This is a genomic window from Thalassobacillus hwangdonensis (assembly GCF_042675915.1).
Lineage (GTDB): Bacteria > Bacillota > Bacilli > Bacillales > Halobacillaceae > Thalassobacillus_A > Thalassobacillus_A hwangdonensis.
On the sequence record NZ_JBHTKL010000001.1, the window covers coordinates 573,814 to 631,484 of the forward strand.

The window sequence follows — 57,671 nt, forward strand, 5'->3', positions numbered from 1 at the left end:
GCTATATTGCATTGGATGGAAATATCGGATGTATGGTCAATGGTGCAGGTCTTGCAATGGCTACGATGGATACGATCAAGCACTATGGCGGCGATCCCGCGAACTTCCTTGATGTTGGGGGCGGTGCCACTACTGAGAAAGTTACTGAAGCGTTCAAGCTGATCTTGTCCGATGATAACGTTAAAGGTATCTTCGTCAACATTTTCGGTGGAATCATGAAGTGTGATGTCATCGCTGAAGGTGTTGTAGAAGCTACGAAACAAATCGGCCTTACACTTCCACTTGTCGTACGTCTGGAAGGTACTAATGTCGACCAAGGTAAGAAAATCCTTGATGAATCAGGTCTGAATATCACTTCTGCAGATTCAATGGCAGACGGTGCACAAAAAATCGTAGAACTAGTGAAGTAGAAAGGCGGGGAAACAGATGAGTGTATATATCAATAAAGATACGAAAGTGATTGTACAAGGGATTACAGGTTCCACAGCCCTTTTCCATACGAAACAGATGCTGGAATACGGTACGAAGATCGTCGGTGGTGTCACACCTGGTAAAGGTGGTACGGAAGTAGAAGGAGTACCGGTTTTCAACACAGTTGAAGAAGCTGTGCAGGCAACAGGGGCGACTGCTTCTGTCATTTATGTACCTGCACCATTCGCTGCAGATGCAATCATGGAAGCGACAGATGCTGAAATGGATCTTGCCATCTGTATCACAGAGCACATCCCGGTAATGGACATGGTTAAGGTCAAGCGTTATATGGAAGGCAAGAAAACACGCCTTGTCGGTCCTAACTGCCCTGGTGTCATCACTCCGGATGAATGTAAAATCGGTATCATGCCTGGATACATCCACAACAAAGGTCATGTTGGTGTTGTGTCCCGTTCCGGAACATTGACATATGAAGCGGTACATCAGCTTTCTGAAGCAGGTATCGGTCAGTCTACAGCGGTAGGAATCGGTGGAGACCCTGTCAATGGAACGAACTTCATCGATGTTCTGAAAGAATTCAATGAAGATGAAGATACGTATGCAGTAATCATGATTGGTGAAATCGGTGGTACTGCTGAAGAAGAGGCTGCAGAATGGGTGAAAGCCAACATGAAGAAGCCTGTCGTCGGCTTCATCGGTGGACGTACAGCACCTCCAGGAAAGCGTATGGGACATGCTGGTGCGATCATTTCCGGTGGTAAAGGTACAGCTGATGAAAAAATCCGCGTCATGAACGAGTGCGGCATCAAAGTTGCGGAAACGCCATCTGTAATGGGTGAAACGTTGATCGAAGTACTTAAAGAAAATGACATGTATGACAAATGTAAAACACACTGATTAATGAGAGATCGTGTATGAGGGGAATTGCCTCATGCACGGTCTTCTTTCTATATTCACTGAAGAAAGGACGTTGGCGATTGAAAGTATTGAAACGAAGATTAATCCTTCTTCACGGCTGCAGGAACATTAACAGACGGCTTTTACGTCGCATGCTGACCGTGGATCCCTCACTTAACCTCTTCTTTACCTTATCATCGAAATCCCTCTCTGAAACATTGCAAATTCCACTTAAACGTGCAACCTTGATCTATCATGAACTACATGATGAAACATACAGACGGTTGATGGAAACTTCCATGAACAAGTACTCCATCACAGCATTTCTAGATGCTGATTATCCAGCGTTACTGAAGTGTATCCCAGATCCTCCACTTGTCCTCTATTTGAATGGTGATCCTTCACTCCTCCATACAATGCCTTCAATTAGTGTGATTGGGACAAGACGTCCATCTAAAGATGCCTTTGATACGATGAACCATCTTCTTCCGCCTTTGATTAAACACGGATGGGTGATCGTCAGTGGAATGGCAGTCGGAGTCGACCAGTTTGCACACCAGCTTTCGATGCGATATGATGGGAAAACGATTGCAGTGATCGGTTCAGGATTCGAGCATATTTACCCCAAGTCGAACACCACTCTCTACCATAGAATTGCGGATTCCCACCTCGTTGTATCAGAATATCCCCCTCATGTGAAAGCTCAGCGCCATCATTTTCCAGAACGAAATAGGATTATCAGTGGGCTGACATTTGGCACACTAGTAATTGAAGCGAAAGCACGAAGCGGTTCATTGATCACGGTCGAGCAGGCGCTCGAACAAGGTCGGGAGGTCTTTGCAGTTCCTGGCTCCATTTTGAACCCACAAAGCGAAGGATGTCATCAAATGATACAGGATGGGGCAAAATTAGTTCGAAATACCTATGATATTATTGAAAATTATCCTGAATTTTAGATGATACACCATCAATTTCTGTCGAAAACAGTCGGGTAAATGTTTATTTTTTTAAAATTCAGACCATTGCTGTTTGACAAATCAAATCAAAGTATTTAATAATAGGGAAGATTTATCATTACAATTCATTTATCTAATCATACCTCTATGGGAGGCACAGGAATGGCAGATTATCTAGTTATCGTTGAATCACCAGCAAAAGCAAAGACAATAGAAAAATACCTAGGAAAAAAGTACAAAGTGAAAGCATCGATGGGTCACGTCCGCGACTTGCCGAAAAGTCAGATGGGCGTGGATGCTGAAAATGAATTCAATCCGAAATATATTACAATTCGCGGTAAAGGGCCTGTACTGAAAGAACTTAAAACAGCGGCCAAAAAGGCTAAACGCGTCTATCTCGCAGCCGACCCCGATCGCGAAGGGGAAGCGATTGCATGGCATTTGGCACACAGTCTTGACATAGACGACAAATCGGAATGCCGGGTAGTCTTCAATGAAATCACGAAAGATGCGGTGAAAGACTCGTTCAAGCATCCGCGTACGATTGATATGGATCGTGTTGACGCCCAACAGGCCAGAAGGATACTCGATCGTCTGGTAGGTTACAATATCAGCCCTATATTATGGAAGAAAGTCAAAAAAGGATTGAGTGCAGGTCGTGTCCAATCCGTTGCAGTCCGGTTGATCATCGATCGTGAAAATGAAATAAAGAGTTTCGAACCGGAAGAATACTGGTCGATTGAAGCGGACTTTTTGAAGGAAAAAGAAAAGTTCGAAGGCTCGTTCTATGGAATTGACGGTAAGAAGCAAGAGTTGAAAACGAAAGAAGATGTCGATCAAGTTCTTGAAAAGCTGAAAGGCAAGCAATTCAAGGTTGAGAAAGTCAATAAACGTGAGCGCAGAAGGAATCCATCTGCCCCGTTCACTACTTCATCCCTTCAACAGGAAGCTGCACGAAAGCTTAACTTCCGTGCCCGGAAGACCATGATGGTGGCACAACAGTTGTATGAAGGAATCGATCTAGGTAAAAAGCAAGGTACAGTTGGTCTGATCACCTATATGCGTACAGATTCGACACGCCTATCCGAAACGGCCCAAAACGAGGCACTGGACTACATTACCGAAAATTTCGGTAAGGAATTCCACGGTGGGAACAAGAAGAAGAAAAAGAAGGAAGGGGCTCAGGATGCGCACGAAGCGGTCCGCCCAACTTCAGCTTCCCGTGACCCGAAGTCGATGAAAGGGATCTTGAGCAACGATCAATACAAGCTATATAAATTGATTTGGGATCGCTTCATCGCCAGTCAAATGGCTCCGGCTGTACTCGATACAGTTACCGTGCACATGGAGAATGAAGGGGTGGAATTCAGAGCCTCCGGATCCCAGGTGAAGTTCAAGGGGTTCATGAAAATTTATATCGAGGGAACAGACGATAACAAAAAAGAGGAAAACAAGCTGTTGCCTGAACTCGAGGAAGGCATGAAAGTGAAAGCAGATGCGATCAATCCGAATCAGCACTTCACACAGCCCCCTCCACGCTACACGGAAGCTAGACTAGTCAGGACAATGGAGGAACTAGGCATCGGGCGTCCTTCTACGTATGCTCCTACTCTAGATACGATTCAACGCCGAGGTTATGTGGCATTGGATAACAAACGTTTCGTTCCAACAGAATTAGGGGAAATCGTGCTGGAGCTTGTCAGAGAATACTTCCCGGAAATCATTGATGTCAAATTCACGGCCAAAATGGAAGAAGACCTTGATGCCATCGAAGAAGGAAAGAATGAGTGGGTAACGATCATCAGTGAATTCTATCAGGGATTCGAACCACGCCTGAAAAAGGCAGAAAAAGAAATGGAAAAAGTCGAAATCAAAGATGAACCTGCAGGGGTGGACTGTGAAAAATGCGGTCATGAAATGGTTTATAAGATGGGACGCTATGGTAAGTTCCTGGCTTGTTCCAATTTCCCTGACTGCCGAAACACGAAGCCGATCCTTAAAAAGGTCGGAGTCACCTGTCCTAAATGTAAGGAAGGCGAAGTGGTCGAAAGAAAAAGTAAGAAACGCCGTACTTTTTATGGATGTGAAAGGTACCCGGAATGTGATTTCATCTCCTGGGACAAACCGATCAGCAGACCTTGTCCGAAGTGCAGCAACTTACTGGTTGAAAAGAAATCGAAAAAAGGTGTACAGATCCAATGTACAGAGTGTGATTATAAAGAAGAAGCACAAAAGTAAGCATGGACTCCATGCTTGCTTTTTTTTGGCTCTCTTTAACATCATTCACTAGTGTTTTTATCAACAATAAAACCGAGTAATGGAACAATCACCCTAGGCTAAAGACTCACTGACGAGAAAAGTGGTTTCCGTTCTAGGTAAGGATATAAGGAGGTGCTGGAAATTACTCGCTTTCCATGGGAATGTGGTGAGCTTCCTCATGCTTCGCCTTCCGGGATCTCACCGCTCATTTTCACCCCATAGGAGTTTCGCAATTTCCCGGACCTCCTTCCTTTGTCAGTCTAAGGAAACATCGATTTGCTGTTCTTTGAACCTAAGGAAAAGTGAATTAACCTGTTTTTTTGTAAATCATGTGGAACCAGGAGTCGTTCATCAAAAACATAGAGGGTGGCGGGGAAACTGCGAGACTCCCGTGGGAGAAGGGCCTAGGCGAGACGCCGCAGGGAGTAAAACGACCGAGGAGGCTCGCCAGCTCCCCCACAGGAAAGCGAGTAGTTTCCCCGCCGCCCTTTCCACTGGTTCGGCCACGAATACTAAATTTTTCGAAATCACATTCGTGAATTAAACATTGAGATTTAATAGAGCATTTGTATTTAAGAACAAGGGTGACTGGTTGGAACAGAACTTTTGGTAGGATGATGGAGTTATGCGATGATAAAGTAAGATAAAGAAACATTTGACACCAGGATTGCGTGGAGATATAATTACCGAATGGTAAGTGAATCTACTTGACAGGATCGAAAGGAGAATTCCTTATGAATCAACATGTAACCGTTATTGGTGCAGGTCTTGCTGGAAGTGAAGCTGCATGGCAGATTGCAAAACGTGGAGTACAGGTCCACCTTTATGAGATGAGACCGCAGAAGCAGACACCGGCTCATCATACAGATAAATTCGCTGAGCTCGTATGCAGTAACTCGCTGCGCGCAAATAGTTTGACGAATGCAGTAGGGGTAATTAAAGAGGAAATGCGTAAACTGGACTCTGTTATCATCGAGGCTGCTGATCGTTGCCAGGTACCTGCCGGAGGGGCATTGGCAGTAGACCGCCATGAATTTGCAAGTCATGTGACAGAAAGTGTCAAAAACCATCCGAATGTTACGGTATTTAATGAAGAAATAAAGGAAATTCCAGAAGGTCCTGTGATCATTGCTACAGGTCCATTGACTTCCGAAGCGCTCTCCAGCCAATTGAAAGAAATGACAGGAGAGGAATACTTATATTTTTACGATGCTGCTGCACCGATCATTGAAAAAGATTCTATCGATATGGACAAAGTGTACTTAAAGTCAAGGTATGATAAAGGGGAAGCCGCGTATCTGAACTGTCCGATGACGGAGGAAGAATTCAACCGTTTCTATGATGCATTGATCGAAGCCGAAACGGTTCCCTTGAAAGAGTTTGAAAAAGAGATTTTCTTCGAAGGCTGTATGCCGATTGAAGTCATGGCTGAACGTGGAAGAAAAACGATGTTGTTCGGACCGTTGAAGCCTGTGGGGCTGGAGGATCCGAAAACTGGTAAAACACCATACGCTGTCGTACAGCTTCGGCAGGATGATGCTGCAGGCACTCTCTATAATATGGTAGGTTTCCAGACACACTTGAAATGGGGCCCTCAAAAAGAAGTGCTGCAGATGATTCCAGGACTAGAAAATGCAGAAATCGTCCGTTACGGAGTAATGCATAGAAATACATTCATCAACTCACCGAACCTGTTGAAGCCGACCTATCAATATAAAGATAGGGAGGACCTATTCTTCGCTGGACAAATGACTGGTGTGGAAGGTTACGTGGAGTCGGCTGCTGCTGGATTATTAGCCGGAATCAATGCAGCAAAGCTGGTGAAAGGTGAAGAACCGATCACCCTCCCTCACGAAACGATGATGGGAAGTATGGCGCATTATATCACTGCAACAAATCCGAAAAACTTCCAGCCGATGAATGCGAACTTCGGTCTGATCAAGCCACTTGATAAGAAAATCAAAAATAAAAAAGAAAGAAATGAAGCTTACGCAGAACGAGCATTGGAAACAATTCAGAATTTTATTACAATTTAGTGAAATTCGTTGCCACTTTCGAAGGTAGTGTGATAAAATTTAAACGCCTTGATGAGGTGATGTTGTGAATGAACTACAGAAAGCGAAATCATTATTCATAGAATATTTGCAAATTGAAAAAAATGCATCTTCATTGACTGTTCAGCACTATGAAAAAGATGTGGATGCGTTTTTTCTTTTTGTGCGCACAGAAGGTTATTCAGCATTACGGGATGTGGATTACCAGCTGATCCGTGTCTATTTGACCAGCTTATATGAAAGGAAACTTTCCAGACGATCGGTCTCCCGCAAACTTTCCTGTTTGCGTTCGTTCTATCGTTTCCTGGAAAGGGAAGCGATTGTTGAAAGCAATCCTTTCAAAAGTGTATCCCTGCCAAAAGAAAAGAAGCCGATTCCTGAATTCTTTTATGAAGAAGAACTCGATAAACTTTTTTCGATCAGCGACAAATCTACTGCATCAGGTCAAAGAAACCAGGCATTGATCGAACTGATGTATGGTACGGGTATCCGTGTAAGTGAATGTGTCGGCATACGGCTACAGGACATTGACTTGGAACTTGGCACTGTACTTGTGAGAGGGAAAGGGAACAAAGAAAGGTATATCCCTTTCGGCAAATTTGCAGAAGATGCACTGAAAACATACGTATCCGATGGTCGAGCAGTTTTGATGGGCAAAGGGAAGGTGGAGCACAATGCTTTATTCCTAAATGCGAAGGGTGCTGCATTAACGGATGATGGTGTCAGGTATATCCTGAATAAGATGGTGGAAAAAGCTGCACTTACAGTTAAGATCCATCCTCACAAACTCAGACACTCCTTTGCTACCCATATGCTTAATGCTGGTGCGGATTTAAGGTCTGTCCAGGAATTATTGGGCCATGAACAATTATCATCGACACAGATTTATACGCATGTTACGAAGGACCATTTACGTAATATATATATGAACAGTCATCCACGAGCGAATAAATAGAGGTGATGAAAATGGATCAACAATTCCATGCCACGACAATCTTTGCCATTCGTCATGCCGGCGCATGCGCGATGAGCGGAGATGGTCAAGTGACATTGGGGAACCAGGTCGTGATGAAACATAAGGCTAAAAAGGTGCGCAGGCTTTTCAAAGGTAACGTGTTAGCTGGTTTTGCCGGTTCTGTTGCAGATGCATTTACGTTATTCGAAAAATTCGAAGCCAACCTTGAAACCTACAACGGAAATCTGGCACGTGCTTCGGTGGAGCTTGCAAAAGAATGGCGCAGTGATAAGGTGCTTCGAAAGCTCGAAGCGATGCTGATCGTAATGGATAAGGAAGAGATGTTCCTCGTTTCCGGTACAGGAGAAGTGATCGAACCGGATGATGGTATCCTAGCAATCGGCTCAGGGGGCAATTACGCACTCAGTGCAGGTCGTGCCCTGAAGCGCTATTCTCCGGAAAAATCAGCAAAAGATATTGCGCAAGCTGCGCTTGAAATTGCTGGAGAAATCTGTGTGTTCACAAATGACCAGATTACTTTGGAAGTCATTGAATAAGGAGGCGGTGGAACATGTCTTTCGAATTGACTCCACGACAGATTGTCAATAGACTGGATCAATATATCATCGGCCAGAATGATGCCAAGAAAGCTGTGGCTGTAGCGTTGCGTAACAGGTATCGCAGGATGCGGCTCGACGATCAGTTCAAGGAAGAGATCGTACCGAAGAATATCCTTATGATCGGACCGACTGGAGTAGGTAAAACCGAAATCGCACGCAGACTGGCGAAGCTTGTAGGTGCTCCATTTGTGAAAGTGGAGGCTACCAAGTTTACGGAAGTAGGCTATGTAGGCCGTGACGTAGAATCGATGGTCCGTGATTTAGTGGAAACTGCTGTGCGGATGGTCAAAGAGGAAAAAATGGAAACAGTCAAGGTTAAAGCGGAAGAGCTTGCCAACAAACGATTGGTGAAGTTGATCGTTCCTGAGAAAAAGAAGCAGAACAACTTCAAAAATCCATTCGAGATGATCTTCAATCAGCAGGCTGATTCCTCCAATCAGGATGAATCAAAAGAAGAAGATGAGCAGATCGAGACGAAGCGGAAGCGGATCGCTCAACAGCTGGCGATGGGTGAACTCGAAGATACGATGGTGAATGTCGAAGTGGAAGAGCAACAGGGATCGATGTTCGACATGCTTCAGGGTTCTGGTATGGAACAGATGGGGATGAATATGCAGGATGCATTCAGCCAGTTCATGCCTAAGAAAAAGAAAAAGCGCAGACTTCCTGTCTCAGAAGCGAGGAAAGTGCTGACCCACGATGAAGCGCAGAAGCTGATCGATATGGATGAAGTGACCCAGGAGGCTGTTTATAAAGTCGAGCAATCGGGAATGATTTTTATTGACGAAATCGATAAGGTTGCAGCCAAAGGTGAGAATCAGGGCAATGTCTCCCGTGAAGGTGTCCAGCGCGACATCCTGCCTATCGTCGAAGGTTCGACAATTGTAACGAAATACGGTCCAGTGAAAACGGATCATATTCTGTTTGTAGCTGCAGGCGCTTTTCATATGGCGAAACCATCTGATTTAATCCCTGAACTTCAGGGCAGGTTTCCGATTCGCGTCGAGTTGGATAAACTATCGATCGAAGATTTCAAAAACATCCTTACCGAACCTTCCAATGCGCTGTTGAAACAATACCAGGCGTTAATTGAGACGGAAGGTATAAAAATTGAATTTTCTGACGATGCTGTTACTAAACTCGCAGAAATCGCATACGAGGTAAATCAGGAAACGGATAACATCGGTGCACGCAGACTGCATACAATCCTTGAAAAGCTGCTGGAAGATTTATCTTTCGAAGCTCCGGATGTTACGATGGAAACGATCCAGATCACACCTAAGTATGTTGAAGATAAATTAAGTAGTATTGTAAAAAACAGAGATCTGAGCCGATATATTCTTTAAGATGTTGTAAGTTCAGTTAGGAGGAATTATTAATGGAACTATTAGAACGAGCACGGAAAATAAACTCGATGCTGCAAAAAACGACAGGTAAGTCTGTAGACTTCAACGATATGTCAGCAACCCTTCGTGATACGATTGGAGCGAACATTTTCGTTCTTAGCCGTAGAGGGAAATTGCTTGGATTTTCAATCAAGCAGGAAATTGAAAACGAACGGATGAAAGCGATGCTTTCTGAACGTCAGTTCCCGCAGGAATACACGCAGAACCTATTCAGCATCCAGGAAACTACTGCGAATTTGGATATCGATAGCGAGTTCACTGCGTTTCCGGTCGAGAACCGCGACCTTTTCGAAAAAGGGCTGACAACGATTGTACCGATCATCGGTGGTGGTGAACGACTTGGCACGTTGATCCTTAGTCGTTTGACAGAGAGCTTTGAAGAAGATGACCTTCTTCTTGCAGAGTATGGCGCAACTGTGGTGGGTATGGAGATTCTTCATGAGAAAACTGAAGAAATTGAGCAGGAAGCTCGCAGCAAAGCTGTTGTTCAAATGGCGATCAGCTCTCTATCCTATAGTGAACTGGAAGCAATCGAACACATCTTTGATGAGCTGGAAGGCAATGAAGGCCTGCTTGTTGCAAGTAAGATCGCAGACCGGGTAGGAATCACTCGTTCTGTCATAGTTAACGCGCTACGTAAACTGGAAAGTGCAGGGGTCATCGAATCACGTTCCCTTGGCATGAAAGGGACGTATATTAAAGTTCTGAACAACAACTTCCTTCTTGAACTGCAGAAGTTGCGCACAAATTAATAAATATATATGTAAAGAGGTCCATTTTGAATGGACCTCTTTTTTAAATGCGCTCGTACGCGATTTTTGATCAAAAAGTTCTAGTTGAAAAGATATCTATGATTCATGAATAAAGTAATTTTTCGGTGAACTTTTCTATATCGGATACAATGACACATGTTTAATAGGGAGAAAGACATAATTAACAATATTAACAAAAATTTCATGTGATTAGATGTTGATTTATGTAATAATAGATACCGAACAAGTTGTTTATTCGATATATTCCGACAAGGATTTCCGAAAACATATACTTTTGTGAGAGATTACCAATTGTTAGCGCGAAAGACCCATACCTTTTGTCCCTTTTTATCGATTTCACTCTATTAATGACGAAAATACATAGACAGTATACATTGCATTTCTTACAATACTTTTAGTAGGACCTGGTTATAAAACCAATTGATGGGAGGATCCCTATGATGAATTTGTTTGGGGGTACGATCCGTACGCTGGAACAATCCCTTGATTATTCTGCACGAAAAAACAAAGCGATATCGAACAATATCGCCAATGTGGACACACCGGGGTATAAGGCGGAAAGCGTGCAGTTCAAGGAAGTGTTCGACTCGGAGCTTGGAAGTGGATTCGAAGCGAAGCGTACGCACGAAAGACATCTTCCGTTCGGCACATCAGAACACATGCCTTACAGAGTCTTAAAAGATAGGCAAACTACATATAACCATAACGGAAACAACGTGGATATTGATAAAGAAATGAATGAACTTGCGAAGAATCAAATCTATTACCAGGCAGTAGTGGACCGGATCAATGGGAAATTCCGAAGCATGCAATCCGTTATCAAGGGAGGCAGATGATCATGAGTATCTTTCATTCGATGAATACTAGTGCAAGTGCCCTTACAGCACAACGTTTGCGCATGGATGTCGTTTCATCCAACATCGCAAATGCCGATTCCACCAGAGCTACCCAGAATGAAGCAGGGCAGTGGGAGCCGTATCGGAGAAAAATGGTCGTGATTGAACCAACCGGACAGTCGTTTCAATCTTTTTTACATCAAGCAACGAATGGATCGAATCCAGGAAAAGGTGTCAGAGTCAGTGAAATTGTTTCAGATGACGAACCGTTCCGAGTCGTTTTCAATCCGAATCATCCAGATGCTAATGACGAAGGATATGTACAGCTTCCAAATGTAGATCCACTTAAAGAAATGGTAGATTTGATGAGTGCAACAAGATCTTATGAGGCGAACGTCACCTCATTGAATGCAAGTAAAAGCATGATGATGAAAGCACTCGAAATCGGAAAGTAAACATTAGGGGGAATACCGGATGGATCCAATCCGTATGAATATGCTCGCTCCGATGGGTGCACAAAGCACGAACAGGCTCACACCAGGAGAAGCGCATGCGAATTTTTCAAAATCTTTAAAAGATGCAATCGACAATGTGAATCGTTCCCAAATCACATCAGATAAGAAAACGGAAGCATTGGCGAAAGGTGAAGTGGATGACTTGCATGATGTCATGGTTACTGCTCAAAAGGCGAGCATTACATTACAGACATCTGTGGAGATCCAATCAAAAGTAGTGGAAGCTTATAAAGAAGTCATGAGAATGCAAGTGTAAGCACCTACTACACCATTACGTCTTTATATCATTCTTATGAAATGTGTTTTTTATGGGGGCAGTTATGAAACAAAAATATTTAATTTATAAAGAAAAGTTGGCGACCATATGGAAAGAGAGCAGTAAAGGCAGGAAAACAGCAGTTCTCGGGGCGGCATTCGCACTGATCCTGCTTCTTGTCATCGTAAGTGTCCTTTCATCATCCACTAAGATGGTACCGTTATATAGAGACTTGACCTTGCAGGAAGTTGGTCAAATAAAAGCGGAACTCGATGCGAGGAAAGTATCTTATCAGCTGGAGAATGGCGGTACCACAATCACCGTACCGGAAAATGAAGTAGAATCCCTGCTTGTAGACCTGGCTTCTGTCGGTTTGCCGGATAGTGGGAGTATCGACTATTCATTCTTCAGTGAGAACACCTCCTGGGGAATGACGGACAATGAGTTCAATATGATCAAGCTTGATACGATGCAGACTGAGCTTGCAAATATGATCAAAGGCATCCAGGGCATCCAGGATGCGACAGTGATGATTAACAAGCCGGAAAGCCCCGTCTTCATCGGAGACCAGGAACAGGAAGCATCAGCATCGATTGTGGTAGAGACTGAACCGGGATATCGGTTTGAGAATGGACAGATCAGAGCACTGTATCATTTGGTTTCAAAATCGGTACCGAATCTTCCTACAGATAATATCGTCATCACCGATCAGAACTTTAACTATTTTGATTTGGAAGATAACAACACGATTGATAATTCGAATACATATACGCATCAACAGAATGTCAAGCAGGATATCGAACGGGATATCCAACGCAGAGTCCAACAGATGCTCGGTAGAATGGTTGGAGCAGAAAATATTATTGCCTCTGTGACAGCGGATATCGACTTCACTCAGGAAAACCGTGTCGAAGAGCTGGTGGAGCCTGCTGATACCGAATCGATGGAAGGCTTGCCTGTAAGTGTGGAGCGGATAACCGAGACATATAGTGGCGAACCTCCTGCTGGCGGGGTAACAGGTGCCGGTGAAGGGGACGTCACGAATTACCCAGCTGGAGCAGAAGGAAACAACGGCGAATATGAAATGATGAAAGAGACAATCAATAATGAATTTGATCGGATCCAGAAAAACATTGTTGAAAGTCCATATAAAGTAAGAGATCTGGGAATACAGGTAGCCATCGATAATCGTAAATCTGAAACAGGCGAAAACGGAGAAGCGGTGCTTTTGACAGCGCAGGAACAAGCCACTGTAGAAGAAAGTGTAAGTTCCATTTTGAATTCGATCATTTCGACTTCAATCGCTAAGCCTTATGGTGAAATTGACCCGCAGGAAAAAGTCTCGATCGTTTTCCAGGAGTTTAAGGAACAAAATAATCCTTCTGACACACAGACACCTACCATCACGTTATGGATGGTGATTGCAGGCGGTCTACTGCTGTTCATAATCATCGTGCTGATCGTTTCATTGTTGAGAAAACGAAAAGAACGAAAAATACCAGAAGAAGAAACATACGGAGCGTTGTATGAAGCTGCAGCCACTTACGACGTTCCCGATATTGATGATGAACAAGAGAACGAATCTACGATACGTCGCAAGCAACTGGAGAAGATGGCGAAAGATAAACCTGAAGACTTTGCCAAACTATTGCGCTCCTGGATTGCAGAGGATTAAGGGGGATCTATGGTGCCATTGAAGAAAACACCGTTGACAGGTAAACAGAAAGCAGCAATTTTACTTATATCACTCGGCCCGGACGTTTCCGCCCAAGTTTATAAACACTTGTCGGAGGAAGAAATCGAGAAATTGACGTTGGAAATTTCTTCAGTCCAAAAAGTCGGGGGAGAAGAGAAAGAAGATATCCTTGAACAATTTCATAAAATTGCTTTGGCGCAGGATTACATCTCACAGGGTGGGATTGGATATGCCAAGACTGTGCTCGAGAAAGCACTGGGAGAAGAGGAAGCTGCAAGTATCATAGGGCGGCTGACCTCTTCCCTGCAAGTGAAACCATTTGATTTTGCAAGGAAAGCAGATCCGAATCAAATATTGAACTTCATCCAGAATGAGCATCCGCAAACAATCGCGCTGGTACTCTCTTATCTTGACTCGGAACAATCTGCGCAAATCCTCTCTGAGCTTCCGCAGGATATGCAGGCTGATATTGCCAAAAGAATTGCGTTGATGGATTCAACATCTCCTGAAGTCATCAACCAAGTGGAACAGATTCTCGAGAAGAAGCTGTCCACGACGGTTACGCAGGATTACACACAGACTGGTGGAATCCAGGCCGTTGTGGAAGTGTTGAATGGTGTCGATCGCAGTACAGAGCGTACGATCCTTGATGCACTGGAGATTCAGGATCCTGAATTGGCAGAAGAAATCAAGAAGCGGATGTTCGTATTTGAGGATATCGTCACTCTTGATAACAGAGCGATTCAGAGGGTCATCAGAGAAGTGGAGAACGAAGATCTTCGTCTTTCCTTGAAAGTTGCAAGTGAAGAAGTGAAGGAGATTGTATTCAGTAACATGTCGAACCGCATGGCTGAAACTTTCAAAGAAGAGATGGAATTCATGGGTCCTGTTCGATTGAGAGATGTTGAAGAGGCTCAATCCAGGATCGTTTCCTCCATTCGGAGACTGGAGGAAGTTGGAGAAATCGTAATTGCCCGTGGTGGGGGAGATGATATCATTGTTTAATTCTGAAAGGCAGTCTACCGCCCGGGTGATTGGGATACGACCAGTGAAGCCCTCGCATGATAAGACGCTCAAAGAAGCACAAACGGATCGTGCGACTTCTCTTGAAGCAGAGGCGGAAAAGAATCTGCAAGCCTCCCTGGCACAAATGGAAAAATCAAAACAAGAAGCAGAGCGAATGATTGAACAGGCCAGGCAGGAGATTGAACGAGAAAAGCAAGAATGGCAAAAGGACAAGCAGGTATTGAAAGAGACAGTGGAACAGGAAGCCTTTCAAAAGGGATATGCAGATGGTGAAAGGAAAGCGCAAGCAGAATATGAAGAAAAACTCGCTTCTGCAAGGGAAATTGTTGTTAAAGCGCAGAAGGATCATCAGCAAGTCATAAGCAGCAGCGAGGAAACAATTCTTGCCTTAAGTATTCATGCAGCCAGAAAGATCATCCATCAAAGCATTGCAGCAGAGCCTGAAGCGTTCTTGAACGTTGTAAAATCCGTGGTGTCAGAGGTGCAAAATCAGCCGGAAATATACATATACGTGCACCCTGAGATGTACTCAATGGTTCTGGAGAATAAGCCTGCCCTCCAATCTGTCGCTAATGGTCGTGCAAGCGTCAGTATTATGGCAAAAGAAGGTCTGGAAGCATACGGGTGTACCATCGAATCTCCATTCGGACGGATTGATGCCAGTGTGGACAGCCAATTGAATGAAATCCAAACGAAACTGATGGACGTCTGCAAGGAGGCGAATCCTGATGGATGAGTCCCTGTATGTAGATGCTATCGGTCAGATGGATACGTTTAAACGCTATGGTAAAGTCAACCGGGTAGTCGGCCTGATGATTGAATCAAAGGGTCCTGAAACATCCATCGGTGATGTCTGTCTCATTCATTCATCGAATGAACGGGGAAAGGTGATTACCGCTGAAGTCGTAGGTTTCCACGAGGAGAACGTACTGCTGATGCCATATAAGGAAATACGCGATATCGGTCCTGGCAGTCTGGTTGAAGCTACGGGACAACCTCTCCAGATCAAGACTGGAAAGAGTCTGATTGGGTCTGTTGTGGATGCGATGGGGCAACCTTTAGACGATCAGCCGCTTCCAAACGGATTGCAAAGCTATCCTACAGAGCAGCAGCCACCCAACCCGTTATCACGTCCTACGATTCGCGAACCGATACAAGTAGGTGTGCGAGCGATCGATACACTTTTGACCGTGGGAAAAGGCCAGCGAATCGGTATATTTGCAGGTAGTGGGGTAGGCAAGAGTACGTTGATGGGGATGATTGCCCGAAATAGTGCCGCAGATATCAATGTAATAGCATTGATTGGAGAGCGTGGACGTGAGGTTCGTGAATTCATTGAAAACGAACTGGGAGAAGAAGGACTGAAAAAAACGATAGTCGTGGCAGCCACATCGGATCAGCCCGCATTGATGCGAATCAAAGGTGCCTATACAGCCACAGCGATCAGCGAATATTTCCGTGATCTAGGATATGACGTAAATTTGATGATGGATTCCGTAACGAGGGTTGCTATGGCACAGCGTGAAGTCGGCTTGGCAATCGGGGAACCGCCAACGACCAAAGGGTACACACCCTCTGTCTTTGCCGTATTACCTAAGCTGCTGGAGCGAACTGGGACAAGTGCAAAGGGAACGGTCACCGCATTTTACACTGTCCTTGTGGACGGGGATGACATGAATGAACCGATTGCAGATGCAGTAAGGGGAATCCTTGATGGACACTTCGTCCTTGATCGTAAGCTGGCAGAGCAGAATCAATTTCCAGCTATCAATGTGCTTAAATCCATCAGCCGTGTCATGAATCATATTGCACATACGGATCACATCGAAGCTGCGAACCGATTCCGGTCTTTATTAGCTACATATGAAGAGAACAAAGAACTGATACAGATCGGGGCTTACAAAAAAGGAACGAGCAGGGAAATCGACCTGGCAATCCGCTATCATCCGGATATGATCCGTTTCCTGAAGCAGACGATGAGAGACGAGGCACCATTCACAGATTCTATTTTGCAGCTTTCTCAACTACTTGAGGGGAGTGATGTCTGATGGCAACGATGAAAGCTTTTCATAAAATAAAAGATTTGCGTGAAAAAGATAAACAGGAAGCGCAGCGTACGTATCAGAGAAAAGTGGAAGAATTCGAAGCTATTGCGACAGAACTCTATCAAGCTTTGAAACGGAAAGAGAACGCGGAAGCGGAATTCGAAGCCAAAGTGAGGGAAGGCAGCTTGTCTGCGCAGTATTTTGTCCAGTACAAGGATTATCTCCAGCGACTAGATGAACGGATCCTGAGCCTTCAACCGAAGGTACAGGAAGCCAGAGAGAGAATGGAAGGGCAGCAGGAGACCCTCAACATCGCTTATATAGAATTCAAGAAACTCGAAAAACTCATTGAAAATAAACGAAACCTCGAGGAAGCACATGTGAAAAGAGAAGAGACGTTGTTTATGGACGATCTTTCCTTGAGGCAATATTCAACTTTCAGAAACAGGTGAGGATATGGCAAAAGCAGGTTATGGAGAGCAACCCAATAAAGGCAGCAAACTTCAATGGTTTTTGCTTGTCATCGTAATTCCGATCATTTTTCTGATCGTATTGACTTTGATCATTATGACAGTCGCCGGTAAAAACGTATTCGAAATGGCTCAGCAGATTCCTGGTGTAGAATCCCTTGTCACGAGTGAAGAAGAGGCCATCAATGAAAATAAAATCAATGAACTGATGGCGGATGTGGCGGATAAGTCAGCACGAATCGAACAGCTTGAAGGGGAGCTTGCCGGAAAAGACGATACGATTGAGGAACTGAACGAAGAAATCCTGGCGTTGCAAACAGAGCAGGAATCCGAGGATCAGGTAAATACCGACCAGGAAGAAATGATTAAAAGCATTTCCGCTTCCTTCAAGGATATTGATGCAGAAGAGGCTGCACCGATCATTGAACAGCTGGATGAGGTATTAGCAGTATCTGTCCTGGAGAAAGTCCCTAACGAAGAAAGAGGGCTGATACTTGCTGCAATGGACCCTGAAAAAGCAGCAAATCTTACAAGCGCGTTCATCAACCGGAATTGACATCCGGTAGTATGACTTGAAAGGAGGTGACATATATGACGAGTACTGTATCACTGTTTACCACGCCTGTTACAAGGCATAGTTTACCGGGAGCCAACAAAACCTCAGAAGTCTCAACTCAAACATTTGCCAGGTTGCTGACGGGTATGAACGATCAGCCCCTTGCAAAAGGTCCTGTTCAAACAGACGTACCGTTTCAACCTGACCATGAAATTCTGGAAGAACTTCGTAGTCTGTTTGCGCAGATGCACGAAGAGGGGATTGATCTGCTGCAGCTGATAGAAGCAGAAGGTACACTTCAATCTCAAATGGATCAGCTGAGTCCGATGTTGAAGGATCAAGTAATCGGAATGTGGCATTTGAGCAAAGGTTTGATGCCTGTAAATGAACCCCAGGACAATCAGGTGGAACTATTATCATCACTTTTGGGAGAACTTTCATCTACTGCGGATGTGAGAAAACCGAATGCCACAGTCAGCCTGTTTGCACCTGAGTCAATGGTTCGCTCAAATTCCATCACTTCTGCTAATCTTCTGCAGCTGCAGGAACAGTTCAGACGGTTGGAAAACATAGTCCAACAGATGAATGGATTTGCGACAAAGGCAGGTGCCGAATGGCAATCCTTGTCGAAGAAATTGCTGCAGAGCTTAACGGAAATGCAGCAAATGATCAAGCATATGAATCCTGAGTCGAACCAGAAAATCGAACTCACAGCACCGAAGGATATGAAGTTTTCTCCAGTAGTGAAGGAACTTCTAGAAAGGTTCCAGCAAAGGCAGCAGATTCTTTCTACAGCATCTGGCTACAAACAGCAGGCTCAAGTGACAAGCCGTGATCTAAGTAATTGGATGAAGCAAGCACTAGATCAGTATGAAAGTGTGGAAGCAGGAAATAAAACCTTGAGTACATTGCAGACCGGTACAGCCATTACAAAAGTGGAACAGTATGTCATCCATCTCAATCAGAGCCAGACAAAAGAAAGTGCCCAGCAGCAATTGATCCAACAATTCGAACGTGTGCTGAAATCAAGTAAGTTCTTGCATAACAGGAATGGTGGACTGGAACTCCAGATGCGATTGAAGCCTGGAAACCTTGGAGATGTAATAGTGAAGATGACGCAGTTGAACGGCGAAATGGCTGTAAAGATCATGGTCTCCTCACAAGCAGCTAAAGAGATGCTGGATGGGAATATGCAGCAGCTGCGACACATGTTTTCTCCACAGCAGGTCGTAATCGAAAAGGTCGAACAGAACAACAATGGCCAGGCACTTCATTCCAACCAACAGGAGAAGTCTTCAAGTGGAAATGATCAGGGTTCTTCAAATAATGAACACCAGCAATCTGATAAGCAGAATAAAGAAGAAGATAGCACGACGTTCATGGATTATTTATTGAATGAGGAAGCGTAGGTGAAAGAAATGGCTAAAATTGATGGCTCCCTCTACTTGAGGCAACAGCAGACAGATAGAGGATCCACGAATGCTACCCTAGGCAAAGACGACTTCATGAGAATTCTCATGACACAACTGCAAAACCAGGATCCGTTGAATCCGATGCAGGATAAAGAATTCATTTCACAAATGACGAGCTTCTCAAGCCTTGAGCAGATGATGAACATGTCCAGTGCGATGGAAAAGTTCACGCAAGCCCAGTCCATGGCTCCGGTAGTCGAGTACAGTTCAATGATCGGTCGTGAAGTCACTTTTCAAAACATCGATTCTGAAACAGGGGAACCGACAGGTCAGGAAGAGGGTATCGTACAGGCTGTCAGCCAGAAGGACGGACGAATCCAATTGGAAGTGGAAGATGGCAGCGTCGTGAATGTTGAACAGATCCTTAAAGTCAGCAATGCAAATTCAGATCTATAAGAAGGAAGGAGAAATCATGGATCCAAGAATCCATCATTTACAGCAAACGGGAAACTTACAGCCTTTACATCATCGTGAAAAAGTAAGCAAAACCGGAACATCGTTCAAAGAAGTCCTGAACGAAGTACAGCAGCTGAAAATAAGTAAACATGCAGAGCAGCGCATCAAGAGCAGAGGCATCACAATTACAGATGAACAATGGCGGGGCATAACGAACAAAATCAATGAAGCAAAAACCAAAGGAATCAAGGATCCATTGGTGGTTTTGGACCAGGCTGCCCTAGTGGTAAGTGCAAAAAACAATACAGTAGTGACTGCAATGGATAGGAAGGAAGCAACATCCCAGATTTTCACGAATATCGATGGGACGATTCTAATCGAAGGATAGGCTGGACCTTGAAAAGGAGGCCTACCAGACGCTGACCGACTGAAGCGTCTACTTTAAAACAAAATCAGAGAGGATAGTGAACAGATGCTACGTTCAATGTACTCCGGAATTTCCGGTATGAAAGGGTTTCAAACTAAATTGGATGCTATCGGTAATAACATTGCCAACGTCAATACTTATGGCTATAAAAAAGGACGTACCACGTTTCAGGATATGATGAGCCAGACCGTTTCAGGTGCCCAAGCTCCAACTACTGACTTCTTAGGAGGGCGAAACCCGTCTCAGATAGGTTTAGGCTCAAAAGTAGGCACGATCGATACCATCCACACACAAGGAAACAGACAAACGACGAACAGACCTCTTGACCTTGCGATCGAAGGTGATGGAATGTTCATGGTAGCGAAAGATGTGGCGGATGGGTTGGAGAACGCTACATTAAGCTTCACCAGAGCAGGTAACTTCTACTTGGATAATGACGGCTATATCGTCGATACAAATGGTCAGTTTTTGATTGGTGAAGGTGTTGATAATGGTGCCCTTAACGGAGATTCAGCGCGACTTAGGATACCGCCAGAAGCGGAAAGTTTCAGTATCCAGTCTGATGGGACTGTGACTTATGTAGAAGGAACCGAAGCAATTACCGCCGGAAGAGTGCGGTTGGCTAAATTTTCTAATCCTGATGGGCTGGAAAAATTAGGAGGAAACAGTTTTCGTTTAACGAATAACTCCGGTCTTGAACTATTCGGTCCAAATAATCAATTGAACCTTGAAATCCCTGGTCAAGGTGGAACAGGTCAGACTGTAGCAGGTGCGCTTGAAATGTCGAACGTCGATCTTGCTGAAGAATTCACAGAAATGATCACTGCACAGAGAGGCTTCCAGGCGAATACGAGAATCATTACGACTTCTGATGAAATCCTTCAGGAACTGGTCAACTTAAAACGATAACTGAAGGGAGGTAGGGGGTCGGTCTATTCTGCTGACCCTCCCTTTAAATGATTGAATTGACACGATTGAATGGTAGTGCCTTTCATTTGAATGCTTTATTCATAGAACAAGTACAGGCTTTGCCTGATACGACCATCACTACATATCATGGCAAGAAACTGATAGTTAAAGAGAGTGAAACAGAAGTTCTCGATAAAATCACTGGTTACTATAAGATGATCGGTCTGGCTGGAGTTCATAGAAAAGTAGGTGAGCAAGATGAATAGAGTAATCAAATCAATGATGATCGCATTGGTCTCGCTGACAGTGATCGGTGTAATTGCACTGATTGTAGTATTGAACCTAGATGGCAACAAGACAGCAGAAGGGAAGCGGAACATTGATGATATAGTGGAAGCTTCGATAGAAACCGAAGAGATTACTACGGATCTGAAAAATGACCGGTTTGTAAGAATCCAGTTCCGTATCATCACAGATAGTGATGATGCAAAGAAAGAACTGCTTAAAAGAGATTTCCAATTGAACAATATTCTGATTAAAGAGCTCGGAAAAATGGATAGCGAGGCTTTTAAGACAGATATTGCAACACTTGAAGAGACGATCAAGCTGAAATTGAACAAAATCATGACTGAAGGTAAGATCACAGAGGTTTACACAGTCAAGAAGGTTTTACAGTAACCAGCCTGGATCAGTCTGCATAACGGAGGTGATAGGATTGGCTGAGGAAGTTCTCTCCCAAAATGAAATAGATGCCCTTCTCTCTGCATTGTCTACCGGGGAAATGGACGCAGATGAATTGAAGAAAGAAGAGAAAGAGAAAAAAGTCAGAGTCTATGATTTCAAGCGTGCGTTACGTTTTTCGAAAGATCAGATCCGCAGCTTATCTAGAGTTCACGAGAATTTCGCCCGGCTCTTAACTACCTATTTCTCTGGCCAGCTCAGGAACTATGTTCAAATCTCAGTAGCTTCCGTCGACCAGGTCCCGTATGAAGAGTTCATCCGGTCTATTCCGAAAATGACGATCCTGAATACATTCAGTGTGCCGCCATTGGATGGAAGAATCCTGCTTGAGATCAATCCGAACATTGCTTATGCAATGCTTGACCGAGTGCTGGGTGGCAGAGGTGCCAGCTACAACAAGGTGGAAAACCTCACAGAAATCGAGACGACGATCATGTCTCAGTTATTTGAAAAAGCATTGGAGAATTTACAGGAAGCATGGAGTTCGATCGTGGATGTCGATCCAATGCTTGAAGAGTTTGAAGTCAATCCACAATTCCTGCAAATGGTTTCACCAAATGAAACGGTAGTTGTCATTTCTTTGAACACGACGATCGGGGAAAGCAGTGGAATGATCAACATCTGTATTCCACACGTGGTACTCGAACCGATCATACCCAAACTATCTGTCCATTATTGGATGCAGAACCAGCAGCATAAGGAGAGCGATCCGGAAGAATTCAAGGCGATCAGCCAATCGATCCGTCAGGCTGAACTGGAAGCTTCTGCGGTATTAGGAGAAGCGGATATTGCAATTGAAGAGTTCCTTCGTCTTCAAAAAGAAGACGTAATTCAATTGGACCAATCCATCCAGTCACCATTGAGGCTCTTCATTGATGAAGAACCGAAATTCTTGGTACAGCCGGGTAAAGTAAATCGAAAAATGGCTGTACAGATCCTCGAAGAAATCCAAGGGGGGGAACGAAACGATGATGAGTGATGATATGTTATCCCAAGATGAAATCGATGCATTGTTGAGAGGAGATGTTCCGAGTGACGATGTATCACAAGAAAGTGAAACGGTTCCTGCCAATGATGCTGCTGAAACACATGCAGATTTTCAGGAGCTGTCACCGTTACAGCAGGATGCACTTGGTGAAATAGGGAATATTTCATTCGGCAGTTCTGCCACAGCATTATCTTCTTTATTGAATCAGAAAGTGGAAATTACGACACCTAAAGTTTCTGTTATAAGCCGGAAAAATTTGCCGGATGAATTCCCGAGACCTCATGTGGCGATTCAAGTGAAGTACACAGAAGGCTTCATGGGGGAAAACCTTCTCGTCATCCAGTCCAGAGATGCAGCGATCATTGCTGACCTGATGCTTGGAGGGGATGGTACGTCTCCGGATGAAGAGATGAATGACATCCACCTCAGTGCAGTCCAGGAAGCGATGAATCAGATGATGGGTTCAGCTGCTACGAGTATGTCGACGGTCTTCAATAAACGTGTAGACATATCACCGCCAGCTATCGATGTGCTTGATGTGGCAGGTGGGGAAGGGACGGAGAGTATTCCGAATAATGATCATCTTGTGAAGATCTCTTTCAATTTGAAAGTGGGTACCTTGATCGATTCGAACATCATGCAGCTGTTACCATTCCCATTCGCAATCGATCTTGTAGATGAACTTTTGAATCCACCGGAACAGGATGACCTCGAAACGGTGAATGAAAAAGAACCCGAACCTGTTAAGGCACAGCCTGTACAGCAAACGCCAGTGAAAGAACAGCCGACAGCTCCGACTCCACAAGCTTCCGTTCAGCAGTCTGCAGAACCACAAATGATTGGAAGGTCGCAGTTCGATACCGAAGAGACACCTGTGGAAACCGCTCAATTTTCCGATTTCGAGCAAGTACAATTAGGCTCGAATGAACAGCGGAACCTCGATATGCTTCTAGACATTCCATTGAAGGTCACGGTCGAACTCGGGAGGACGAAGCGGACCATCAAAGAAATTTTGGAGCTTTCCAAAGGTTCGGTACTTGAGCTCGATAAATTGGCGGGCGAACCGGTGGACATCCATGTGAACAGCAAACTGATCGCCAAAGGCGAAGTGGTCGTCATCGATGAGAATTTTGGTGTCCGGGTTACAGATATTTTAAGTCCGAAAGATCGTTTGAAAAAAATCAGATAAACGTATAGGGGGAAATGATGATGGCAAGTAGAGTATTGATTGTAGACGATGCAGCATTCATGAGAATGATGATCAAGGATATTTTGACGAAGAATGGGTTTGAAGTTGTTGGTGAAGCACAGGATGGCCAGCAGGCGATCGAGAAATTCAATGAGACGAAGCCGGATTTAGTGACGATGGATATTACCATGCCTGAAAAAGATGGAATTACTGCGCTTAAGGAAATCAAACAGACCCACCCCGATGCAAAAATTATCATGTGTTCAGCCATGGGACAACAAGCGATGGTCATCGATGCGATCCAGGCAGGAGCAAAAGACTTCATCGTAAAACCTTTCCAGGCGGATCGCGTCATTGAGGCGATTCAGAAAGCATTGGGATAAATAACGGATTTATGAGGATAAACTTCCGCATATGTACAGCGATACTCATTATCCTGAGCGGACTATCATTTTTCACTCCAGATCAAGCTTCAGCCAGCCCTTCTATACCGGATTGTTTGGAAAATCCGTCAATGGAAGGGTGCGGCGAGAACGAAAGTGGAGATGGTGGTACAGATTCCGGGCTATCAGACCAGGCTGAACCTCCAAATGAAAATGAGTCGCTCTTGTGGAGTCTAGTAAAGATGTTTTTTGCGTTGTTGCTTGTACTGGGTCTTATTTATGGATTATTGAAGTTTTTCAACAAACGAAGCAAGCTCTTCGGACAATCCAGGAAGCTCGAGAATCTGGGCGGATTGACGCTTGGGCCGAACCGGTCTGTGCAAATCGTACGGATTGCTGACAAGGTGTTCGTCCTTGGTGTCGGTGATGATGTGAATATGCTGACTGAGATTACAGATGAAAAGGTGATCGATGAATTACTTGATTCCAAGACTGAAGGTATGGATGCTTCCGTGATTGGCAGCATGTTCAGTAAGCTTTCCAAGAAGGATGATGATTCAACAAAGGCAGATGCATCATCAGGAAATTTCCGTCAATTATTCGACAAGGAATTGTCAGATCTAAAGGGTAAGCGGAAACAAATGATACATAGACAAAGAGAGGGTAAATCTGATGAATGAGTTCATAGATATTTTTTCCAACTCAGACGCAGAAAGTATCTCAACATCAGTCAAACTGCTCCTTCTTTTAACGGTCCTTTCCCTGGCACCAAGCATTTTGATACTTATGACGAGTTTCACCAGAATTCTGATTGTGCTTTCTTTCGTCAGGACATCGCTTGCAACCCAGCAGATGCCTCCGAACCAGGTGTTGATCGGAATCGCTTTGTTTCTTACATTTTTCATCATGGCACCAACGTTACAGGAAGTGAATGATCAGGCGCTGCAGCCGCTTTTCAATGAAGAGATAACTCTTGATGAAGCCTACGAGGAGGCTGCCGCACCGATGAAAGAGTTCATGGCGAAGCATACGAGACAGAAAGACTTGGCCTTGTTCATGAACTATGCACAAATGGAACGTCCGGATTCTGTCCAGGACATCCCTTTGACGACCCTTGTGCCGGCATTCGCAATCAGTGAGCTGAAGACCGCATTTCAGATGGGCTTCATGATTTTCGTGCCGTTTCTTGTCATTGATATGGCAGTAGCGAGTGTACTGATGTCGATGGGGATGATGATGCTGCCACCGGTCATGATCTCGCTGCCTTTCAAAATCCTTCTGTTCGTACTCGTCGACGGCTGGTATTTGATTGCGCGTTCTTTATTGGAAGGTTTCTAACGTAAGGAGGAAGCAGGATGAACAGTGAAATGGTCATCTCTCTTGCAGAAAGAGGTATCTATACAACATTACTTATATCCGGGCCATTGCTGATCCTTGCGCTAGCAGTCGGATTGCTTGTCAGTATTTTTCAGGCAACTACCCAAATCCAGGAACAGACATTGGCATTCATACCGAAGATCGTAGCTGTCATGGTCGGACTGATCTTTTTCGGACCATGGATGCTGACGCAGATGGTACAATTTGCGGCAGATATCTTCAATAATCTCAACATACTGGTAGGTTAAACGATGCTTGATTATATCAATTTGGCAAGTATCCCTGCGTTCTTGCTCATTTTCGTCAGGGTTACTGCTTTTTTTGTAACATTACCGATCTTTTCTTATCGCAATGTTCCGACCCAGCATAAGATAGGTTTCAGTTTTTTCCTGGCTGCAATGCTATTTTTCACAGTGGATATTCCGATCATCCTTCCGAATGGAACGTTCATCCTTCTCTTACTGAAGGAAGCACTGGTTGGTATATTCATAGGTTTGATGGCCTATATCATCCTTGCGGCGATTCAGATCGCCGGTGGATTCATCGATTTTCAGATGGGTTTTGCCATTGCCAATGTCATCGATCCTCAAACTGGTGCGCAAAGTCCATTGATCGGCCAATACCTTTATACGTTCACATTGCTGTTCATCCTATCTGTAAACGGCCATCACTTAATGATTGATGGTGTCTTCTACAGTTATGAATTCATTTCGATGCAGGATTGGCTTCCAATCGGGGAGGAAGGATTCGCTGCATTCGTCATTGATTCTTTCAACCGTATGTTCATCATCGCATTTCTGATGGCTACTCCAGTTGTAGGCTGCCTTTTCCTTGTAGATGTTGCATTAGGAATCATTGCCCGTACAGTACCTCAGCTTAATGTGTTCGTCGTAGGGCTGCCGTTAAAAATATTCGTAGCACTGGTGGTACTGTTCATCTCGATGGGAATATACATGATGCTTGCAAAAACGTTGTTCGAAACGATGCTTACGACAATGAGGAACTTTATGCAGTTACTGGGGGGCGCATGACATGTTGCTGAGACTTGATCTTCAATTCTTTGCTGGTGAAAAGACAGAAAAAGCGACTCCTAAGAAAAGGCAGGACTCCCGGAAGAAGGGCCAGGTTGCCAAAAGCCAGGATGTCAATACAGCAGTTCTGATGCTGTTCATGTTTCTTCTTTTCATGGTGATGGGCGGCTATCTGAAGGACAGCATGACAGGACTTTATGAACATGCCTTCCAGGAGTATCTTCATTGGGATTTGACCGAAGCGACCACTGAACAGATCTTCTTTGAAGCGACAGTCGAAGCGAGTAAGATACTGGCACCGATCATGGGAATGGCGATCATTGCTGGCTTATCCGCCAATTGGCTTCAAGTAGGTTTCATGTTCACGACTGAACCATTGAAATTCGACTTGAAAAAAGTCGATCCCATAAAAGGGGCGAAAAAGATCTTTTCGGTCCGTGCCATCGTTGAACTGGTGAAATCACTGCTTAAAATAACGATTATCGGCACGATTACCTTCGCTGTCATCTGGCTGAACAAGCATGAAATGATGATGATGTCTCAGCGCTCAGTGGAAGGTGCACTGGCGTTTTTTGGGCATACGACGATCATCATGGGGATAGCAGCTGCAATCGGTCTGCTGTTGATTTCAGTGTTGGACTACAGTTACCAGAAATTCGATTATGAAAAAAATATCCGAATGTCCAAGCAGGACTTGAAGGATGAGCATAAAAACATCGAAGGGGATCCGTTGATCAAATCGAAAATCAAGGAAAAACAACGGCAAATGGCGATGCGGCGGATGATGAGCGAAGTCCCTGAAGCGGACGTGGTCATTACGAACCCGACGCACTACGCTATAGCGATCAAATATGATGAAGATAAAGCGGATGCACCTTATGTTGTTGCTAAAGGTGTCGATTTCGTCGCTCAGAAGATCAAAGAAATTGCAAAAGCGAATGAAATCATGACGGTGGAGAACCGTCCTTTAGCAAGAGCATTGTACGATGAAGTGGAAATCGGTAATGCTGTAGATGAACAGTTCTACAAGGCAGTGGCAGAAATTTTGGCATATGTGTACCGGGTGCAGAAGAAAGTTTAGATATGTTAGGAGAGAACGAGAATGTCAGCAAAAGATCTAACCGTATTACTAGGCGTCATACTAATCATCATCATGCTGGTCATTCCTTTGCCTGGATGGCTGCTAAGTTTCCTGATCCTTGTCAATATATCATTGGCGTTGGTCGTCATCCTTGTTTCGATGAACATGGAGGAGGCACTGCAATTTGCAGTATTTCCTTCTTTATTGCTATTGCTGACACTTTTCCGTCTGGGCCTCAACGTTTCGACGACACGTTCTATCCTTTCTGAAGCAGAAGCAGGAGGCGTCATTGCCACTTTCGGATCGTTTGTCATTGGCGACAATCCATTGGTCGGATTTGTTGTCTTCGTGATCCTGGTCATCATCCAATTCCTCGTCATCACAAAAGGTGCGGAAAGGGTTTCTGAAGTTGCAGCAAGGTTCACATTGGACGCGATGCCAGGAAAGCAGATGAGCATTGATGCCGATTTGAACGCAGGCATGATTTCTGAGCATCAGGCGAAAGACAGGCGCCAAAAAGTAGAACAGGAAGCGGATTTCTATGGGGCGATGGATGGAGCCAGTAAATTTGTCAAAGGAGATGCGATTGCAGGGATCATCATCGTTCTGATCAACATCATGTTCGGCCTGATCATCGGTATGGTTCAAATGGATATGAGCTTCACAGAAGCTGTCAATACATATATGAGACTTACTGTCGGGGACGGGCTCGTCAGTCAGATTCCCGCACTGTTGATTTCGACAGCGACGGGAATCGTAGTGACACGAGTGGCATCGGAAGGGAATTTAGGTTCAGATGTCACAGCTCAGCTCCTCCGTTATCCAAAATTGTTATACATTGCTGCAGGTACGATTTTCTTCCTGGGCTTAACACCGATCAACTTCTTCCTTACGGCAATGATTGCTGCTGTATTGGCTTTCGGAGGGTATTGGCTGTCCAGAAAATCGGAGCAGGAAGAAATCGAACTTCCAGAAGATGAAGATGAAACAGCGACAGATCAGATGAAGTCCCCTGAAAATGTAGTCAGTCTGATCAGTATGGATCCGATCGAATTCGAATTCGGTTATGCATTGATTCCGATTGCCGACACAAATCAGGGAGGCGACCTGCTCGACCGGATCGTCATGATTCGCAGACAGCTGGCTATCGAATTGGGTCTTGTCATACCAGTAGTGAGAATAAGGGATAACATCCAGCTAGGGCCTAATGAATACCGTCTCAAAATAAAAGGGAATGAAGCAGCAAGAGGTGAACTGCTCCTCGACCACTTCCTGGCAATGAGTCCAGGGGTAGAGGAGGATGGAATCGATGGAATTGAAACGAAGGAGCCTGCATTCGGCCTTCCTGCCAAATGGATTACGGAAGAGTTGAAAGATGAAGCTGAGCTTTCCGGCTACACCGTAGTGGATCCTCCTTCTGTCGTCTCCACCCATTTGACGGAAGTAATTAAGAATCATGCCCATCAATTGCTGGGGAGACAGGAGACACAACAGTTGATCGATCATCTGAAGGAGTCCAATCCGATCCTGGTCGAGGAAGTCACACCTGATCCACTATCAATCGGAGACGTACAGAAAGTGCTGGCTAAGCTGCTCCGTGAAAATGTTTCGGTGAAAAATTTACCGATCATTTTTGAAACGTTGGCTGATTTCGGAAAAATGACCAATGATACGGAGCTGCTTGCAGAATATGCCCGCCAATCGCTATCCCAGCAGATTACTTCCCAGTACTCTAAAGGTGGTGGGGTAGTCAAAGTCATCACCGTATCCGGAAGAGTAGAAAAACTGATGGCAGAGCATATCCAGCAAACAGAGCATGGCAGCTACCTTGCACTTGATCCGGATACACAGCAGACAATCATCAAAGCCATTGCTGAACAAGCGGAGCAGCTTTCACTCATGGAAGAATCAGCCATCATTCTCTGTTCGCCTGCCATCCGGATGTATTTGAAACAATTGTTGGACCGTCATCTGCCTCAGATGATCGTCCTTTCATATAATGAGCTCGAGCCGACGGTTGAAGTACAGAGTGTAGGAGTGGTGAACGTAGCATGAAGGTGAAAAAATTCGAAGCAGATACGATGCCTGAAGCGATGAAACAAGTAAGAAAGGAGTTAGGGACGGAAGCGGTCATCCTGAATTCCAAAATCGTGTTCCGGGGAGGCTTTCTCGGAATGTTCCGCAAAAGAAAACTGGAAGTGATCGCAGCAATTGATCCGAAGCAGGAGCAACAACGTAAACCCTCTCCTCCAGCTTTAACGGCTGATAGGCCACTACCTGCCAAACCGGAAGCTGTTGCAACAGACAATTACGCAGTAATGAAGGAAATTGCAGAACTTAAGAAAATGTTGATTCAACGTTCTCCTTCTGTTGAATCTGCCTTTGCACCTGAAATACAGAAATATTACGAATACCTCAAGCAGCAGGAAGTATCAGAAGATATCGTTGTATCATTACTGGAAAGTGTAAGTAGTGAGAATTCTGAGGATGAAAGCAACCTTTTCATGAACCTTACAACTAGATTGAAAGAAGAGTTGGAGAAAGCTTCTATTGAAGGGAGTATGCTCGATAACCGTTTCATCCATCTGGTTGGTCCTACCGGAGTCGGGAAAACGACGACGATTGCTAAAATTGCATCCGAACATTTGTTGAACCACCAGAAGAATGTGGCTTTGATTACTACGGATACGTATCGGATCGCTGCCATCGATCAATTGAAGACATATGCAAAAATTCTTGATATCCCAATTGAAGTTGCTTATTCCGTGGAGGATTACATTCAGGCCAGGGAAAAATTCAAGGAATATGATCTTGTACTTGTCGATACAGCGGGAAGAAATTTCAGAGATCCCCATTATGTGAAAGAACTGGGTAAAGTGATCGATTTCAATGAGGATATGGAAACGCATCTCGTCTTATCCCTGACATCCCGTTACAACGATATGCAGGAAATTTTCGATCGATTCCAGCATGTCGGTATCGATCGACTTATCTTCACGAAAGCGGATGAAACATCAGCATATGGAAGTATGGTGAATATGGCACTTAAGAACCAGGTGAGTGTTTCCTATATTACAAACGGGCAAAATGTACCAGATGATATCAGAAATGCTTCACCAGATACGATTGTAGCCAGGGTGATGGGAGACTTCTCCGATGACTGATCAGGCTCAACGGCTAAGAGAAATCCTCGAGCAGCGAAAACAAACAGGAAGAGCAAGAACCATCGCAATCACCAGTGGTAAAGGGGGAGTCGGCAAGTCGAATTTCGCGCTGAACTTCTCGATGGAACTTATCAATCTAGGAAAGCGAGTACTGCTGTTCGACCTGGACATCGGAATGGGGAATATTGATATCCTGATCGGTAAAAGTCCGACCTATACGATTTTAAATCTATTCGACGAAAAATTGTCGATTCATGATATTATAGAATCAGGACCAAACTCCTTGTCATATATAGCGGGAGGTTCCGGATTTACAGATTTTTTCAAATTGACAGATGAAAAGTTTCGTTATTTCACCCAAGAATTTGACAAGCTTCAACAAACCTATGATTACATCATTTTTGATATGGGAGCAGGGGCTACGCAGGACAGTCTGCATTTCATCTTAGCGGCGGATGAAGTGATCGTCGTCACTACACCTGAACCGACATCGCTTACCGATGCTTACGCAATGATCAAACACGTCCATCGCAGTCGTTCCGATCAGTCGATCCGTATTCTGATCAATCGGGCAGCAAACAAAAGTGAGGGGCACGAAACGATCGATCGATTGACATCAGTCGTCCGCAAGTTTCTCGACAGGGAGATTGAGGCGCTTGGAATTCTTCCTGATGATAAAACGGTCAGTAAAGCCGTCATCCAGCAGGTTCCTTACACGCAATTTGATAAACGATCCTCCATCAGCAAAGCGTTGGTGGAAGTGGCCGGAGATTTCGTATCTGGTACAAATACTGAGGAGAAGCGTCAGGAAAGTTCCTTCCTTTTCAAATTGAAAGAGCTACTACAGAGAGGTAAATGATATGACTATAAAAAAAGTCCTGGTCGTCGATGATTCTGCATTCATGCGGAAAGTCATCAGCGACATGTTGAATCACGATCCAAGGCTGGAGGTCATAGCTGCAGCACGAAACGGAACGGATGCGATCGCGAAATGTCAAACGCATAAACCGGATGTCGTAACCCTTGATATTGAAATGCCGGTCATGGATGGCCTGACTGCTTTAGAGGAAATCAAGGAGAAGTACGCGATACCCGTTGTCATGCTATCCAGCTTGACTGCCGAAGGTGCAGATAGCACAGTGAAGGCAATGCAGCTGGGAGCTGTGGATTTCATCCAGAAGCCATCCGGCTCCATTTCCCTTGATATCGACACCATAAGGGAGCAAATCGTTGACAAAGTAGTCGCAGCAGCGAATGCAAACATGAGAGGGATCGTCTCCCGGCAACCGATTAAAACAGCCGTAAAATCTATCAATCTGAAAAAAAGAGGAACGGATAGGAAAAGGATTGTTGCAATCGGAACATCCACAGGAGGTCCTCGTGCATTACAGCAAGTACTTACACATTTGCCTGCAGACTTCCCAGCTCCTATCGTCATTGTCCAGCATATGCCTCCAGGGTTCACGAAATCTTTGGCTGACAGATTGAATTCCATCTCATCCATCACGATAAAAGAAGCCAGCGAAGGAGAAATTCTGCAGGATGGTACAGCTTATATCGCTCCGGGTAATTTTCATATGACACTGGATAAGCATGGGGCAGGACTTTCCATCCGCCTTGATCAGTCTGCCCCGATGAATGGCCACCGTCCTTCGGTTGATGCATTGTTCCATTCAATCGCTTTGCTGAAAGAATACATCCCCACTACCGTCGTCATGACTGGCATGGGGTCCGATGGAGCAAAGGGATTGGAGAAATTGAGACAAGCGATACCCAATACATATACCATTACGGAATCGGAAGATAGCGCAGTAGTCTTTGGAATGCCGAAAGCCGTCATCAACAAAGGGATGACGGACAAGACGGTTCCATTATCGGATATCAGCACCACTATATTGGACACGTTCGAATAAAGCCAGGGGGGATTCCAAATGGAAATGACGCAATATTTAGAAGTTTTTATTGAAGAGAGTAAAGAAAACCTTCAAAATGTCAATGATCAGCTGTTAGAGCTGGAAAAGAAACCTGATGACCTTGCCATAGTCGGTGAAATCTTCCGTTCTGCACACACCTTGAAAGGGATGTCAGCTACGATGGGCTACCAGGACCTAGCCAACCTCACCCACAAAATGGAGAACGTGCTGGACGCGGTTCGTAATGAAAAAATCCGCGTAAATTCGGAGATATTGGATGTTGTCTTCGATGCTGTTGAGGATCTGGAAGCGATGGTACTCGATATTGCAAGTGGCGGAGAAGGAAAACGGGACGTGGAAAAGGTAGTACAGCAACTGGATGCAATCGAAAAAGGTGAAGCGATCGAAGCAGCAGTTGCCGGTGGCGGAGATGAGATCGTAACGAACGCCGTCGAACTAGATGAATTCGAAATTACAGTTCTGGAAGAATCGAAAGAAGCAGGCTTTTCCCATTATGAAATCAACGTCCATCTGCGTGAGGATTGTCTGCTGAAGGCCGCAAGGGTTTATATGGTGTTTGAAGTTCTTGAGCAGGTCGGTGAAGTTGTCAAGTCCGTCCCTACGGTCGATCAGCTTGAAAATGAAGACTTCGAATCATCGTTCACCGTTCTCGTCGTAACAAAAGAATCAGCGGAAGCAGTTCAGGCAAAAGTGATGAAGGTATCTGAAATCGAAAAGGTACTCGTACAACCATTTTCCGTTGAGCTTTATACCGAACAGCAACGAGAATCTGACATGAAAGTCACTGAATTGAAAGAAGGAACAAAAGACGGTTCCCCAGTTGAGAAAGAAGCTTCCAATGAAAATTCAGGTAAGCCAAAAAAGAACGCAGCCAACAAAACCATCCGTGTCAATATTGATCGGTTAGATGTATTGATGAACCTTTTTGAAGAACTTGTCATCGATCGGGGAAGGCTTGATCAGATTTCAAGAGACCTTGACCATGGAGAGCTGACTGAAACGGTGGAGCGGATGACGAGAGTTTCAGGAGACTTACAGAATATTATCCTGACGATGCGAATGGTTCCAATCGATCAGGTATTCAATCGTTTTCCGAGAATGGTGCGCCAGTTGGCTCGTGACTTGGACAAAAACATCCTGCTTGAGATAAGTGGTGCAGACACAGAGCTTGACAGGACAGTCATCGACGAAATTGGTGATCCGCTCGTACACTTGATCAGAAATGCTATCGACCATGGAATTGAAACGCCAGAAAAACGTTCGGCCAAAGGTAAACGTGAGCAAGGTACCCTCCACTTGAAAGCGTATCATAGCGGAAACCATGTGTTCATCGAAATTACAGACGATGGTGCGGGAATCAGCCGTGAGAAAGTCCTGAACAAAGCCATCGCAAATGGGGTCATCACCCACGAGCAGGCAGAAGGGATGCCCGATCAGCAGGTCTATGAATTGATCATGGCCAGCGGCTTTTCGACAGCTGAAGTCATCTCGGATGTATCTGGTCGCGGTGTAGGACTTGATGTAGTCAAGAATACCATTGAATCCTTGGGCGGAAGTATCACCATCGATTCGAAGCTGGATGAAGGGAGCATCTTCTCCATTCAACTGCCGCTTACACTTTCGATCATTTCTGTCATGCTGGTAGAAATCCAGAAAGAGAAATATGCTGTACCGTTGTCATCCATCATTGAGACAGCGATTTTCAAAAAAAAGGACATCATGCATGCGCATAACAAAAAAGTGATCGACTTCCGCGGTAAAGTCGTACCGCTGGTATTTTTGAAAGATATTTTCGATGTACCACAGGATTCGGTCGAAGAAGATGATTATTTCTCTGTCATCATCGTCCGTAAAGGAGACAAGATGGCAGGGCTTGTGGTCGACTCGTTCATCGGCCAGGAGGAAGTCGTACTTAAAGCACTTGGCAGTTATCTTACAAATACTTTTGCGATTTCAGGGGCGACGATTCTCGGTGATGGACAAGTGGCACTGATCATTGATAGCAATGCACTGATTAAATAGGGGGCGATACCATGTCAATCGAAACGAAGCAGGATTTGAAAGTGATCGTCTTTCAGCTTAAAGACGAAGAATATGCAGTTCCGGTGCAACAGGTTGGATCCATTGAAAGAATTCAGCCGATCACTCGCGTTCCGAATACGGAAGATTTTGTGAAAGGTGTCATCAACCTCAGGGGCGTTGTCACACCTATCCTTGATCTTCGTTCACGATTCGGACTGGAAGAGACGGAACATACAGAGTCTACTAGGATGATCATCGTTTACCTGGATGATATGGAAGTAGGTTTGATCGTCGATGCAGCAAATGATGTCATCGATATTCCTGAAGAAGCCATCGAACCGCCACCGGAAGTTGTTGGAGCTGTAGAAGCGGACTATATCCGAGGAGTGGCGAAACTGGAGAGGCGACTTCTTGTACTGCTGGATCTGAACCGAGTCCTTACAAGTGATGAAGTAGATTCAATCAAGACGTTGGAAGGGTAAGATTAATTGTGACTAATTTTACGGATCGTTTCACCGACTATCATATGGATGTATTGAAAGAAATCGGCAATATCGGTGCAGGACATGCTGCGACGTCTTTGTCCCAGCTACTCCAACATAAAGTCGAGATGCATGTTCCTTCGGTCCGGATGGTCGATTTTGATGAGATGATGGAACTCGGCGGTGGTGCTGAAAAGAAGATGGTATCGGTATTCCTCCGTATGGAAGGCGATGCGCCAGGCAGTATGTTCTTCGTGCTTAGCCCTGAACAGGCCAGGAGGTTCGTCAGTATGATGATCCATTCCGAAGACGTGCAGTTCGATCAACCGCCATATGATGAGCTGGCGATTTCTGCACTGCATGAGCTTGGTAATATCCTTACAGGATCCTATCTATCTTCCTTAGCCGATTTTACGAATCTGGATCTTCACCCATCTGTCCCTTCTATTGCAATCGATATGGTAGGAGCTACCCTCAGTTTCGGTCTGATCGAACTTTCACAGGTGAGTGATCAGGCAATCGTCATTGAAACGTGCTTGAGCACGGAAGAAACGGAGCAGCAGGATGTAAAAGGCCACTTCTTCCTTCTACCTGATCCTGGTTCATACGAAAAAGTTTTCAGGTCACTCGGAGTTGAAACGGATGAATAAAGCAGTTGCAGTAATCAAAGTGGGGATTGCGGATATGAATATCGTGCGCGAAGGTAGCGTAATCCGTACATCAGGCCTAGGTTCATGTGTCGGGGTAATCATTTACGACCACTTAAAGAAAGTGGCGGGAATGGCACACATCATGCTTCCTGACAGCACACTTTCAAAAGGGAATATAAAAAACCTTGCAAAATATGCAAATACTGCGATTGATGAACTTATGAAACGCCTGCTTATGGAGAATGTAAGCCGGTTCGCTTTGAAAGCAAAAATCGCAGGAGGGGCGCAAATGTTCCAGTTTTCCAATACATCGGATATGATGCGCATCGGACCAAGGAATGTGGATGCAGTGAAGAAATGTCTTAAAGAGCATGGGATTCCTCTTATTGCAGAAGATGTAGGGGGTAACAACGGACGGACGATCGAGTTTGACCCAATTACTGGCATGTTACGTATTCGGACCGTCAATAAAGGAGTTTCAGAGATTTGATGAGTGGATCACTTTTGACGAATCTAACAGGAGCACTGCTTGGTTTTGCAATAGCATTTTTTTCTTCATGGAGTGCCAATACGTTCGAAACTTCCATCATTAGAGCAACTATTGCATTTTTTGTGCTGTTTGTTCTGATCTTTCCTCTAAGAATGGTGTTTCCAACGTTAAGAAGTGTTGAATCTTCACTTGTCCATAAGACTGAGAATAAACAATTCAATGGTGTAAATGAGCAAAGTGAAGAACAGGTGAAACAAGCATCAGCAGCCATAAAGGCGTTGTTGAAAGAAGATGCAAAATAAGCTGACGGTATATAATCAATACATCATGGTGAGGGGGATTTTATGACAAAGACGTTGTCTCCTCAGGAACAAGAGTTGTGGAATCGGTGGCATGCGGAGCAGGATATGGAAGCTGCAAATGAACTCGTCAAAATGTACGATCATCTTGTCAGCTTTCATGTGCAGCGGATCTCAGCCCACCTGCCATCCAGTGTAAGTAAGGATGATATTAGAAGTTTAGGAGTTTTCGGGCTATTTGATGCCTTGAGGAAATTCGATTTGAAGCGGGATTTGAAGTTTGATACGTACGCTTCTTTCAGGATTCGTGGTGCAATCATCGATGGGTTGAGAAAAGAAGATTGGCTTCCTCGCTCAACGAGGGATAAAGCAAAAAAAATCGATCAGATTACCGAGTCGCTCGAACAGAAATTGCACCGTCCCCCAAGTATCAGTGAAGTAGCTGAGGCAGTCAGCATGACAGAGACGGAAGTAGCAGAAGTTAATAAGGATGCTTTATACGCCAATGTCCTTTCAATGGAAGAGAAAGTTAAAGATGATGGAAGTGGACAGGACAATTCCGGATACACACTTCCGGATCCTAAAACATTATCACCTGATGCAAAGCTCATCCAATCGGAAAACCATCATGAATTGGCAGAAGCAATTCTTGAGCTTAAGGAAAATGAACAACTCGTCATCAGTCTCTTCTATAACGATGAACTGACTTTGACAGAAATCGGCCAGGTGCTCGATCTTACAACTTCGAGAATTTCCCAAATCCATGCGAAGGCATTATTCAAGTTGAAACATATCCTTTCAAAACTGTAGGAATAGAGTTCGTCAAGTAGGGAGGAGGAGTGAAAGGATGGACGGTTTCGATGATCATTTTTCAATTGCCATACACCATGATAAATTGCAGGCCGAGTTACATATTGAAGAGGAATATAAAGATCAATTGCATTTTTCACCTGATGAACTAATCCACCTTCTTAATGAGAGAAACATCATTCATGGTATAAATGAAACTGCAATCCAATCGATAGCTGACGGTCTTGATAGAAATCATTCGCCGGTTATCATCGCCTCTGGTGATGAACCTCAGGCTGGAGAGGACGGTAAGATCATCTTCGATAAACAAGAAGCAGCGATGACGATCGAACATGACGAACGTGTCAATTTCCGCGACATCCTCCAGCTTCCGACTGCCAGCGAAGGAGAGCGGATCGCCAGACTTACTCCTCCGACACTAGGGGTGCCGGGACGTAACATTTTCGGAAAAGAGCTTCCTGCGAAGCCGGGAAAATCTGCTAGGATTCGTGCCGGTAAGAACGTAAGGTGGAAAGAGTCTGGGGCAGCTTTTTACGCTGAAGCAACGGGACAACTGAGTTTCAATGAAACGACCATCCATGTCTATCCTTTGTATGAAGTACAAGGAGATCTTGATATGCGTACGGGCAATCTGGATTTCGTCGGTTCGATCCGGATCCGGGGAAATGTCCCGACTGGATATCGTATTTCCGCTAAAGGAGACATCACTATCATGGGACTGGTGGAAGGCGCTGAAATCGAAGCAGGTGGCTCCGTTCATATCCATGAAGGAATTTCAGGTCAGAAACGAGCGGTTGTACGGGCGGGTATGGATGTGCGAGCCGGTTATATCAACCAGTGTTACGTAGAAGCTGGTCGGAACATCCTTGCTGAAAATTCCATCCTTCATAGTGAATGCATTGCCAAAGAGCATATCTATTGCCAACAGGGGAACATCATTGGGGGTTCTTCATCCGCTGGTATAACCATTGAAGCGAAAGACGTCGGTAACCGAATGCATTCACCTACCGGTTTATATATCGGCATCAATAAAAAAGTACATGAAAAAGAAAAAGTCATGAAAGAAAAATCTGAACAAATCAATGAGACGATACAAAAATTGCGCAGGATCGGAAGTCTTTTGGATAGTAAGGGCAAGGCAGAAGGAAAACTGGCAATGAAGGATCGTATTACACTGTTAAGACAGAAGAATTCGCTGGATAAATGTGAGAAAGAGCTTGAGGATATTGAATTTGAGCTGGAGAGGACAAAAAGTACAATCGGAACACTTGATCATGCTAAGCTGACTGTGAAAGGGACGATGTATTCCGGTGTCGATCTCGGTTTCGGCAAATACCAGCGTAAGATTCTGCAGACCTTCAAGACAGTGAATGTCACGCTTGACGACGGCGAGGTTTGCATTACCCCCATGGTATAATCCATTCAAGGAGGTTGGAAAGTCGTGAGTTGGAAATCGATTGAAATGCAAGTAGCTTTACCTAGGACACAGGATGCAGGTAAACTTCAAGAGCAATTCCAGCAGCGGAACCAACATCTCCAGGAAAATTTGGGACAACAGCAGCTAGCCACAGACCAAACAAAGCGGAAAACCGTAAATAAGCAAGAAGCGAAAGCGGATGTCAGCCTCAAAGACGACAGTGAAGATTCGCAACAGGAGAGCTCCCGGGACCACTCTTCGGATTCAGACACAAAGGAACATACATATGAAGAAAACCATCCTTATCTCGGGAAACACATTGATTTTAGTGGGTGAAACTTAATGGTAACAACCTTATTGTTTGTCGTAAGTTTTCTTTTGCATGGTGTGACGGTCCTTGTACTGATCATTCTTGCAACAAGAATGAAGCGGGCAGAAGATTCAGAGCAGAATCAAAAGCAGGCGACAGAGGAAATCGAGCAGCTGTTTTCTGCTTATTTAATGGAAATCAAAGATGAGAACGATCGACTGAAGCAATTGCTGGAAGAAGCTTCCCCTGTTCTCCCCAAAGTGGAAAGTGAGAGAATGGAAGCGAAGGTACACGTTCCAGTAGATCATATAGCAGTTGATGAACAGGATCAGGAAGATATCAAGCATGGAAAGGTGAATACCTATCAGCCACCTAGTCCTGATGTGCAGGATACAGTAGAGGTATCTCTCAACACAAAGGTGGCCAGGCTGCATCAAGAAGGCTTTTCAGCAGAGGAGATTGCTCGCAGACTTGGACGTGGATTGACAGAAGTCGAGCTTATGCTGAAATTTAACCGTTGATTTTAAGCAAACCCTCTTGATTGAGAGAAAAGCTTATGATATATTTACTCTTGGTGTTAATACACACGCCTGCGGATTTTCTAAAGGGTGCTTTGTACAATACAAAGTCTTTAGAGGAAATGATGCCGGCGGAGGAACAAAAAAAACCAAAAAACAGGAGGAACAAACATGTCTGTAATTTCAATGAAACAGCTTCTAGAAGCTGGGGTACATTTCGGACACCAAACACGCCGTTGGAATCCGAAGATGAAAAAGTATATCTTCACGGAGCGTAACGGTATTTACATCATCGACCTTCAAAAGACTGTCAAGAAAGTTGATGAAGCGTACAAGTACATTAGGGATATCGCTGCTGATGGCGGTAACATCCTATTCGTAGGTACGAAAAAACAAGCACAGGAAACAGTACGTGACGAAGCTACTCGTTGTGGAATGTTCTACATCAACCAGCGTTGGTTGGGTGGAACGTTGACGAACTTCCAAACGATCCGTAAGCGTATCAAACGTCTTAAAGACATCGAGCGCATGGAAGAGGACGGTACATTTGATGTACTTCCTAAGAAAGAAACTGTTATGTTGCTTAAAGAAAAAGATCGCCTTGTCAAATTCCTAGGCGGAATCAAAGAAATGAAGAGCCTTCCGGACGCTCTATTTGTAATCGATCCACGCAAAGAGCGTATCGCGATTGCTGAAGCTCATAAATTGAACATTCCAATCGTTGGAATGGTAGATACAAACTGTGACCCTGACGAAATCGACTACGTCATCCCAGCGAACGACGATGCGATTCGTGCTGTCAAATTGATGACTTCTAAAATGGCTGACGCTGTTCTTGAAGCAAAACAAGGCGAAGAAGAAACAGAGGTTGCTGAAGAAGCTGAAACTGAAGCAGCAGAAGCTGCACAAGAGTAAGAGAAGGTTTCAAAGGTGATAAGGGGGAAAACCTTTTATCACCTTTTTTAAAGCAAACGCTTATTACTTAAGCTTGTTACTTAAAAGGAGGAAAAATAATGGCTGTAACTGCAAAAATGGTAAAAGAACTTCGTGAAAAAACAGGTGCTGGAATGATGGATTGTAAGAAGGCACTTACTGAAACTGACGGAGAAATGGACAAAGCGGTAGAATGGCTTCGTGAAAAAGGGATCTCCAAAGCTCAGAAGAAAGCGGATCGTATCGCGGCTGAAGGTTCTGCATCCATCCATACAGATGGAAACGCTGCTGTCCTTCTTGAAGTTAACTGTGAAACGGACTTCGTTACGAAAAACGACCAGTTCAAAACATTGTTGGTCGAGCTAGGTAAACACCTTCTTTCCCAAAGACCTGCAACTGTTGAAGAAGCACTTGAACAGAAACTTCACGGAGAAGGCGACACGTTGAACGATTATATCACTACTACTGTAGCTAAGATCGGAGAAAAAATCTCCCTTCGTCGTTTCACAATCGCTGAAAAGACTGACGCGGATGCATTCGGTGCTTACATCCACATGGGCGGTAACATCGGTGTATTGACGGTTCTTGAAGGTTCTACAGATGAACAGGCAGCAAAAGACGTTGCAATGCACGTAGCAGCTGTAAATCCTCGTTATGTATCTCGTGATGCAGTATCTGAAGAAGAAGTGAACAAAGAGCGTGAACTACTGAAAACTCAAGCGATGAGCGAAGGCAAGCCTGAAAACATCGTTGAGAAGATGGTAGAAGGTCGTCTAGGTAAATACTTCGAAGAGATCTGCCTGCTTGAGCAAAGCTTTGTTAAAGACCCAGATCAAAAAGTGAAGAAGTTCGTTGAGTCCAAAGGCGGCAAAATCAACGGCTTCGTACGTTACGAAGTTGGCGAAGGTATGGAAAAACGTGAAGACAACTTCGCAGAAGAGGTTATGAGCCAAGTTAAAAAATAATTATGGTTGAATCATAGGGGACACGCTTGTGTTCCCTATTTTCAAACATGCTACATAGCTCTCGAGGCGATGTCGATATTCAATCAACAGACACTATTTGATATGGAGGTTACTATGACAACAGCTCGTTACCGTAGAATCGTTTTGAAATTGAGTGGGGAAGCACTGAGTGGGGATCAGGGATTCGGTCTTGATCCGAAAATCGTGCAGTCCGTAGCAAAGCAAGTAAAAGAAATTGCAGAATTGGGTGTGGAAGTAGCAGTTGTCGTAGGTGGCGGAAACATCTGGCGAGGAAAAGTCGGAAGCGAGATGGGAATGGATCGTGCGAATGCTGACTACATGGGAATGCTGGCAACTGTTATGAACTCGTTGGCATTGCAGGATAGCCTTGAAAACATCGGCATTCCTACACGTGTACAGACATCCATCGAAATGCGTCAAGTAGCAGAGCCGTACATCCGTCGAAAAGCGATCCGTCACCTAGAGAAGAAACGCGTCGTTATTTTCGCGGCTGGAACAGGTAATCCTTACTTCTCCACCGATACGACTGCTGCTTTACGGGCAGCTGAAGTCGAAGCTGATGTCATTCTGATGGCAAAAAATAATGTAGATGGTGTGTACAATGCAGACCCAAGAGTCGATAAGGATGCTGAAAAGTATGACCAGCTCTCCTATCTTGATGTTCTGAAAGAAGGTTTGGGTGTTATGGACTCCACTGCATCTTCATTATGTATGGACAACGATATTCCTTTACTGGTATTCTCTATTACAGAGGAAGGTAATATTAAAAAAGCCGTATTAGGCGAAAATATAGGAACGATTGTTAGGGGGAACAAATAATGGCGATAATCAAAGAAACTGAAACGAAAATGGATCAGGCGATCCAGGCGTTCACACGAAACTTGGCTACAGTCCGTGCCGGTCGTGCAAACCCGAACCTTTTGGATAGCGTATATGTGGATTATTATGGAGCATCAACTCCACTGAATCAGCTTGCGCAAGTATCTGCACCGGAAGCACGTCTGCTTGTTATTACTCCATACGACAAAAGCGCGATTGCTGAAATTGAAAAAGCAATTCAGAAAGCCGATCTTGGTCTGTCTCCTTCCAGTGATGGTAATGTTGTTCGTATCAACATCCCTGCACTTACGGAAGAGCGTCGTAAGGATCTTGTCAAAGTTGTCGGTAAATATGCGGAAGAAGCGAAAGTCCAAGTCCGTAACATCCGTCGAGACAGCAATGACACGTTGAAAAAGCAGGAAAAAGATGGAGAGATTACGGAAGATGAGCTTCGTTCCGGACAGGATGACGTCCAAAAGGTTACGGATAAGTACGTAGCTAAAGTTGACGAGCTTGCCAAAAATAAAGAAGCAGAAATCTTGGAAGTATGATTCATTGAGGATGTGATTCCTCAAGGTTTGTAAAAAGGGATGATAGGCCGCGCTGCAACTTCTTCGTAGCGCGGCTTTCTTTTTTACCATGTCAAAACCTGCAAGCTAGCAGGAGAAACACGAATTCGAGATTTTTACATAGATGATCCTGACGTCATATGCCCTGTTCCCACTTTCGGTCACAGTCGGCATATAGTAGGATAATAGTATATAATAATAAAGATGAGTATCCTTTATTGGAGGATGTAGTTATGTCGATCAGACTTCCATTCATGAAAAAAAGAATAAAACACGAGCCTCAACCGGTAGGGCTTGAACTGAAGCATCTCCCTTCTCATATCGCCATCATCATGGATGGGAATGGAAGATGGGCGAAGAACCGAGGTATGCCAAGGATAGCCGGGCATAAGGAAGGCATGAATGTTGTAAAGAAAATTGTCAGGTGTGCTTCTGATCTCGGTATCGAGACGTTGACGTTATATGCATTTTCCACTGAAAATTGGAAACGTCCGAAAAAAGAAGTCGAGTTTTTGATGAGGCTGCCGATGGAGTTTCTGAATACATACTTGCCTGAATTGATCGAAAAGAATGTCCGAGTAGAAACGATCGGAGATTTCGAGGGGTTACCTCCTCATACGAAACAGGCAGTATCAGAAGCGAAAGAGAAAACAAGAGAGAACACCGGCATGGTATTGAACTTTGCCCTGAACTACGGGAGTCGCCACGAAATGCTTGAAGCTGTGAAAAGTATTTCCATGCAAGTGAAGGAAGGCCGTTTAGACATCGATGATATTGACGAAGATGTATTTACGGACCAGCTATTCACCTCGAAATTCAAGGAGCCGGACCTGTTGATCCGTACAAGCGGCGAACAGCGTCTCAGCAACTTCTTACTCTGGCAGCTCGCCTATACCGAGTTCTGGTTCACAGATGTGTACTGGCCTGATTTTGATGAGGCTTATTTTGAAAAAGCACTATATGATTACCAAAACAGAAAACGTCGTTACGGCGGAATTTAAGGTGTTGATGTCGCAATGAAACAAAGAACAATTACCGCAATCGTCGGAGCACTCATATTACTACCACTTGTCATGCTGGGAGGATGGCCCTTCATCATTTTCGTCTACATTATTGCAAGTGTAGGAACATTTGAATTAATTAGGATGAAAAAGATTTCTAGGTACTCCATTCCATCCATAATTACAATAATATTATTATGGGCACTAATGTTACCATTTGACTATCTCACATGGCTGGAAATTGAAGTTCCAAAATCAGAATTTACTTTTCTTGCTGTAATCTTATTATTAAGTTATACCGTATTAGTTAAAAACCGTTTTACATTCGATGATGCTGGCTTTTTGTTGCTGGCTGCCATATATGTAGGAATGGGATTTTACTATTTGATCGAAACGCGAAATGCGCCCTCTGGACTTGATTATGTGTTTTATGCTTTATTTGTCATTTGGGCGACAGATACAGGAGCATATATTTTCGGAAGGTTGTTCGGTAAGCGTAAATTGTGGCCGAAAATCAGTCCAAAGAAGACGATTGAAGGGGCGATCGGGGGGATTTTCCTTGCCTGCATCGTGGCCTTCATTTTCCAGATGGTCAACCCGATCAAGGATTCGACTATCCTTGTCCTTCTTGTCACAATCATTGTTTCCATTTTCGGACAAATCGGAGATCTTGTGGAATCGGCTTTCAAACGCCATTACGCAGTGAAGGATTCAGGAAATATTCTTCCCGGACACGGAGGTGTACTGGATCGCTTCGACAGCTTGATTTTCATTTTGCCATTACTGCATTTGATTAATTTTATTTAATAGGATTCATAGAATAGTGGGAGAGAGATATATGAAACGAATAACTGTTTTAGGGGCAACTGGATCGATCGGTATTCAAACGCTTGATGTCATCAGGCTTCATCCCGACAATTTTGCAGTACATGCATTGGCGTTTGGAAGAAACATAGAAAAGGCAGTGCCGTTGATTCAGGAGTTCAATCCCGAGATGGTCGTCGTCCAGGATGATCATGTCAAAGATGAGTTATTAAAGCAGCTTGTCAACTATGAAGGCGAGGTACGTTCAGGTATCGAGGGCATGGTGGACGCAAGTATCCATCCGGATGTCGATATCCTGCTCAATGCGGTCATGGGGAGTATCGGTCTGACAGCGACAATGCGTGCCATCCAGGCAGGTAAGACGATCGCGATAGCTAACAAAGAGACGTTGGTAACCGCTGGTCATCTCGTTATGGAAGAGGCGGAAAAGTACGGAGTTGAGCTTCTGCCGGTGGATAGTGAACATTCCGCCATCCATCAAAGCCTCAATGGAGAAAACCCTGCGCGCATGGAAAGGCTGATCCTGACAGCATCAGGTGGAAGCTTCCGTGACAAAAAACGGGACGACCTTGTAGGTGTAACGGTAGAAGATGCGTTGAATCATCCGAACTGGTCCATGGGAGCGAAGATTACGATTGATTCTGCTTCCATGATGAATAAGGGTCTTGAAGTGATTGAAGCGCATTGGCTTTTCGGACTTCCATATGAAAAAATCGATGTCATCCAGCATAGGGAAAGTGTCATTCATTCGATGGTTGAGTTCGTGGACCGGAGTGTCATGGCACAGTTGGGCACCCCGGATATGAAGGTCCCCATACAGTATGCACTTTCGTATCCCGACAGACTTGATTTACCTAAGACGAAACGGTTAGACTTAGAGGAAATTGCAACCTTGCATTTTGAAAAGATGGACTTTGAAAGGTTTCCTTGCTTAAGAATGGCGTACGAAACAGGGAGGATGGGTGGATCGATGCCAACGGTCCTCAATGCTGCAAACGAGCAGGCTGTCCAGCTGTTCCTAGATGGCCGGATATCTTTCCTTGATATCGAAGCGTTGATCGGGAAGGCGCTTGAGAAACATGATAAAATAAGGAAACCAGACCTAGAGACAATAATGGAAATCGATAAAGAGACAAGAAAACAGGTTCAAACCTATATCAATTAAAGGCAGGTGCTAGATTTGACTACAGTTATCGCGTTCATTCTCATGTTCGGACTGCTGGTTTTCGTGCATGAGTGGGGACATCTCATCTTTGCAAAGCGATCTGGTATGTTAGCGAGGGAGTTCGCAATCGGCTTCGGTCCAAAGATTTTTTCGTTCATGAAAAATGAGACGTTATATACGATCCGGTTGCTTCCCATTGGCGGCTACGTCCGTGTTGCCGGTGAAGATCCTGAAATCATCGAGTTGAAGGCAGGCCATCATATTGGGCTGGAATTCGATGGAGCAGGAAAAGTGAATAAGATCATCGTCAATAATAAAGACAAGCACCCGGATGCACGTGTAATCGAAGTCGAACATGCCGATCTCGATCATGCATTGAAGATTGTCGGTTATGAAATTGATGAAGATGAACGACTGGAGTTTGATGTAGATCCAAAAGCGTTCTTCGTAATGGATGAGAAGGAAACCCAGATTGCTCCATACAATCGTCAGTTCGCTTCCAAGTCGGTTCCACAGCGTGCGATGCAGCTGTTTGCCGGTCCGATGATGAACTTCGTCCTCGCGATCATCATTTTCTTCATTCTCGGCTTGGTCCAGGGTGTTCCTGTCGATGAAGCGCGACTCGGAAAAGTTATTGAAGATTCGCCTGCACAAGAAGCGGGATTACAATCGGGGGATGAAATCATTTCCGTAGATGGACAGCAAGTCTCCACTTGGGAAGGGTTTACGGAAATCGTCCGTCAGCATCCCGATCAGGAACTTACCCTTACGGTGAGCAGAAATGGAGATACCGAGGAATTGAATGTTACTCCGCAAAGCGTCCAGGAAGGGGAAGCAACCATTGGTCGGATCGGTATCGAACGGGCATTTGATGAATCGTTCACGAAGACTGTCCAATTCGGATTCACTCAGACCTATGACTGGACGAAGCTGATTCTCGTCAATTTAGGTAAGCTTGTCACAGGTCAATTCTCACTCGATATGCTATCAGGGCCGGTCGGAATCTATGATGCGACAGATCGTGTCGTACAGACCGGTTTCATCAATTATATGATGTGGACTGCCATCCTGAGTATCAACCTTGGAATCGTCAATCTATTGCCGCTTCCTGCATTGGATGGCGGAAGATTGTTGTTTGTCGGTCTAGAAGCTGTAAGAGGAAAGCCGATCGATCCACAAAAAGAGGGAATCGTCCACTTTATTGGATTCGCCTTGTTGATGCTGCTGATGCTGGTCGTTACCTGGAACGATATCCAGCGACTTTTCTTGTAAAAACATATTCAGAGCTGGGAGTATTTCATATGAAACTTATACTTCCAGCTTTTTCAACTTATCGTATTGGGGTGTAAAGAAATGAAACAAAGTGAAATGTTATTACCTACGTTACGCGAGGTACCTGCAGATGCTGAAATAAAAAGTCATCAGCTATTGATGCGTGCCGGTTATATCCGCCAGATCGCTTCAGGTATTTACAGTTACTTGCCTCTTGGAAGGAAAGTACTTAGAAAAGTAGAAGAAATCGTCAGAGAAGAGATGGATAAAGCAGGGGCTCATGAAATGCTGATGGCAGCGATGCAGCCGGCTGAACTTTGGAAAGAGACTGGACGCTGGAACACATTCGGTCCGGAATTGATGCGTCTTCATGACAGGCACGACCGCGAATTCGCCTTGGGAGCTACCCATGAAGAGGTCATCACAAGCATCATCAGGGATGAAGTAAACAGCTATAAGAAACTTCCGTTGACGGTCTATCAGATCCAAAGCAAATTCCGTGATGAAAAACGCCCTAGGTTCGGTCTGTTGCGCGGCAGAGAATTTCTGATGAAGGATGCGTACTCCTTCCATGAATCTTACGAATGTCTGGATGGTACATATCAGAAGATGTTCGATGCGTACTCTAATATCTTCCGCCGCTGCGGGCTTAACTTCCGTGCTGTTGTGGCTGATTCAGGTGCGATGGGTGGAAAAGATACCCACGAATTCATGGTGCTCTCTGAAGTTGGGGAAGATACGATCGCTTATTCGGATACTTCGTCCTACGCTGCAAATATCGAAATGGCACCGGTGATCACCACTTATGAGAAGTCAGATGAGTCATTAAAGGAACTGGATAAAGTATCCACTCCTGACCAGAAGACAATGAAGCAGGTGGCGGATTTCCTTGGACATGAACTACAGGAAGGAATCAAAGCGATTCTGTTCAAGGTCGATGAAGCGTTTGTCATGGTGCTGACTCGTGGCGATCATGAAGTGAATGATGTGAAACTTAAGAACCTGTTCGATGCAGGATATATCGATTTAGCAACAGAGGAAGACACACGCCGCCTGTTAGGGACAGGGTTCGGTTCTCTTGGTCCGATTGGTGTGTCAGATGAAGTGGAAGTTGTCGCTGATTTCGCAGTAGAAGCATTGGTCAATGCATCATGCGGAGCGAATGAAGAAGGATACCACTATACGAACGTCAATCCTGGAAGAGATTTTGAGGTTTCCAAATACGCTGACCTACGATTTATCGAAGAGGGTGATCCATCCCCGGATGGTGAAGGCACGATTAAGTTTGCACGTGGAATCGAAGTTGGACATGTGTTCAAACTTGGAAAATTCTATACAGATAAAATGAATGCATCATTCCTGAATGATCAAGGTAAAGCGACAACGATGCTCATGGGCTGCTATGGGATTGGAGTTTCACGTACACTAGCATCCATCGTAGAGCAGTATCATGATGATAACGGCATTACCTGGCCAGCGAATGTCGCTCCATTCCAGGTGCATCTTCTTTCTTTGAATCCAAAGAAAGAAGAACAGTTGCAACTTGCTGATCAGTTATACAGCCAACTGCAGGAAGCAGGGATTGAAGTGCTGTACGACGACAGGAAGGAACGTGCGGGAGTTAAGTTTGCAGACAGCGATCTGATCGGTATTCCATTACGTATTACCGTAGGCAAGCAGGCTGGTGAAGGCGTCGTAGAATTCAAAGTAAGAGCTTCCGGCGAACAGTCCGACATTGAAAGTGGACAAGTAATCACTAAAATCAGAGAAATGCTTTCCTGATTAAACCGGATGTTTATCCATTTATGCTGTGATAAAATGAAAGTATGATCAAAAGAGTAAGACCTACCCTTGCTTGGTACTTGAGGCGAGGGTATATTTTTTGTACACGTACCGCACGATGCGACATTCATCGATAAGGACGATCCAATGTTTGATGGGGAGGAAACACCATGGCCGTTTCAAACCGTGAAAAAATGGAATTGTTGATCGAACAGATCCAGTTCCCCTCAGATTTAGCAGAAACACACCTGAAGAACAGCAGGTTACAGAAGCTCGAAGTTTTCCGTCAAAACAAATGCTGGCATTTCCATTTCGAGATGGAATATGCATTGCCTCCTTCTGTATATGAATTGTTTATTACGAAGCTGCAGGAGGGTTTCAGGCATATAGCTTCGGTGGACTGGACCATCCATACGACTACGAAAGAAATCCAGGTGGATGAACTGACTGGTTATTGGAGATGTTTCATTCAATCTGTGCCTAAGCTTTCACCTGCTTATAAAGACTTGTTGTTACAGCAGCAACCAGAGATAAACGGTAATAAGATTATGTTAACTTGTAGGAATGAGGCGGAGAGTCATGCGATTCAGAAGAAATTGCATGAACCCCTCAGTCTATTTTGTAAGAAGGCTGGGATTCAGTCTTGCATGATCACAACCAAGGTTAAGGATCAGCAGGAAGAAATCAAGAAATTCCAGGAACTGAAGAAGAAAGAAGACGAGTTGTTCGTCCAGCGCGAGATTCAGAAAAAAGAAGAACGTCAGAAGCAGCAGCAGTCCCAGGAACATCAGGGACCGATCGAGATCGGATACCCGATCCAGGAACAACCGGATCTTATGCGCGACATCCAGGAAGAGGAGCGCCGCAAAGTCGTCCAGGGCCATGTGTTCGACGTAGACATAAAAGAACTCCGGTCAGGACGCCATCTATTGCTGTTGAAAGTGACCGACTATACCGACTCCTTCTCAATCAAGATGTTTTCTCGGGGGGATGATCATGCAGAGCAATTCAAAGCGATCAAAAAAGGTATGTGGATCAAGGCTCGTGGTGGAATCCAGACGGACAACTTCACCCATGAACTGACAATGATGGCGAATGACATCAATGAAGTGAAGCCGCTGCTGCGAATGGATGAAGCAGAGGAAGGGCAAAAGCGTGTCGAATTGCATGCACACACGACGATGAGTCAGATGGATGCTCCTGTAGCACCATCCAGATTGATTGAAACTGCAGCGAGGTGGGGACATGAGGCAATCGCCATCACAGACCACGCTGGCGTGCAGGCGTATCCTGATGCGCATGCGGCTGGAAGTAAAAACGGCATCAAAATCCTCTATGGAGTCGAGGCTAACTTGGTGGATGATGGAGTTCCAATCGCATATGAGGTTCAGGACAGAGACCTGACCGAGGGAACGTATATCGTTTTTGACGTGGAAACGACAGGACTATCAGCAGTCTATGACAAAATCATTGAACTGGCCGCTGTAAAACTGAGAGACGGTGAGATTGTCGATCGGTTTGAAGCTTTCGCCAACCCGCATCATCCATTATCCCAAACGACGATTGAGTTGACAGGTATCACGGATGACATGGTTAAAGATGCACCGGAAATAGAAGAAGTGCTGAAAGACTTCCACCAATGGATGGGAGACGACATCCTTGTCGCACATAATGCAAGCTTTGATATGGGCTTCCTGAATACAGGTCTGAAACGGATCGGCCTCGGCAAGTGTGAAAATCCGGTCATAGACACGCTTGAACTGGCAAGGTTCCTTGTGCCTGAGTTGAAGAACCATCGTTTGAATACGTTATGTAAGTTTTTCGATGTAGAGCTCACACAGCACCACCGTGCCATCTATGATGCTGAGGCGACAGGCTATCTATTGTGTAAGCTGTTGAAAAAAGCATTCGAACGCAATATTACCAATCATAAGAATCTTAATGATTATATGGGAGAAGGAAATGCTTATCAGCGCTCCAGACCTTCCCATTGCACACTGCTCGCAACTGATTCGACTGGATTGAAGAACATTTACAAGCTTGTCTCACTTGCACATGTAGATTACTTCTATAGAGTACCGAGAATTCCCCGCTCCAAACTTGTCCAGCACCGAGAGGGAATCATCATCGGTTCCGGCTGTGACAAAGGCGAAGTGTTCGAGACGATGATGCAGAAATCTGAGGAAGAAGCTGAGAAGGTAGCAGAGTTCTATGATTATATTGAAATTCAGCCTCCTGGTAACTATCATCACCTGATTGAGAAAGAACTCGTCCAGAACGAAGCTCAAATCTATGATATTTTGAAAAAACTGATCGCCATGGCAGAGCGGATGGGTAAAAAAGCGGTCGTAACAGGGAATACACATTATATCGACCCACATGAAAAAATGTACAGACAGATCCTTATCTCATCCCAGAACGGGAATCCGCTCAACCGTCAGACTTTACCGGATGTGCATTTCAAGACAACGACCGAACTGCTTGAGGAATTTTCCTTCCTCGGTAAAGAAAAAGCACAGGAAGTAGTAGTGACGAATACACAGGCAGTCGCTGCGATGATCGGTGAAGTATCTCCGATCAAAGATGATCTTTTCACCCCTAATATCGAAGGGGCCGATCAGGAAATCAGGGAAATGTCCTATAACCGGGCGAGAAGCATCTATGGGGATGATTTGCCTGAACTGGTAGAGAAAAGACTTGAGAAGGAACTCGACAGTATCATCGGACACGGTTTCGCGGTCATCTATCTGATCTCCCAGAAGCTCGTTAAAAAATCGCTGGATGACGGATACCTGGTAGGTTCACGTGGGTCGGTCGGTTCTTCTTTCGTCGCGACGATGACGGAAATAACCGAAGTGAACCCGTTGCCGCCGCATTATGTATGCGGCTCATGCCGCCATCATGAATTCTTCACGGATGGATCGATCGGAAGCGGGTTCGACCTGCCTGAGAAAGATTGTCCGAAATGTGGAGAAGCCTATAAAAAGGATGGGCAGGACATTCCCTTCGAAACCTTCCTCGGTTTCAAAGGGGATAAAGTTCCCGATATCGACTTGAACTTCTCCGGTGAGTATCAGCCGCACGCCCATAACTATACGAAAGTACTGTTCGGTGAAGATAAAGTGTTCCGTGCAGGTACGATCGGTACCATTGCCGAAAAGACAGCATATGGCTATGTGAAGGGATACGCCGGTGATCGTCAGCTGCAGTACCGGAATGCGGAAATCGACCGACTAGTGCAAGGCTGTACTGGTGTGAAACGGACAAGCGGTCAGCACCCTGGAGGAATCATCGTTGTACCTGATGATAAGGAAATCTATGATTTCACGCCGATTCAATTCCCGGCAGATGACAATAAATCAGAGTGGAAGACAACCCATTTCGACTTCCATTCCATCCATGATAACCTGCTTAAATTGGATATACTCGGACACGATGATCCGACAGTCATCCGCATGCTTCAGGATTTAAGTGGGATCGACCAGAAAGAGATCCCTGTCGATGACCCGGAAGTTATGAAGATCTTCAGTGGACCGGAAGCACTCGGAGTGACTGCCGATCAGATCATGTGTAAAACAGGAACCCTGGGTGTACCTGAATTCGGTACACGGTTCGTGCGCCAGATGCTTGAAGATACGAAGCCGAGCACCTTTGCAGAACTTGTCATCATTTCAGGATTATCCCACGGTACAGATGTATGGCTCGGAAATGCCCAGGAACTGATCAACGATGGCATCTGTTCACTTCCCGAGGTAATCGGTTGCCGTGATGATATCATGGTCTATCTGATGCACCAGGGCCTTGAACCTTCGCTGGCATTTAAAATCATGGAGTTCGTCCGTAAAGGTAAAGGACTTCAAGATGAATGGATAGAAGAAATGAAGAAACACGGTGTTCCAGACTGGTATATCGACTCCTGTAAAAAGATCAAGTACATGTTCCCGAAAGCGCACGCTGCCGCATATGTACTGATGGCTGTCAGGATCGCTTATTTCAAAGTCCATTACCCGATCTATTTTTATGCAGCGTACTTCACTGTACGTGCAAGTGATTTTGAATTAGAGACGATGGTCAAAGGTTCTTCTGCAATCAAAGCTCGCATCGCGGAAATCAATGAAAAAGGAAATGATGCGTCACCTAAAGAAAAGAGTCTTCTTACCGTACTTGAATTGTCTCTTGAAATGTGTGAACGTGGGTATTCTTTCAAAAATGTCGACTTGTATCGATCTAGCCCGACGGACTTCCTTGTAGAAGACAATGCGTTGATTCCTCCATTCAATGCTGTGGATGGTCTTGGTACGAATGCGGCATTGAATATTGATAAAGCAAGAGAAGACGGAGAATTCCTGTCAAAGCAGGATCTAAGAGAACGCAGCCGCATCTCGAAGACCGTATTGGAATACCTGGATTCACAAGGATGCTTGGAAGGAATGCCGGAAGAGAATCAGCTCTCTCTCTTCTAAACAGTGGTAACAGTGGGCTTTCTTGCAAAAAAAAGGTACGTATGGTATATTTTTAAATGGCTAGAGTAATGATACGTGACGACCGAAAGAGTGGGGCAACCCACTCTTTCGTATTATCCATAGAAAGTATGGAAACGGTTCTCTTTTCACTCGCACTACACTAGTTGTAGTGCAGTATTTATGTAAGCGATAAATCATTTACCATTCTTATAGGATATGCAAATGAATGAGATACTAATTCTAACTTGAAGGAGGGCATGGTATGGGAAAGAATGTTACAACAGTCACTGAAGAAATGGTCCAGCCGATTTTGGAACAGATGGACCTCGAGCTGGTCGATATCGAGTTCAAAAAAGAAGGGAAGAACTGGTTCCTTCGTGTTTTTGTCGATAAAGAAGGCGGTGTAGACATCGAAGAATGCGGCCGCGTTTCGGAACAGCTCAGTGAAAAGCTGGATGAAACGGACCCGGTTGAGTTCCCTTACTTTCTTGAAGTGTCTTCGCCGGGGGCAGAACGACCTCTTAAGAAGAAAGAAGACTTCAGGAGGCATGTCGGACATCGGGTCTATATCAAGCTCTACGAACCGATGGAAGGTGAAAAGGAAATCGAAGGGGATCTTACATCCTTTGAGAATGATACAGCTACCGTCGAAATGAAAATCAAAACGAGAACGAAAACATTTGAAATTCCTTATGAAAAGATAGCTAAAGCCCGATTGGCTGTAAGCTTTAACTAATAAAGGGGGAGAAGACAGTTGAGCAACGAACTTTTTGAAGCAATACAGTATCTGGAGAAAGAGAAGGGAATCAACAAAGATGTCCTGATCGATGCTCTTGAGGCTGCGCTGATTTCAGCTTACAAAAAGAATTTCAATTCCGCTTCCAATGTGCGGGTGGATTTGAATGAAGAGGCTGGATCCATGAAAGTGTATGCAAGAAAGAACGTAGTAGATGAAGTGATGGATCCACAGGAAGAAATCTCGGTGGAAGACGCCAAAGAAATCGATCCGAACTATGCGATTGAAGACGTTATTGAACTTGAAGTGACACCTAAAGATTTCGGACGAATTGCTGCTCAGGCAGCGAAACAGGTCGTTACCCAGCGTGTCCGTGAAGCGGAGCGTGGTGTCATCTATGGTGAATTCATCGACCGCGAAGAAGATGTAATGACAGGGATCATTCAGCGAAAGGACCCTCGGTTCATTTATGTAAATCTCGGTAAGATTGAAGCGAGACTACCTGAAGCGGAACAGATGCCGACAGAAACATACGAAGTACATGATCGCTTGAAAGTTTTCATCACCAAGGTGGAAAATACAAACAAAGGTCCACACATCTATGTTTCCAGAACGCACCCTGGTCTATTGAAGCGTCTGTTTGAAATGGAAGTTCCTGAGATTTTCGACGGTACAGTCGAAATCAAATCAGTTGCACGTGAAGCAGGTGACCGTTCCAAGATTTCTGTATATGCGGATAATGAAGAAATCGATCCGGTAGGTTCCTGTGTCGGACAGCGTGGACAGCGAGTCCAGGCGATCGTCAATGAATTGAAAGGCGAGAAGATCGATATCGTACAGTGGTCTGAAGACCCGGTGGAGTACGTGTCGAATGCACTCAGCCCGTCCAAGGTCGTCCGTGTCCTGGTCGACGAAGAGGAAAAGGCTACGACTGTCATTGTTCCTGATTATCAGTTATCATTAGCAATTGGGAAGCGCGGACAGAATGCAAGACTTGCTGCCAAGTTGACAGGCTGGAAGATCGACATCAAGAGTGAATCAGAAGCGGCGGAAGAAGGTCTGCTTGATGATACAGCGGATGCATCTGAACAAACTTATTCTGAGGTCGACGAAGATCTGTTCGAATAAGGAGGTGCTGTCATGGGACGCTCTAAGAAGATACCACTAAGAAAATGTGTCGTAACCAAAGAAATGAAAGCAAAGCAGCAGCTGATTCGAGTTGTACGGAACAAAGAGGGAGAAGTCTTTGTCGATGAAACCGGCAAGATGAATGGTCGAGGCGCATATGTCTCGAAAGACCTTGACATCATCGAGAAGGCGAAGTCCCAGGATATACTCAGCCGGCAGCTGAATACCAAAGTGGACGAAATGATCTACGAGGAATTGAAAAGGTTCGCTGGTGACAAGGGATGAACGAAAAAAAGCATCTCAACCTGCTCGGGCTCGCCGTACGTGCAGGGAAATGTACCGTCGGTGAAGAATCCATCATCAAAGATATTCAAAAAAAGAGAGCAAAGCTCGTATTGATTGCCAATGATACGGGACACCAAACAAAGAAGAAGCTGATCGATAAATGCAGCTTCTACCATATACCTTATTATCTGATAGAAGATAGGGATACATTATCCCATGCTATCGGAAAAGTGGGGAGAGTCGCGATCGCAGTTCTTGACCAAGGATTCGCGAAAAAAATGCAATCGCTGCTCGATGAATCTATTCGGGGGTGAACACATGAGTAAAATGCGCGTGTATGAATATGCAAAAAATAATCAATTGACAAGTAAACAAGTGATCAATAAATTGGGAGAAATGAGGGTGGAAGTGAGCAATCACATGTCTACCATTTCCGACGATACAAAAACGAAACTCGACCGTGAATTCGGCAAAGGGAATACGGAAAACAAAGGTCAGGAGAAAAAGCCTGCCAAAGAAGCCGTTAAACCAGAGAGCAAACCTAACAACAACAAGAAGGAAGCCGATAAAAAATTGAATCAATCCAATAGTAAGAACTCCAATAACAACAAGAAGAAAGCCAACAAAAACAAGAATAAAAACAAGAACTTCAACAAGCAGCAACAACAGCCGAACACTCAGAAAGCCGCTGCTAAAAAAGAAACACCAGGAAAAATCACTTATTCCGGCAGCTTGACTGTTGGTGAGCTTGCAGAAAAGCTCAACAAAGATGCATCTGAAATCATCAAGAAGCTGATGGTCCTTGGAGTTATGGCTACCAAGAACCAGGACCTTGATGCCGATTCCATCGAACTGATTTGTGGAGAGTTCGGAGTTGAAGTTGAAGAAGAGGTAGTCGTGGACGAAACGGATATCGAGAACTACCAGTTCGAAGACGATGCTGAAGATCTTGTTGAACGCCCGGCAGTCGTAACGATCATGGGACACGTCGACCACGGTAAAACTACGTTGCTCGACTCGATCCGTGACACGAAAGTTACAGAAGGCGAAGCAGGTGGAATCACACAGCATATCGGTGCGTATCAAGTAGAGGAACAAGGCAAGAAAATCACATTCCTTGATACTCCTGGTCACGCAGCCTTCACGAGCATGCGTTCCCGTGGTGCACAAGTGACAGATATTGCGATCTTAGTCGTAGCTGCAGATGATGGTGTCATGCCACAGACGGTTGAAGCGATCAACCACGCTAAAGCAGCGGAAGTGCCGATCATCGTAGCTGTCAACAAGATGGATAAAGAAGGGGCGAACCCTGACCGTGTGATGCAGGAACTTATGGAATATGAATTGATTTCCGAAGACTTCGGCGGAGAGACGATCTTCGTAAAGATGTCTGCTGTTAAACACGAAGGAATTGATGATCTGCTTGAAATGATCATTCTTGTGACAGAAATGGAAGAGTTGAAAGCAAATCCTAAACGGCCTGCATACGGTACCGTCATCGAAGCTCAGCTGGATAAGGGACGTGGCTCTGTAGCTACGTTGCTAGTGCAGAATGGAACATTGAATGTCGGTGATCCGATTGTAGTCGGTAATACGTTCGGGCGTGTCCGTGCAATGGTCAACGATTTAGGGCGCCGTGTTAAAACTGCAGGACCATCCACACCAGTGGAAATCACTGGTTTGAATGATGTGCCTCATGCAGGAGATCGTTTCCTATCATTTGAAGACGAGAAGAAAGCGCGTGCGATCGGTGAAGCTCGTCAGCAGAAACAGATTGAAGAACAACGTAGCGATCGTGCACGTGTCAGCCTTGACGACTTGTTTGAGCAAATCAAACAAGGGGAAGTGAAAGATATCAACCTGAT

At 44.8% G+C, this 57,671-nt stretch carries 60 protein-coding genes (2 of these 60 only partly in view); all 60 read left to right on the top strand.

Translation table 11 applies throughout. The features are described 5' to 3' along the window. Window positions 1-410: the 3' portion of an ADP-forming succinate--CoA ligase subunit beta gene (gene sucC / locus ACFQ2J_RS03045; RefSeq protein WP_386056457.1), read on the top strand. It extends 751 nt beyond the left edge of the window; only the last 410 of its 1,161 coding nucleotides appear in the window; its start codon lies off the left edge, out of view; it ends in the stop codon at window positions 408-410. Between the two features lie 16 nt (window positions 411-426). Further along, entirely contained in the window at window positions 427-1,329 is a 903-nt protein-coding gene (gene sucD / locus ACFQ2J_RS03050) for a succinate--CoA ligase subunit alpha (protein ID WP_386056459.1), read from the top strand. Between the two features lie 80 nt (window positions 1,330-1,409). Then, on the top strand, window positions 1,410-2,285 hold the full coding sequence (gene dprA, locus ACFQ2J_RS03055) for a DNA-processing protein DprA (RefSeq protein WP_386056460.1): 876 nt from the start codon (window positions 1,410-1,412) through the stop codon (window positions 2,283-2,285). Window positions 2,286-2,447: 162 nt separating this feature from the next. Then, complete coding sequence (topA, locus tag ACFQ2J_RS03060) at window positions 2,448-4,523, top strand: type I DNA topoisomerase (protein ID WP_386056462.1); 2,076 nt, start codon at window positions 2,448-2,450, stop codon at window positions 4,521-4,523. Window positions 4,524-5,278: 755 nt separating this feature from the next. Then, on the top strand, window positions 5,279-6,580 hold the full coding sequence (gene trmFO / locus ACFQ2J_RS03065; protein ID WP_386056464.1) for an FADH(2)-oxidizing methylenetetrahydrofolate--tRNA-(uracil(54)-C(5))-methyltransferase TrmFO: 1,302 nt from the start codon (window positions 5,279-5,281) through the stop codon (window positions 6,578-6,580). A gap of 64 nt (window positions 6,581-6,644) precedes the next feature. After that, on the top strand, window positions 6,645-7,553 hold the full coding sequence (gene xerC, locus ACFQ2J_RS03070) for a tyrosine recombinase XerC (RefSeq protein WP_386056466.1): 909 nt from the start codon (window positions 6,645-6,647) through the stop codon (window positions 7,551-7,553). Window positions 7,554-7,564: 11 nt separating this feature from the next. Further along, window positions 7,565-8,110 carry an ATP-dependent protease subunit HslV gene (gene hslV, locus ACFQ2J_RS03075; protein ID WP_386056468.1) on the top strand — a complete coding sequence of 182 codons (546 nt, stop codon included), beginning with the start codon at window positions 7,565-7,567 and terminating at the stop codon, window positions 8,108-8,110. A 14-nt stretch (window positions 8,111-8,124) separates the two neighbouring features. Continuing rightward, window positions 8,125-9,519 carry an HslU--HslV peptidase ATPase subunit gene (gene hslU / locus ACFQ2J_RS03080; RefSeq protein ID WP_386056469.1) on the top strand — a complete coding sequence of 465 codons (1,395 nt, stop codon included), beginning with the start codon at window positions 8,125-8,127 and terminating at the stop codon, window positions 9,517-9,519. Window positions 9,520-9,551: 32 nt separating this feature from the next. Further along, window positions 9,552-10,331: a GTP-sensing pleiotropic transcriptional regulator CodY gene (gene codY / locus ACFQ2J_RS03085; protein WP_386056471.1), complete on the top strand. Its 780-nt coding sequence runs from the start codon at window positions 9,552-9,554 to the stop codon at window positions 10,329-10,331. A gap of 461 nt (window positions 10,332-10,792) precedes the next feature. After that, the gene (gene flgB / locus ACFQ2J_RS03090; protein ID WP_386056473.1) at window positions 10,793-11,188 is read left to right on the top strand and encodes a flagellar basal body rod protein FlgB; all 396 of its coding nucleotides are present in this window, start codon (window positions 10,793-10,795) and stop codon (window positions 11,186-11,188) included. A gap of 2 nt (window positions 11,189-11,190) precedes the next feature. After that, entirely contained in the window at window positions 11,191-11,643 is a 453-nt protein-coding gene (flgC, locus tag ACFQ2J_RS03095) for a flagellar basal body rod protein FlgC (RefSeq protein ID WP_386056475.1), read from the top strand. Between the two features lie 19 nt (window positions 11,644-11,662). Continuing rightward, window positions 11,663-11,959 (top strand): flagellar hook-basal body complex protein FliE, encoded by a 297-nt coding sequence (gene fliE, locus ACFQ2J_RS03100; RefSeq protein WP_386056477.1) that lies wholly within the window; start codon window positions 11,663-11,665, stop codon window positions 11,957-11,959. Window positions 11,960-12,023: 64 nt separating this feature from the next. Continuing rightward, window positions 12,024-13,634, top strand: a complete 1,611-nt coding sequence (gene fliF, locus ACFQ2J_RS03105; RefSeq protein WP_386056479.1) for a flagellar basal-body MS-ring/collar protein FliF — start codon at window positions 12,024-12,026, stop codon at window positions 13,632-13,634. Window positions 13,635-13,643: 9 nt separating this feature from the next. Further along, window positions 13,644-14,660 (top strand): flagellar motor switch protein FliG, encoded by a 1,017-nt coding sequence (fliG, locus tag ACFQ2J_RS03110; RefSeq protein WP_386056481.1) that lies wholly within the window; start codon window positions 13,644-13,646, stop codon window positions 14,658-14,660. Continuing rightward, entirely contained in the window at window positions 14,653-15,417 is a 765-nt protein-coding gene (gene fliH, locus ACFQ2J_RS03115) for a flagellar assembly protein FliH (protein ID WP_386056483.1), read from the top strand. The genes fliG and fliH overlap by 8 nt, the downstream gene beginning before the upstream one ends. Next, the gene (gene fliI, locus ACFQ2J_RS03120; protein WP_386056485.1) at window positions 15,410-16,729 is read left to right on the top strand and encodes a flagellar protein export ATPase FliI; all 1,320 of its coding nucleotides are present in this window, start codon (window positions 15,410-15,412) and stop codon (window positions 16,727-16,729) included. The genes fliH and fliI overlap by 8 nt, the downstream gene beginning before the upstream one ends. Further along, window positions 16,729-17,178, top strand: coding sequence for a flagellar export protein FliJ (fliJ, locus tag ACFQ2J_RS03125; RefSeq protein WP_386056487.1), 450 nt, complete (start codon window positions 16,729-16,731; stop codon window positions 17,176-17,178). The genes fliI and fliJ overlap by 1 nt, the downstream gene beginning before the upstream one ends. A 4-nt stretch (window positions 17,179-17,182) precedes the next feature. Further along, on the top strand, window positions 17,183-17,752 hold the full coding sequence (locus tag ACFQ2J_RS03130; RefSeq protein ID WP_386056489.1) for a MotE family protein: 570 nt from the start codon (window positions 17,183-17,185) through the stop codon (window positions 17,750-17,752). 35 nt (window positions 17,753-17,787) lie between these two features. Beyond that, entirely contained in the window at window positions 17,788-19,161 is a 1,374-nt protein-coding gene (locus ACFQ2J_RS03135) for a flagellar hook-length control protein FliK (RefSeq protein WP_386056490.1), read from the top strand. Between the two features lie 9 nt (window positions 19,162-19,170). Continuing rightward, on the top strand, window positions 19,171-19,620 hold the full coding sequence (flgD, locus tag ACFQ2J_RS03140) for a flagellar hook assembly protein FlgD (RefSeq protein WP_386056492.1): 450 nt from the start codon (window positions 19,171-19,173) through the stop codon (window positions 19,618-19,620). Between the two features lie 16 nt (window positions 19,621-19,636). After that, a complete protein-coding gene (locus ACFQ2J_RS03145) occupies window positions 19,637-20,008 on the top strand; it encodes a TIGR02530 family flagellar biosynthesis protein (protein ID WP_386056494.1) in 372 nt (123 codons plus the stop codon). An 84-nt stretch (window positions 20,009-20,092) separates the two neighbouring features. Beyond that, window positions 20,093-20,956, top strand: a complete 864-nt coding sequence (flgG, locus tag ACFQ2J_RS03150; protein WP_386056496.1) for a flagellar basal body rod protein FlgG — start codon at window positions 20,093-20,095, stop codon at window positions 20,954-20,956. Window positions 20,957-21,003: 47 nt separating this feature from the next. Further along, window positions 21,004-21,222: a flagellar FlbD family protein gene (locus ACFQ2J_RS03155; RefSeq protein ID WP_386056498.1), complete on the top strand. Its 219-nt coding sequence runs from the start codon at window positions 21,004-21,006 to the stop codon at window positions 21,220-21,222. Next, the gene (gene fliL / locus ACFQ2J_RS03160) at window positions 21,215-21,634 is read left to right on the top strand and encodes a flagellar basal body-associated protein FliL (RefSeq protein WP_386056500.1); all 420 of its coding nucleotides are present in this window, start codon (window positions 21,215-21,217) and stop codon (window positions 21,632-21,634) included. Before ACFQ2J_RS03155 ends, fliL begins: the two co-directional genes overlap by 8 nt. 37 nt (window positions 21,635-21,671) lie before the next feature. Continuing rightward, the gene (fliM, locus tag ACFQ2J_RS03165; protein WP_386056502.1) at window positions 21,672-22,676 is read left to right on the top strand and encodes a flagellar motor switch protein FliM; all 1,005 of its coding nucleotides are present in this window, start codon (window positions 21,672-21,674) and stop codon (window positions 22,674-22,676) included. Then, the gene (gene fliY / locus ACFQ2J_RS03170; protein ID WP_386056503.1) at window positions 22,666-23,874 is read left to right on the top strand and encodes a flagellar motor switch phosphatase FliY; all 1,209 of its coding nucleotides are present in this window, start codon (window positions 22,666-22,668) and stop codon (window positions 23,872-23,874) included. Before fliM ends, fliY begins: the two co-directional genes overlap by 11 nt. Window positions 23,875-23,894: 20 nt before the next feature. Further along, entirely contained in the window at window positions 23,895-24,257 is a 363-nt protein-coding gene (locus ACFQ2J_RS03175; RefSeq protein WP_386056505.1) for a response regulator, read from the top strand. A 131-nt stretch (window positions 24,258-24,388) separates the two neighbouring features. Next, entirely contained in the window at window positions 24,389-24,937 is a 549-nt protein-coding gene (gene fliO, locus ACFQ2J_RS03180; protein WP_386056506.1) for a flagellar biosynthetic protein FliO, read from the top strand. Continuing rightward, window positions 24,930-25,595, top strand: a complete 666-nt coding sequence (fliP, locus tag ACFQ2J_RS03185) for a flagellar type III secretion system pore protein FliP (protein WP_386056507.1) — start codon at window positions 24,930-24,932, stop codon at window positions 25,593-25,595. Before fliO ends, fliP begins: the two co-directional genes overlap by 8 nt. A 17-nt stretch (window positions 25,596-25,612) precedes the next feature. Continuing rightward, window positions 25,613-25,882, top strand: a complete 270-nt coding sequence (gene fliQ / locus ACFQ2J_RS03190) for a flagellar biosynthesis protein FliQ (protein ID WP_386056509.1) — start codon at window positions 25,613-25,615, stop codon at window positions 25,880-25,882. 3 nt (window positions 25,883-25,885) lie between these two features. Beyond that, window positions 25,886-26,665, top strand: a complete 780-nt coding sequence (fliR, locus tag ACFQ2J_RS03195; protein WP_386056511.1) for a flagellar biosynthetic protein FliR — start codon at window positions 25,886-25,888, stop codon at window positions 26,663-26,665. 1 nt (window position 26,666) lies between these two features. Continuing rightward, the gene (gene flhB, locus ACFQ2J_RS03200; protein WP_386056513.1) at window positions 26,667-27,746 is read left to right on the top strand and encodes a flagellar biosynthesis protein FlhB; all 1,080 of its coding nucleotides are present in this window, start codon (window positions 26,667-26,669) and stop codon (window positions 27,744-27,746) included. Window positions 27,747-27,767: 21 nt separating this feature from the next. After that, window positions 27,768-29,801 carry a flagellar biosynthesis protein FlhA gene (flhA, locus tag ACFQ2J_RS03205; RefSeq protein WP_386056515.1) on the top strand — a complete coding sequence of 678 codons (2,034 nt, stop codon included), beginning with the start codon at window positions 27,768-27,770 and terminating at the stop codon, window positions 29,799-29,801. Beyond that, window positions 29,798-30,910 carry a flagellar biosynthesis protein FlhF gene (flhF, locus tag ACFQ2J_RS03210; protein ID WP_386056517.1) on the top strand — a complete coding sequence of 371 codons (1,113 nt, stop codon included), beginning with the start codon at window positions 29,798-29,800 and terminating at the stop codon, window positions 30,908-30,910. The genes flhA and flhF overlap by 4 nt, the downstream gene beginning before the upstream one ends. Further along, window positions 30,903-31,769: a MinD/ParA family protein gene (locus ACFQ2J_RS03215; protein WP_386056519.1), complete on the top strand. Its 867-nt coding sequence runs from the start codon at window positions 30,903-30,905 to the stop codon at window positions 31,767-31,769. Before flhF ends, ACFQ2J_RS03215 begins: the two co-directional genes overlap by 8 nt. A gap of 1 nt (window position 31,770) precedes the next feature. After that, window positions 31,771-32,823, top strand: coding sequence for a protein-glutamate methylesterase/protein-glutamine glutaminase (locus tag ACFQ2J_RS03220; protein ID WP_386056521.1), 1,053 nt, complete (start codon window positions 31,771-31,773; stop codon window positions 32,821-32,823). 18 nt (window positions 32,824-32,841) lie between these two features. Then, window positions 32,842-34,866, top strand: a complete 2,025-nt coding sequence (locus ACFQ2J_RS03225) for a chemotaxis protein CheW (protein WP_386056523.1) — start codon at window positions 32,842-32,844, stop codon at window positions 34,864-34,866. Between the two features lie 11 nt (window positions 34,867-34,877). Next, the gene (locus ACFQ2J_RS03230; protein WP_386056525.1) at window positions 34,878-35,348 is read left to right on the top strand and encodes a chemotaxis protein CheW; all 471 of its coding nucleotides are present in this window, start codon (window positions 34,878-34,880) and stop codon (window positions 35,346-35,348) included. 44 nt (window positions 35,349-35,392) lie between these two features. Continuing rightward, complete coding sequence (locus ACFQ2J_RS03235; protein ID WP_386058332.1) at window positions 35,393-35,998, top strand: chemotaxis protein CheC; 606 nt, start codon at window positions 35,393-35,395, stop codon at window positions 35,996-35,998. Next, entirely contained in the window at window positions 35,991-36,488 is a 498-nt protein-coding gene (locus ACFQ2J_RS03240) for a chemotaxis protein CheD (RefSeq protein WP_386056526.1), read from the top strand. The genes ACFQ2J_RS03235 and ACFQ2J_RS03240 overlap by 8 nt, the downstream gene beginning before the upstream one ends. Further along, window positions 36,488-36,790: a hypothetical protein gene (locus ACFQ2J_RS03245; protein ID WP_386056528.1), complete on the top strand. Its 303-nt coding sequence runs from the start codon at window positions 36,488-36,490 to the stop codon at window positions 36,788-36,790. The genes ACFQ2J_RS03240 and ACFQ2J_RS03245 overlap by 1 nt, the downstream gene beginning before the upstream one ends. Before the next feature lie 42 nt (window positions 36,791-36,832). Then, entirely contained in the window at window positions 36,833-37,597 is a 765-nt protein-coding gene (locus tag ACFQ2J_RS03250; RefSeq protein ID WP_386056529.1) for a FliA/WhiG family RNA polymerase sigma factor, read from the top strand. A gap of 37 nt (window positions 37,598-37,634) precedes the next feature. After that, window positions 37,635-39,014 carry a DUF342 domain-containing protein gene (locus tag ACFQ2J_RS03255; protein ID WP_386056531.1) on the top strand — a complete coding sequence of 460 codons (1,380 nt, stop codon included), beginning with the start codon at window positions 37,635-37,637 and terminating at the stop codon, window positions 39,012-39,014. Between the two features lie 24 nt (window positions 39,015-39,038). Beyond that, a complete protein-coding gene (locus ACFQ2J_RS03260) occupies window positions 39,039-39,350 on the top strand; it encodes a hypothetical protein (protein WP_386056533.1) in 312 nt (103 codons plus the stop codon). Window positions 39,351-39,356: 6 nt separating this feature from the next. Further along, complete coding sequence (locus tag ACFQ2J_RS03265) at window positions 39,357-39,845, top strand: DUF6115 domain-containing protein (RefSeq protein WP_386056535.1); 489 nt, start codon at window positions 39,357-39,359, stop codon at window positions 39,843-39,845. A 168-nt stretch (window positions 39,846-40,013) separates the two neighbouring features. Beyond that, complete coding sequence (gene rpsB, locus ACFQ2J_RS03270; RefSeq protein WP_386056537.1) at window positions 40,014-40,757, top strand: 30S ribosomal protein S2; 744 nt, start codon at window positions 40,014-40,016, stop codon at window positions 40,755-40,757. 98 nt (window positions 40,758-40,855) lie between these two features. Continuing rightward, window positions 40,856-41,740, top strand: coding sequence for a translation elongation factor Ts (gene tsf / locus ACFQ2J_RS03275; RefSeq protein WP_386056539.1), 885 nt, complete (start codon window positions 40,856-40,858; stop codon window positions 41,738-41,740). Between the two features lie 114 nt (window positions 41,741-41,854). Further along, window positions 41,855-42,580 carry a UMP kinase gene (pyrH, locus tag ACFQ2J_RS03280; protein ID WP_386056540.1) on the top strand — a complete coding sequence of 242 codons (726 nt, stop codon included), beginning with the start codon at window positions 41,855-41,857 and terminating at the stop codon, window positions 42,578-42,580. Next, a complete protein-coding gene (gene frr / locus ACFQ2J_RS03285) occupies window positions 42,580-43,131 on the top strand; it encodes a ribosome recycling factor (protein WP_386056542.1) in 552 nt (183 codons plus the stop codon). The genes pyrH and frr overlap by 1 nt, the downstream gene beginning before the upstream one ends. A 251-nt stretch (window positions 43,132-43,382) precedes the next feature. After that, window positions 43,383-44,150 carry an isoprenyl transferase gene (locus ACFQ2J_RS03290; RefSeq protein WP_386056543.1) on the top strand — a complete coding sequence of 256 codons (768 nt, stop codon included), beginning with the start codon at window positions 43,383-43,385 and terminating at the stop codon, window positions 44,148-44,150. Between the two features lie 15 nt (window positions 44,151-44,165). Then, window positions 44,166-44,957 carry a phosphatidate cytidylyltransferase gene (locus ACFQ2J_RS03295; protein ID WP_386056545.1) on the top strand — a complete coding sequence of 264 codons (792 nt, stop codon included), beginning with the start codon at window positions 44,166-44,168 and terminating at the stop codon, window positions 44,955-44,957. 31 nt (window positions 44,958-44,988) lie between these two features. Then, window positions 44,989-46,140: a 1-deoxy-D-xylulose-5-phosphate reductoisomerase gene (dxr, locus tag ACFQ2J_RS03300; protein ID WP_386056546.1), complete on the top strand. Its 1,152-nt coding sequence runs from the start codon at window positions 44,989-44,991 to the stop codon at window positions 46,138-46,140. 15 nt (window positions 46,141-46,155) lie between these two features. Next, the gene (gene rseP / locus ACFQ2J_RS03305) at window positions 46,156-47,412 is read left to right on the top strand and encodes an RIP metalloprotease RseP (protein WP_386056548.1); all 1,257 of its coding nucleotides are present in this window, start codon (window positions 46,156-46,158) and stop codon (window positions 47,410-47,412) included. Window positions 47,413-47,493: 81 nt separating this feature from the next. Beyond that, window positions 47,494-49,194 carry a proline--tRNA ligase gene (locus ACFQ2J_RS03310; RefSeq protein ID WP_386056550.1) on the top strand — a complete coding sequence of 567 codons (1,701 nt, stop codon included), beginning with the start codon at window positions 47,494-47,496 and terminating at the stop codon, window positions 49,192-49,194. 170 nt (window positions 49,195-49,364) lie between these two features. Further along, a complete protein-coding gene (locus ACFQ2J_RS03315; protein ID WP_386056552.1) occupies window positions 49,365-53,657 on the top strand; it encodes a PolC-type DNA polymerase III in 4,293 nt (1,430 codons plus the stop codon). A 262-nt stretch (window positions 53,658-53,919) separates the two neighbouring features. After that, a complete protein-coding gene (gene rimP, locus ACFQ2J_RS03320) occupies window positions 53,920-54,393 on the top strand; it encodes a ribosome maturation factor RimP (protein ID WP_386056554.1) in 474 nt (157 codons plus the stop codon). Window positions 54,394-54,411: 18 nt separating this feature from the next. Then, on the top strand, window positions 54,412-55,521 hold the full coding sequence (nusA, locus tag ACFQ2J_RS03325) for a transcription termination factor NusA (protein WP_386056556.1): 1,110 nt from the start codon (window positions 54,412-54,414) through the stop codon (window positions 55,519-55,521). A gap of 12 nt (window positions 55,522-55,533) precedes the next feature. Beyond that, the gene (gene rnpM, locus ACFQ2J_RS03330) at window positions 55,534-55,806 is read left to right on the top strand and encodes an RNase P modulator RnpM (RefSeq protein ID WP_386056558.1); all 273 of its coding nucleotides are present in this window, start codon (window positions 55,534-55,536) and stop codon (window positions 55,804-55,806) included. After that, window positions 55,803-56,120: a YlxQ family RNA-binding protein gene (locus tag ACFQ2J_RS03335; protein ID WP_386056560.1), complete on the top strand. Its 318-nt coding sequence runs from the start codon at window positions 55,803-55,805 to the stop codon at window positions 56,118-56,120. Before rnpM ends, ACFQ2J_RS03335 begins: the two co-directional genes overlap by 4 nt. A 4-nt stretch (window positions 56,121-56,124) precedes the next feature. Then, window positions 56,125-57,671, top strand: partial view of a translation initiation factor IF-2 gene (gene infB / locus ACFQ2J_RS03340; RefSeq protein ID WP_386056561.1) — the 5' portion only. The gene runs 592 nt beyond the window's last position; the window shows 1,547 of its 2,139 coding nt (coding positions 1-1,547); the start codon lies at window positions 56,125-56,127; its stop codon lies beyond the right edge, outside the window.

Excerpts from the sequence above, each read along its gene's own strand:
- hslU (WP_386056469.1), top strand. The coding sequence starts at position 8,125 with ATGTCTTTCGAATTGACTCCACGACAGATTGTCAATAGACTGGATCAA.
- rnpM (WP_386056558.1), top strand. The coding sequence starts at position 55,534 with ATGGGACGCTCTAAGAAGATACCACTAAGAAAATGTGTCGTAACCAAA.
- ACFQ2J_RS03175 (WP_386056505.1), top strand. The coding sequence starts at position 23,895 with ATGGCAAGTAGAGTATTGATTGTAGACGATGCAGCATTCATGAGAATG.
- ACFQ2J_RS03130 (WP_386056489.1), top strand. The coding sequence starts at position 17,183 with ATGGCAAAAGCAGGTTATGGAGAGCAACCCAATAAAGGCAGCAAACTT.
- ACFQ2J_RS03155 (WP_386056498.1), top strand. The coding sequence starts at position 21,004 with ATGATTGAATTGACACGATTGAATGGTAGTGCCTTTCATTTGAATGCT.
- fliQ (WP_386056509.1), top strand. The coding sequence starts at position 25,613 with ATGAACAGTGAAATGGTCATCTCTCTTGCAGAAAGAGGTATCTATACA.
- ACFQ2J_RS03230 (WP_386056525.1), top strand. The coding sequence starts at position 34,878 with ATGTCAATCGAAACGAAGCAGGATTTGAAAGTGATCGTCTTTCAGCTT.
- ACFQ2J_RS03220 (WP_386056521.1), top strand. The coding sequence starts at position 31,771 with ATGACTATAAAAAAAGTCCTGGTCGTCGATGATTCTGCATTCATGCGG.
- flhF (WP_386056517.1), top strand. The coding sequence starts at position 29,798 with ATGAAGGTGAAAAAATTCGAAGCAGATACGATGCCTGAAGCGATGAAA.
- fliY (WP_386056503.1), top strand. The coding sequence starts at position 22,666 with ATGATGAGTGATGATATGTTATCCCAAGATGAAATCGATGCATTGTTG.
- ACFQ2J_RS03235 (WP_386058332.1), top strand. The coding sequence starts at position 35,393 with ATGGATGTATTGAAAGAAATCGGCAATATCGGTGCAGGACATGCTGCG.
- rimP (WP_386056554.1), top strand. The coding sequence starts at position 53,920 with ATGGGAAAGAATGTTACAACAGTCACTGAAGAAATGGTCCAGCCGATT.
- fliG (WP_386056481.1), top strand. The coding sequence starts at position 13,644 with ATGGTGCCATTGAAGAAAACACCGTTGACAGGTAAACAGAAAGCAGCA.
- flgG (WP_386056496.1), top strand. The coding sequence starts at position 20,093 with ATGCTACGTTCAATGTACTCCGGAATTTCCGGTATGAAAGGGTTTCAA.
- fliO (WP_386056506.1), top strand. The coding sequence starts at position 24,389 with ATGGAAGGGTGCGGCGAGAACGAAAGTGGAGATGGTGGTACAGATTCC.
- ACFQ2J_RS03265 (WP_386056535.1), top strand. The coding sequence starts at position 39,357 with ATGGTAACAACCTTATTGTTTGTCGTAAGTTTTCTTTTGCATGGTGTG.
- pyrH (WP_386056540.1), top strand. The coding sequence starts at position 41,855 with ATGACAACAGCTCGTTACCGTAGAATCGTTTTGAAATTGAGTGGGGAA.
- ACFQ2J_RS03310 (WP_386056550.1), top strand. The coding sequence starts at position 47,494 with ATGAAACAAAGTGAAATGTTATTACCTACGTTACGCGAGGTACCTGCA.
- fliI (WP_386056485.1), top strand. The coding sequence starts at position 15,410 with ATGGATGAGTCCCTGTATGTAGATGCTATCGGTCAGATGGATACGTTT.
- ACFQ2J_RS03315 (WP_386056552.1), top strand. The coding sequence starts at position 49,365 with ATGGCCGTTTCAAACCGTGAAAAAATGGAATTGTTGATCGAACAGATC.
- flhA (WP_386056515.1), top strand. The coding sequence starts at position 27,768 with ATGTCAGCAAAAGATCTAACCGTATTACTAGGCGTCATACTAATCATC.
- flgC (WP_386056475.1), top strand. The coding sequence starts at position 11,191 with ATGAGTATCTTTCATTCGATGAATACTAGTGCAAGTGCCCTTACAGCA.
- trmFO (WP_386056464.1), top strand. The coding sequence starts at position 5,279 with ATGAATCAACATGTAACCGTTATTGGTGCAGGTCTTGCTGGAAGTGAA.
- flgD (WP_386056492.1), top strand. The coding sequence starts at position 19,171 with ATGGCTAAAATTGATGGCTCCCTCTACTTGAGGCAACAGCAGACAGAT.
- fliJ (WP_386056487.1), top strand. The coding sequence starts at position 16,729 with ATGGCAACGATGAAAGCTTTTCATAAAATAAAAGATTTGCGTGAAAAA.
- hslV (WP_386056468.1), top strand. The coding sequence starts at position 7,565 with ATGGATCAACAATTCCATGCCACGACAATCTTTGCCATTCGTCATGCC.
- dxr (WP_386056546.1), top strand. The coding sequence starts at position 44,989 with ATGAAACGAATAACTGTTTTAGGGGCAACTGGATCGATCGGTATTCAA.
- tsf (WP_386056539.1), top strand. The coding sequence starts at position 40,856 with ATGGCTGTAACTGCAAAAATGGTAAAAGAACTTCGTGAAAAAACAGGT.
- ACFQ2J_RS03215 (WP_386056519.1), top strand. The coding sequence starts at position 30,903 with ATGACTGATCAGGCTCAACGGCTAAGAGAAATCCTCGAGCAGCGAAAA.
- frr (WP_386056542.1), top strand. The coding sequence starts at position 42,580 with ATGGCGATAATCAAAGAAACTGAAACGAAAATGGATCAGGCGATCCAG.
- fliF (WP_386056479.1), top strand. The coding sequence starts at position 12,024 with ATGAAACAAAAATATTTAATTTATAAAGAAAAGTTGGCGACCATATGG.
- ACFQ2J_RS03135 (WP_386056490.1), top strand. The coding sequence starts at position 17,788 with ATGACGAGTACTGTATCACTGTTTACCACGCCTGTTACAAGGCATAGT.
- ACFQ2J_RS03225 (WP_386056523.1), top strand. The coding sequence starts at position 32,842 with ATGGAAATGACGCAATATTTAGAAGTTTTTATTGAAGAGAGTAAAGAA.
- ACFQ2J_RS03245 (WP_386056528.1), top strand. The coding sequence starts at position 36,488 with ATGAGTGGATCACTTTTGACGAATCTAACAGGAGCACTGCTTGGTTTT.
- ACFQ2J_RS03255 (WP_386056531.1), top strand. The coding sequence starts at position 37,635 with ATGGACGGTTTCGATGATCATTTTTCAATTGCCATACACCATGATAAA.
- fliP (WP_386056507.1), top strand. The coding sequence starts at position 24,930 with ATGAATGAGTTCATAGATATTTTTTCCAACTCAGACGCAGAAAGTATC.
- codY (WP_386056471.1), top strand. The coding sequence starts at position 9,552 with ATGGAACTATTAGAACGAGCACGGAAAATAAACTCGATGCTGCAAAAA.
- ACFQ2J_RS03240 (WP_386056526.1), top strand. The coding sequence starts at position 35,991 with ATGAATAAAGCAGTTGCAGTAATCAAAGTGGGGATTGCGGATATGAAT.
- ACFQ2J_RS03295 (WP_386056545.1), top strand. The coding sequence starts at position 44,166 with ATGAAACAAAGAACAATTACCGCAATCGTCGGAGCACTCATATTACTA.
- flhB (WP_386056513.1), top strand. The coding sequence starts at position 26,667 with ATGTTGCTGAGACTTGATCTTCAATTCTTTGCTGGTGAAAAGACAGAA.
- ACFQ2J_RS03335 (WP_386056560.1), top strand. The coding sequence starts at position 55,803 with ATGAACGAAAAAAAGCATCTCAACCTGCTCGGGCTCGCCGTACGTGCA.
- rpsB (WP_386056537.1), top strand. The coding sequence starts at position 40,014 with ATGTCTGTAATTTCAATGAAACAGCTTCTAGAAGCTGGGGTACATTTC.
- ACFQ2J_RS03250 (WP_386056529.1), top strand. The coding sequence starts at position 36,833 with ATGACAAAGACGTTGTCTCCTCAGGAACAAGAGTTGTGGAATCGGTGG.
- ACFQ2J_RS03290 (WP_386056543.1), top strand. The coding sequence starts at position 43,383 with ATGTCGATCAGACTTCCATTCATGAAAAAAAGAATAAAACACGAGCCT.
- fliE (WP_386056477.1), top strand. The coding sequence starts at position 11,663 with ATGGATCCAATCCGTATGAATATGCTCGCTCCGATGGGTGCACAAAGC.
- ACFQ2J_RS03145 (WP_386056494.1), top strand. The coding sequence starts at position 19,637 with ATGGATCCAAGAATCCATCATTTACAGCAAACGGGAAACTTACAGCCT.
- fliL (WP_386056500.1), top strand. The coding sequence starts at position 21,215 with ATGAATAGAGTAATCAAATCAATGATGATCGCATTGGTCTCGCTGACA.
- sucD (WP_386056459.1), top strand. The coding sequence starts at position 427 with ATGAGTGTATATATCAATAAAGATACGAAAGTGATTGTACAAGGGATT.
- flgB (WP_386056473.1), top strand. The coding sequence starts at position 10,793 with ATGAATTTGTTTGGGGGTACGATCCGTACGCTGGAACAATCCCTTGAT.
- fliR (WP_386056511.1), top strand. The coding sequence starts at position 25,886 with ATGCTTGATTATATCAATTTGGCAAGTATCCCTGCGTTCTTGCTCATT.
- topA (WP_386056462.1), top strand. The coding sequence starts at position 2,448 with ATGGCAGATTATCTAGTTATCGTTGAATCACCAGCAAAAGCAAAGACA.